Source organism: Teichococcus globiformis (assembly GCF_042646265.1).
Taxonomy (GTDB): domain Bacteria; phylum Pseudomonadota; class Alphaproteobacteria; order Acetobacterales; family Acetobacteraceae; genus Pseudoroseomonas; species Pseudoroseomonas globiformis.
This window is the reverse complement of the sequence record NZ_JBHRTN010000026.1, coordinates 162604-208252: the sequence shown is the minus strand read 5'-3', so window position 1 is coordinate 208252 and position 45649 is coordinate 162604. Positions and strand designations below refer to the sequence as shown.

General features: G+C 69.9%; 36 protein-coding genes (1 of these 36 cut by a window edge). 22 read left to right on the top strand and 14 right to left on the bottom strand.

Translation table 11 applies throughout. The annotated features are described in order from the left end of the window. From ACFOD4_RS20510 to ACFOD4_RS20490, 5 genes are all read left to right on the top strand, one after another. The coding region (locus ACFOD4_RS20510) for a hypothetical protein (RefSeq protein WP_379599488.1) at nucleotides 1-303 on the top strand (303 nt) is incomplete at its 5' end. Next, nucleotides 303-767, top strand: a complete 465-nt coding sequence (locus tag ACFOD4_RS20505) for a hypothetical protein (RefSeq protein ID WP_379599486.1) — start codon at nucleotides 303-305, stop codon at nucleotides 765-767. The genes ACFOD4_RS20510 and ACFOD4_RS20505, both read left to right, overlap by 1 nt. Before the next feature lie 2 nt (nucleotides 768-769). Further along, a complete protein-coding gene (locus tag ACFOD4_RS20500) occupies nucleotides 770-1426 on the top strand; it encodes a hypothetical protein (protein WP_379599485.1) in 657 nt (218 codons plus the stop codon). 4 nt (nucleotides 1427-1430) lie between these two features. Further along, on the top strand, nucleotides 1431-2216 hold the full coding sequence (locus tag ACFOD4_RS20495; RefSeq protein WP_379599484.1) for a hypothetical protein: 786 nt from the start codon (nucleotides 1431-1433) through the stop codon (nucleotides 2214-2216). Between the two features lie 22 nt (nucleotides 2217-2238). Next, complete coding sequence (locus ACFOD4_RS20490; RefSeq protein WP_379599483.1) at nucleotides 2239-5130, top strand: S8 family serine peptidase; 2892 nt, start codon at nucleotides 2239-2241, stop codon at nucleotides 5128-5130. A 1-nt stretch (nucleotide 5131) separates the two neighbouring features. Here the strand turns inward: ACFOD4_RS20490 and ACFOD4_RS20485 are convergent, their stop codons facing one another. Together ACFOD4_RS20485 and ACFOD4_RS20480 are read right to left on the bottom strand one after the other, a co-directional pair. Further along, on the bottom strand, nucleotides 5132-6004 hold the full coding sequence (locus ACFOD4_RS20485; protein WP_379599481.1) for an AfsR/SARP family transcriptional regulator: 873 nt from the start codon (nucleotides 6002-6004) through the stop codon (nucleotides 5132-5134). Nucleotides 6005-6362: 358 nt separating this feature from the next. Continuing rightward, entirely contained in the window at nucleotides 6363-6725 is a 363-nt protein-coding gene (locus ACFOD4_RS20480; RefSeq protein ID WP_379599480.1) for a DUF6481 family protein, read from the bottom strand. Between the two features lie 390 nt (nucleotides 6726-7115). On the opposite strand from ACFOD4_RS20480, the gene ACFOD4_RS20475 reads away from it, so the two are divergent. The 3 genes from ACFOD4_RS20475 to ACFOD4_RS20465 all read left to right on the top strand — a co-directional run bounded on the left by ACFOD4_RS20475 (nucleotide 7116) and on the right by ACFOD4_RS20465 (nucleotide 10968). Continuing rightward, nucleotides 7116-8342, top strand: coding sequence for an MFS transporter (locus tag ACFOD4_RS20475; protein ID WP_379599479.1), 1227 nt, complete (start codon nucleotides 7116-7118; stop codon nucleotides 8340-8342). Between the two features lie 23 nt (nucleotides 8343-8365). Then, nucleotides 8366-9385 carry an Ldh family oxidoreductase gene (locus tag ACFOD4_RS20470; RefSeq protein WP_379599478.1) on the top strand — a complete coding sequence of 340 codons (1020 nt, stop codon included), beginning with the start codon at nucleotides 8366-8368 and terminating at the stop codon, nucleotides 9383-9385. Between the two features lie 98 nt (nucleotides 9386-9483). Beyond that, complete coding sequence (locus ACFOD4_RS20465) at nucleotides 9484-10968, top strand: DUF2231 domain-containing protein (protein ID WP_379599477.1); 1485 nt, start codon at nucleotides 9484-9486, stop codon at nucleotides 10966-10968. Between the two features lie 38 nt (nucleotides 10969-11006). On the opposite strand, the gene ACFOD4_RS20460 is transcribed toward ACFOD4_RS20465, so the two are convergent. Further along, the gene (locus tag ACFOD4_RS20460; RefSeq protein ID WP_379599476.1) at nucleotides 11007-12029 is read right to left on the bottom strand and encodes an SDR family oxidoreductase; all 1023 of its coding nucleotides are present in this window, start codon (nucleotides 12027-12029) and stop codon (nucleotides 11007-11009) included. Between the two features lie 309 nt (nucleotides 12030-12338). Here ACFOD4_RS20460 and ACFOD4_RS20455 point away from each other — a divergent pair, with 309 nt between their 5' ends. The 4 genes from ACFOD4_RS20455 (at nucleotide 12339) to ACFOD4_RS20440 (ending at nucleotide 18760) form a co-directional block, all read left to right on the top strand. Continuing rightward, nucleotides 12339-13316, top strand: coding sequence for a Bug family tripartite tricarboxylate transporter substrate binding protein (locus tag ACFOD4_RS20455; protein WP_379599475.1), 978 nt, complete (start codon nucleotides 12339-12341; stop codon nucleotides 13314-13316). A 224-nt stretch (nucleotides 13317-13540) separates the two neighbouring features. Then, nucleotides 13541-15202 carry a thiamine pyrophosphate-binding protein gene (locus ACFOD4_RS20450; protein WP_379599473.1) on the top strand — a complete coding sequence of 554 codons (1662 nt, stop codon included), beginning with the start codon at nucleotides 13541-13543 and terminating at the stop codon, nucleotides 15200-15202. A 28-nt stretch (nucleotides 15203-15230) separates the two neighbouring features. Next, nucleotides 15231-16205: a Bug family tripartite tricarboxylate transporter substrate binding protein gene (locus ACFOD4_RS20445; protein WP_379599472.1), complete on the top strand. Its 975-nt coding sequence runs from the start codon at nucleotides 15231-15233 to the stop codon at nucleotides 16203-16205. A 308-nt stretch (nucleotides 16206-16513) separates the two neighbouring features. After that, the gene (locus ACFOD4_RS20440; RefSeq protein WP_379599471.1) at nucleotides 16514-18760 is read left to right on the top strand and encodes a TonB-dependent receptor; all 2247 of its coding nucleotides are present in this window, start codon (nucleotides 16514-16516) and stop codon (nucleotides 18758-18760) included. Between the two features lie 64 nt (nucleotides 18761-18824). On the opposite strand, the gene ACFOD4_RS20435 is transcribed toward ACFOD4_RS20440, so the two are convergent. From ACFOD4_RS20435 to ACFOD4_RS20420, 4 genes are all read right to left on the bottom strand, one after another. Next, nucleotides 18825-19787, bottom strand: coding sequence for an alpha/beta hydrolase (locus ACFOD4_RS20435; protein WP_379599470.1), 963 nt, complete (start codon nucleotides 19785-19787; stop codon nucleotides 18825-18827). A gap of 239 nt (nucleotides 19788-20026) precedes the next feature. Then, a complete protein-coding gene (locus tag ACFOD4_RS20430; RefSeq protein WP_379599468.1) occupies nucleotides 20027-20380 on the bottom strand; it encodes an RT0821/Lpp0805 family surface protein in 354 nt (117 codons plus the stop codon). Between the two features lie 186 nt (nucleotides 20381-20566). Next, nucleotides 20567-22375, bottom strand: a complete 1809-nt coding sequence (locus tag ACFOD4_RS20425) for an NAD(P)/FAD-dependent oxidoreductase (RefSeq protein ID WP_379599467.1) — start codon at nucleotides 22373-22375, stop codon at nucleotides 20567-20569. Next, complete coding sequence (locus tag ACFOD4_RS20420; protein WP_379599466.1) at nucleotides 22372-24678, bottom strand: penicillin acylase family protein; 2307 nt, start codon at nucleotides 24676-24678, stop codon at nucleotides 22372-22374. Before ACFOD4_RS20420 ends, ACFOD4_RS20425 begins: the two co-directional genes overlap by 4 nt. 84 nt (nucleotides 24679-24762) lie before the next feature. Here ACFOD4_RS20420 and ACFOD4_RS20415 point away from each other — a divergent pair, with 84 nt between their 5' ends. Then, nucleotides 24763-25479 carry a GntR family transcriptional regulator gene (locus ACFOD4_RS20415; protein ID WP_379599465.1) on the top strand — a complete coding sequence of 239 codons (717 nt, stop codon included), beginning with the start codon at nucleotides 24763-24765 and terminating at the stop codon, nucleotides 25477-25479. Between the two features lie 31 nt (nucleotides 25480-25510). Then, nucleotides 25511-26749 (top strand): aminotransferase class III-fold pyridoxal phosphate-dependent enzyme, encoded by a 1239-nt coding sequence (locus tag ACFOD4_RS20410; RefSeq protein ID WP_379599464.1) that lies wholly within the window; start codon nucleotides 25511-25513, stop codon nucleotides 26747-26749. A gap of 6 nt (nucleotides 26750-26755) precedes the next feature. On the opposite strand, the gene ACFOD4_RS20405 is transcribed toward ACFOD4_RS20410, so the two are convergent. After that, on the bottom strand, nucleotides 26756-28339 hold the full coding sequence (locus ACFOD4_RS20405) for an ABC transporter substrate-binding protein (RefSeq protein WP_379599463.1): 1584 nt from the start codon (nucleotides 28337-28339) through the stop codon (nucleotides 26756-26758). Between the two features lie 190 nt (nucleotides 28340-28529). On the opposite strand from ACFOD4_RS20405, the gene ACFOD4_RS20400 reads away from it, so the two are divergent. Together ACFOD4_RS20400 and ACFOD4_RS20395 are read left to right on the top strand one after the other, a co-directional pair. Next, entirely contained in the window at nucleotides 28530-29966 is a 1437-nt protein-coding gene (locus ACFOD4_RS20400; RefSeq protein ID WP_379599462.1) for an amidase, read from the top strand. 139 nt (nucleotides 29967-30105) lie between these two features. Next, on the top strand, nucleotides 30106-31728 hold the full coding sequence (locus ACFOD4_RS20395; RefSeq protein ID WP_379599461.1) for an ABC-F family ATP-binding cassette domain-containing protein: 1623 nt from the start codon (nucleotides 30106-30108) through the stop codon (nucleotides 31726-31728). Between the two features lie 25 nt (nucleotides 31729-31753). Here ACFOD4_RS20395 and ACFOD4_RS20390 read toward each other — a convergent pair whose 3' ends face one another. After that, nucleotides 31754-32731, bottom strand: coding sequence for a Bug family tripartite tricarboxylate transporter substrate binding protein (locus ACFOD4_RS20390; protein ID WP_379599459.1), 978 nt, complete (start codon nucleotides 32729-32731; stop codon nucleotides 31754-31756). A gap of 181 nt (nucleotides 32732-32912) precedes the next feature. On the opposite strand from ACFOD4_RS20390, the gene ACFOD4_RS20385 reads away from it, so the two are divergent. Next, nucleotides 32913-33980 carry a P1 family peptidase gene (locus ACFOD4_RS20385; protein WP_379599457.1) on the top strand — a complete coding sequence of 356 codons (1068 nt, stop codon included), beginning with the start codon at nucleotides 32913-32915 and terminating at the stop codon, nucleotides 33978-33980. Nucleotides 33981-33996: 16 nt separating this feature from the next. Here ACFOD4_RS20385 and ACFOD4_RS20380 read toward each other — a convergent pair whose 3' ends face one another. The 4 genes from ACFOD4_RS20380 to ACFOD4_RS20365 are packed head-to-tail and all read right to left on the bottom strand — an operon-like array spanning nucleotide 33997 to nucleotide 37390. Then, a complete protein-coding gene (locus ACFOD4_RS20380) occupies nucleotides 33997-35073 on the bottom strand; it encodes a spore photoproduct lyase family protein (RefSeq protein WP_379599456.1) in 1077 nt (358 codons plus the stop codon). A 10-nt stretch (nucleotides 35074-35083) separates the two neighbouring features. Next, nucleotides 35084-35590: a GAF domain-containing protein gene (locus tag ACFOD4_RS20375; RefSeq protein WP_379599455.1), complete on the bottom strand. Its 507-nt coding sequence runs from the start codon at nucleotides 35588-35590 to the stop codon at nucleotides 35084-35086. Continuing rightward, nucleotides 35583-36578, bottom strand: coding sequence for a Bug family tripartite tricarboxylate transporter substrate binding protein (locus tag ACFOD4_RS20370; RefSeq protein WP_379599454.1), 996 nt, complete (start codon nucleotides 36576-36578; stop codon nucleotides 35583-35585). Before ACFOD4_RS20370 ends, ACFOD4_RS20375 begins: the two co-directional genes overlap by 8 nt. Then, nucleotides 36575-37390: a FadR/GntR family transcriptional regulator gene (locus ACFOD4_RS20365; protein ID WP_379599453.1), complete on the bottom strand. Its 816-nt coding sequence runs from the start codon at nucleotides 37388-37390 to the stop codon at nucleotides 36575-36577. The genes ACFOD4_RS20370 and ACFOD4_RS20365 overlap by 4 nt, the downstream gene beginning before the upstream one ends. 147 nt (nucleotides 37391-37537) lie before the next feature. Here ACFOD4_RS20365 and ACFOD4_RS20360 point away from each other — a divergent pair, with 147 nt between their 5' ends. Further along, nucleotides 37538-39319, top strand: coding sequence for a gamma-glutamyltransferase family protein (locus ACFOD4_RS20360; RefSeq protein WP_379599452.1), 1782 nt, complete (start codon nucleotides 37538-37540; stop codon nucleotides 39317-39319). Between the two features lie 213 nt (nucleotides 39320-39532). Here the strand turns inward: ACFOD4_RS20360 and ACFOD4_RS20355 are convergent, their stop codons facing one another. After that, nucleotides 39533-40756, bottom strand: coding sequence for an MFS transporter (locus ACFOD4_RS20355; RefSeq protein ID WP_379599451.1), 1224 nt, complete (start codon nucleotides 40754-40756; stop codon nucleotides 39533-39535). A 156-nt stretch (nucleotides 40757-40912) separates the two neighbouring features. Here ACFOD4_RS20355 and ACFOD4_RS20350 point away from each other — a divergent pair, with 156 nt between their 5' ends. The 4 genes from ACFOD4_RS20350 to ACFOD4_RS20335 form a co-directional block, all read left to right on the top strand. Next, a complete protein-coding gene (locus ACFOD4_RS20350) occupies nucleotides 40913-41719 on the top strand; it encodes a helix-turn-helix domain-containing protein (protein ID WP_379599449.1) in 807 nt (268 codons plus the stop codon). A 283-nt stretch (nucleotides 41720-42002) separates the two neighbouring features. Continuing rightward, nucleotides 42003-42944: an ArsR/SmtB family transcription factor gene (locus ACFOD4_RS20345; RefSeq protein ID WP_379599448.1), complete on the top strand. Its 942-nt coding sequence runs from the start codon at nucleotides 42003-42005 to the stop codon at nucleotides 42942-42944. Nucleotides 42945-43053: 109 nt separating this feature from the next. Beyond that, nucleotides 43054-44973, top strand: a complete 1920-nt coding sequence (locus ACFOD4_RS20340; protein WP_379599446.1) for an ABC transporter substrate-binding protein — start codon at nucleotides 43054-43056, stop codon at nucleotides 44971-44973. Between the two features lie 57 nt (nucleotides 44974-45030). Beyond that, nucleotides 45031-45649, top strand: the 5' portion of a protein-coding gene (locus ACFOD4_RS20335; protein WP_379599444.1) for an ABC transporter permease. It continues 386 nt past the right edge of the window; 619 of the gene's 1005 nt are visible here — the first part of the coding sequence; its start codon is at nucleotides 45031-45033; its stop codon lies off the right edge, out of view.

Sequence of the window (45649 nt, the reverse complement as noted above, 5' to 3'; positions counted from 1 at the left end):
CCGGCCGCCGGCGTGGCGCCGACATCGGGGGCCGCCCGGCAGCTGCTTAACCTGCTGACAAACCCCAAGGTGATCGGCGCCTTGGCCGGTTTGGCCCAGGGCACGATCGGCGGATCGGCGGGCAGCGCGAGCGCGCCGGGCGGGCTGGCGCAGTTGCTCGGCAGCTTGGCGCGCCTCGCGGACCACGCAGCCGAGGAAGCACTGTCCGGCACCGAGAGCTGGCACGAGCCGCGGGACAGCCTGTCGCCCGACAGCCTCGACCTGCTGGCCGACCATCTTGCCCAGGCCGTGGAGCGCGCGTGATGTCCCTCCCGGAAGGCGCCAGCGGCCCGACCCTGCTGGACCTGATGGAGACCGAGGGCATGGAGCCGCGCACGCTGGCGATGCTGCGGCTGCTGCTCACCCAGCAGGCCGCCTCCACGGCCCCGGCTGCGCACCCGGAGGTCGAGGAGCTCCGCGCCAGGTTGGTGCGGCTGGAAGGCGCCAACACCGCGCTGCTGGCCTTCACGGAATGTCTGGCGGGCGCGCTCGGCGCCTGCCCGGCCTGCTGGGGCGCCGACCCCGGCTGCGCCTGTGGCGGCGCCGGCCATCCCGGCACCTTTCCGCCGGAGCGCGGCGCTTTCGAGGCCTTTGTTCTGCCGGTGATCCGGGCGCTCGGCCCTTCGCCGGTTGTTGTCCGGCACCGGCTGCGCGCCGCCGGCCCCGGGACCGGCCCCCAGGCCGGCCCGGGGTTCCGCCCCGTGACCTCATTCAACAGGGAGCCCTGACCATGACCTTTGACACCGAAGCCATCCGCCGCCTCGCCGAGGAATATGACGGGGACAATCTCGCCTGGCTAGGCGACAGCGGCGACGATGACGCCTGGGACGACGATGCGACGGAAGCGTCGCCGGTTCGGCGGTTCGGCCGTGCGGCGAATTTCCGCTCCTCGCCCAGCGTGGGCGCCGCAAGGGTCGGCGCCGCCGCACCCGCAGGCGGCGCCATGTCCGTGCGCTTCCCGCAGCCGGTCGCCAGCGCCCAGGCCATCGAGCGCCTGAAGCAGGATACGCAGAAGGCCATCGCCGATGTGCGCGCCGACGTGGCGCGGATGAAAGCGGACACAGACCGGAAGCTGAAGGAAGCCACCGACCGCATCGGTGCCATGCAGCAGGGCAGCATGATGATGACCCTGCTGCCGCTGCTGCAGCCGGCGCCGAAGATCACCAGCATCACCCTGCCTGGGGAGGGCGGTTCGGTGAAGCCCAACGTGGCCCTGACCCCGACCGCCGTGCAGTACGAGAGGCCCGACATGATGATGATGCTGCTGCCGATGATGCTGAGCGGCGGCATGGGCGGGGGCGCCGCCGCCGGCGGAACGCCGGGCGCGTCGGGGCAGAACGACATGATGCTGCTGGCGGTCGCCCTGATGGCCTCGCGGAGGAGCTGATGCCATGTCCATCGCCATGACCGCCCTGACCGGCATGCTGGCCGCGAACCGGCTGAGCGACGTGCCGGGCAGCGATGCCTTCCGCACCAACCTGGTGATCTCCGGCCTGTTCTGCGGCAATCCGGTGGCGCAGATGGCCTTCAACATCCGGGCGGCGGATGACATCGCGGAGATGCTGGCCGATCGGGAAAGGCTGCGCGGGCAGGTGGCCGCGCAGCGTCTGGTGGTGCTTTCCGCGCCGGCCGTCACGGGTACGGCCGAGATCGGCAAAGAGTTGAAGGCGGCGGCCGGCAGCTATTCCGGCACCGCCGCCCCCCGGCTGAAAGGCCGGCAATGGCTGCTGAACAGCACGCCGGTTTCCGGTGCGACCGGCGAGACTTACGTGGTCAGGCGCGGCGATGCCGGCCACACCCTGGCAGTGCAGGAGACCCTGCAGAGCGAGCTGGGGGAGGTGGCCATCACCAGCACGGGCATTGCCGTGCCGGGCCCGGTGGTGGCGGCCGCCGGCGCCGCCGCGCAGCCTGCGGACGCTCCTCCCGGCATCGCCGTCAAGGCCCAGGCGGGCGCCATGCTGGAAGCGCAGCCGGGAACCTTCACCGGCGAGCGCCAGGGCCGCAACCGTGCCTACCAATGGATGCGCGGCGATCAGCCGATCCCCGGCGAAACCAACAGAACCTACACCGTTGTGGCCGACGATGCCGGCAAGTCGCTGCGGGTCAAGGAAACGGCCGAGATCGGCGACCAGGGTGAGGAGAAGACCCTGGCCAGCAATCCGGTCAACATTCCCTGACGCCGCCGGACGGACCACCGCCATGGACCCCGCCCTGCAGGAAATGCTGGAAGGCCCCCCGGACGAGGTGCTCGAGGTGCTGATGCGCCTCGCGGACCCGGTCGGGGTGCCGCGCGAGGCCCGGGTGGTGGCCCGCTTCGGGGAGGTGGTCACGGCGCGCATCCCTCGCTCCGAGGTCGGACGGGTCTGGGCCGACCGGCGCGTGCTGTCGCTGAAGGCGCCACGCCTGCTCGACTATCCCGAGGATGCCGTCATCCCCGCGGCGCCAGCGGAGTCCGCAGCGCTTCCCGCCCGCGGATGGCGGGGGCCGGAGACCGGCGCGGGGATCGTGCTGGGCGTGCTGGATTGGGGCTTCGACCTCGCCGCGCCCGCCTTTCGCCGGCCGGATGGCGGCAGCCGCGTGCTGGCCCTGTGGGACCAGCGGGAAGGGCGGCATGTTCTGCCGGGCCGGCGCCCTTCCTATGGCTATGGCCGGATGATCGGCCGCGCCGAGATCGACGCGGCGCTGCGCCGCCCCGATCCCGAAGCCGCCCTGAGATACCGCGCCGCCGACGCCGATGCGGGCTCCGGCGCCCACGGCACGCATGTGGCGGATATTGCCGCCGGCACCCCCGGCCCTGGCCGGGAAGGCGGCATGGCGCCGGGCGCCGGGCTGGTCTTCGTCAACCTCGCCGCGGGGCAGCTCGGCGGCCTGGCCGGGCTGGGCGACAGCGTGCGCATCCTGGAAGGGCTGGATTTCGTGCGGCGCGTCGCCGGCCGGCGCCCCTTCGTGGTCAATCTCAGCCTCGGCCGCCATGCCGGCCCGCAGAACGGCACCACCCTGGTCGAGCGCGCCATCGACGCGCTGCTCGGCGCTGCGCCCGGGCGGGCGGTGGTGATGTCCACCGGCAATTATCACCTGGCGCGGGCCCATGCCGCTGGCGTGCTGCGGCCTGGCCGGCAGCAGGAGCTGGGTTGGCGCGTGGGCGCCGACGATCCCACCGGCAACGAGCTGGAGCTCTGGTATCCCGACCGGGACCGGCTGCATGTAACTCTGCTCGGCCCCCTCGGCACGCCGCGTGTCGAGGCGCCGCTCGGGCACAACCAGCCGATCACCGTTGCCGGGCAGGAGGTCGGGCGGCTCTACCACCGCGCCTTCGATCCCAATTCGGCGGACCACCATGTGGACATCTTTTTGCGCCCCGGCGCGCCCGCCGGCGACTGGACGCTGCTGCTGCGCGGCGAAGAGATTTCGGACGGGCGCTGGCACGCTTCCGCCGAGCGCGATGGCGGCTGCGCCGGATGCCAGTCGGTGCTGCTCGGGCCCCATCTGCAAACGCTGCACACGCTCGGTGCCATCTGCAACGGCATGTTGTCCATCGCCGTCGGTGCCGCGGCCGGCGCGCCGCCCCATCCGGCGATCGCCCCCTTTTCCAGCAGCGGCCCGACGCGGGACGGCCGTCTGAAGCCGGACCTAGTTGCGCCGGGCGTCGCGATCCTCGCCACCCGCTCCCGCTCCGCCGCGGCGCCGGAGGGCGGGCTGACCCGGAAAAGCGGCGCCTCCCAGGCCGCGCCCTACGTTGCCGGCACCATCGCCCTGGCCTTCGAGGCCGCGGGCCGGCCGCTCACCATCCATGAAACCCGTGCCGCCATCATCGGCACGGCGAGGCCGCTGCGTCTTCCCGCGCGGGAAGCGCTGCGCGCCGGCGCCGGGCTGGTGGAACCATGCAGCGCCATCCGCCGGGCCCGTGAGCTCGGTGTCACCCCCCAAACCCCCGCCGCGAAGGAGACAACGGCCATGTACACCCATTCCACAGCCTTCCGGGCGCGCCCGCCCGGCTGGGACGGCAGCGTGGGCCTGCAGGAGAACCCCGCCGTGGCGGCCGGCGCGGCGCGCCTCGCCGGGGTGCTGGGCGGCATCGGCGCCGGGATCGACGTGCTGGGCAAGGCGATCGATTTCGGCCGCGATCGCATCTTCACCGGCGCCTTCACCCTGAGCACCCAGGAAGCGCGGGTGGTGCCGCTGCCGCGCGGCCTCGGCCCCGAATTCACCACCACGCGGATCTTCCGCCTGCGCTGCGTGCAGCCGGTGATCAGCGACGACATCATGGCCTTCCAGGTTGCGATCACCGCCGACTGCTTCAACATCTACAACGTTTCGATCGTGCGGCACGAGGCCGGCTCGGCCTTTCTGATCAACTCCACCCTGAACATCCGGCTGCGGCCCGACGCGCAACAGGTGCGCGGCACCACGCGGGCCAACATCCCCTTCTGGATCGAGGGCCGCTGGGACCCGACCGGCCCTGCGGGCGACGAGGATTTCTCGGGCCGGCTGCTGGTGCAGGCGGATGGCTCGGCGGAGCTGACCATCAACGCGCCGGGCAACCGGGTGCGGGTGGAAGGCGTGTCGCGCTTCGGCCCGGGGCAGAGCTGCCCGGTTCCGGCCCAGGCGGATCCTGGCGCCCCCGGCACGGTGCCGATCGCGCCGCCGGACCAGGGGGGCGGTCGCGCATCGGGGGGCGCACGCGGCGGCGGGGCACGCCCGGCCCCCTATCCCGACAGCCGCCACCTGCTCCCCGCCGGGCCCGAGGTCACGCATGTCTTCTTTCTGACTTCGGGGCCGGAACTGACCACCAATGAACGCAACCGGCTGCAGACATGGCTCAACCGGCTGGGCTCGGCCGTGGTGGAGCAGATCCGCAACGGCGGCGTGCCGGTGTTCGTGACCGGCCATGCCAGCCGCGCCGGAAACGCGGTGCAGAACATGGAGTTGTCGACCCGGCGCGCGCGTGCCGCGGCCGAGGCCTTGCGCGGCCTGCTCGGCGCGGCCGCGAATATCCGCTTTCAGGGCATGGGCTCGGATGGCGCGGTGGGAACCCACCCGAACGACCAGGCCAACCGCCGCGCGACGATCCGCCTGCAGATCCCGCGCTAGACTACCGCAGCTGGCCGGCGAGCGCGTGCAGCTCTTCGGCCAGACGGTGCAGCCGCTCCGGCAGCGGCCGCGCGGTGGACGCCGCGCTTCTGGAGGCGGGTGCGAGGGCCGCGGGCCATTGCCGCGCGGCCAGGGCCAGGTCCCGCAGCGCGCGCGTTTCCGCCGCCGGACAAACCGAGAGTTCCGCCTGCAGAACCCGCTCCAGACGGTGAAACACGGCCAGCGCCGCAGCACTGTTGCCGGTCAACAGGTAGGCCCGCATCATCTCCTGCGACACGATCTCCAGCAGCGGGTCCGACAGCATCAGCACATGCCCCAGCCGGATCACCTCCGGCCCATCGCCGGCGTCCCGCGCCAGTTCCAGCCCCACCACCAGGGCATCGATGCGCTGCGCCGTGAAGAAGGCACGGCGGGACAGGCTCCACTCGTCGCTGTCCCCGGCCATGAAGTCGCCGGCATGCAGGCGCTCCACCTCCGCCACGGCGGCACGGCGCGCGGCTGGAGACGCCGAGCTGCGCAGGTGGAGAAGAGCGCTCTCGAAGGCATGCACATCGGCGCCATCGCGGGCGGCCTGGTTCACCAGCAGCCGTCCGCCGCATTCCTGCACCCAGTCGGCGGCGCCGGCATGGTGGAGCACGCGGCGCAGCCGCCACAATTCGGTCGCCAGGGCATGCCGGCTGTCGCAGGGCGCCGCCTCTGGCCACAGCGCTTCCGCCAGACTGTCCCGCGCCAAGCCCTGCGGCGGAGCCAGAACCAGCATGGCGAGCAGCCGCTGCGCGCGGCGGGTCGGAAAGGAAACGGCTGCGCCCGAGGCTGTTTCCAGGCGCACGCCACCGAACAGGGTGAGCCGCGCCGCGGTTGCGGAGGGGACCATGTCGAACGCTCTTGCTTCAATGAGCCCGAAGGAGGAACCGTGCTCCGCCCGGCACCTGGCACGGAAACGTTGCAGGAAGGCATCGGCCTGAAGGGATCTTCAGGGGCGAACAGCATTGCGCCGATTGTTTCTGTTCCGCAACACAATTGTCGGCCGGGGCCGCCCAGGTCGGACATTCCGCCTGTCAAAAGGTGCTATTCGCCGCCGGCACCGCCGGGGCGCGGAACCGCTTCCCGCCGGCCTTCCCGTTCCCACCATCCAGTCGGCCAGCACTGCGCGGCCGGACGGGCCAATTCGAGGCGCGGAAATCAGGCCCGGCGAAGCGGCGGGGATCCTCCCCCGCCGAACGGACGGAACGTCAGTTCCGCGCCTTCTTGGCGGCCTTGGCGGCCTGGTGGCTCGCCAGCACGGCAGCGAGGCCGGGCTTCTTGCGCAGATTGGCCTTCCGCTCGGCCTCGCGCGCCTCTTCCTCGGCACGGCGCCTCGCACGCTCTGCTTCCTGCTCGGCGCGCAAGCGGGCCGCCTCGGCTTCCTGCGCCTGGCGCCGGGCCTCCATCCGGGCCTCCCGGGCCTTGGCTATTTCCATCCGCTCCGCGCGGCGCGCGGCAACCTCCGGGTCATCGAGGCCCGGCCGGCTGCGGAAGGCTTCCAGCATCGCTCGCTTGGCCTTGGCAGCGTCCTCCAGACGCTCGGCGATGGTTCCTGATTTTGCTTTGGCCATGACGAATGCCGACTTCTACAAGGGGGTTTGGATCAAAACAGCCCGATCCACGCAGCCCTATAGGGCGGGCATGCCGCCGCGCCAACCGATCGCGGCCCTCTCATCGCGTATTTTACCGGCCCGCTGTGTTGATCCTCGCCATCGGGGCTCCCGCGGTCGGGGCAATCATGCTCCCGGCCAGCGCCTCCCGCACGGCGCCTTTTGACCGGGGGGGCAACCTCTCGCCCGTTTTCTCCACCCGTCCGCCGCTCCGCGCGGTGCCCGCCGCAACGCCTGCGAGGGAACCGGGGCGGCTTGTCGCGGCAGAGCCCGGCGCGCGATGATGCCCGCACCTCCCGCCGAACCGGCGGGAAGAACGATTCGAAGAACGATCCGGGAGTGATAACCAAGGTGCCAGATGCCGGTCCCATCCCCGCGGGCCCCGCGCCGCTGCGCGCCGTCTTCGCCGATCCCGATTTTCGCAGGCTCTGGGCCGTCGGCCTGGTGATCTTCGGCGTACGCTGGATCGAAACCATCGCCGTTGGCGTGTTCGTGTACCAGCAGCGCGGCTCGGCCTTGCTGGTGGCCACCATGATGCTGCTGCGCCTGCTGCCCATGGCGCTGCTCGGCGCGTTTCTCGGGGCGTGGGCGGAGCGGATCGAGCGGCGCACCGGTCTGCTGCTGGTGGTGGCCAGCTCCTTTGTCACTTCCCTTGCCCTGGGGCTACTGGCGCTGGGCGGCGCCCTGGAGATCTGGCACCTGGCCCTGGCCAGCGTCATCAACGGCATCGGCTGGGCAGCCGACAACCCGGTGCGGCGCATGATGCTCGGGCAGGTGGTGGGCGCCGGGCGCATGAGCACCGCCATGTCGGTCGATGTCGGCACCAACAATGCCAGCCGGATGCTCGGCCCGGTGCTGGGCGGGCTGATCCTGGCGGCGGCGGGGATCGAGGGCGTCTTCCTGCTGAGCGCGGTGCTCTACCTTGTGGCGATCTGGGCCACGCTCCGCCTGCGCTACCGCAACGATGCCCAGGCGCCAACGGGCGAAGGGGTGCTCGGCCGCGTGGGCGCCGGGATCGCGCTGGTCCTGGCCGACCGACGGCTGGCCGGCGTCATGATCATCACGGTGATCTACAACATCTTCGCCTGGCCGACGACGAGCATGGTGCCCGTGATCGGGCAGGACCGGTTGCTGCTGGGGCCGGAAGGCATCGGCGTGCTGGCCAGCATGGATGGCGTCGGCGCGCTGCTCGGCGCCTTGCTGATCGCCTGGTATGCGCGGCCCGAGCGGTACTGGCAGTTCTTTGTTGGCGGCGTGATCGCCTACTGCGTCATGACGGCGGTGTTCGCGATGGCGCCGCATGCCGTTCCGGCGGGCCTGGCGCTGATGCTGCTGGGGCTTGGCGGCTCGGGCTTCAGCATCATGCAGACGACGCTGGTGTTTCTCGCCACCCCGCCCGAGATGCGCAGCCGCGTGCTGGGCCTGCTTTCCGTCTGCATCGGCGTCGGCCCGATCGGCTTCCTGCATCTCGGCCTGCTGGCCGACGCGATCGGTGCCCACAACGCAGTGGCCATCTCGGCGCTGGAGGGCCTGCTGGCGCTCTGGTTCACGCGGCGCTGGTGGCGCGGCAGCTTGTGAAACATTCCTCGGGGAAGAAAACGATGACCAAGGGCGCGGATCACATCAGGCTCTCGCTGGAGCAGGTGCGTCACCTTGCCGAGCAGCCCCTGCTGCGCTGCGGCATCAGCCGCGACCATGCGGACGCCATGGCGGAGGTGGTCACCCTGGCAGAGGCGGACGAGGCCCGATCGCACGGCCTGTACCGCATCCTTGGCTGCGTCGCGGCAGTGCGGTCCGGCAAGGTCGATCCGGTGGCGGTGCCGGAGGTGACCTCCACGGCCGGGGCGGTGGTCAGGATCGACGCGAAGGGCGGCTTCGCGCTCCACCCCCTGCGGATCGGCCGTCCCCTGCTGGCCGAAAGGGCGCGGCAATTCGGCATTGCCGCGCTGGCGCTAAATCATTGCTACCACTTCTCGGCCCTGTGGGGGGATGTGGAGCCGGTGGCCGAAGACGGGCTGGTGGCGCTCGCCTGCACCATCGGCGCGCACAGCGTGGCGCTGGCCGGCGGCTCCGCCCCGGCCTTCGGCACGAACCCCCTGGCCTTCGCCTATCCCCGCGGCGAGGGCAGAAAGCCCTTTGTGTTCGACCTGTCCGCCAGCACGGTTGCCAAGGGCGAGATCGAGCTGCGCCGCAGAAGCGGAGCAAGTCTTCCGCCAGGCTGGGCGGTGGACGAGCACGGCGCCCCCACCACCAGTCCGGATGCGGCGCTGCGTGGGGCGATCCTGCCCTTCGGCGGGCACAAGGGTGCCGCACTCGGCCTGATGGTGGAACTGCTGGCAGGGCCCCTGCTCGGCGATCTGCGGAGTGCCGAGGCGCTGGCCGTCGATACCCGGGACGGCGGGCCGCTGCGCGGCGGCTACCTGATGCTGGCCATCGATCCGGCCCGCTTCGGCGGTGCCGGTCGCCTGAACGAGGCGGATGCCTGGCTCACCGCCTTGGCGGAACAGCATCGTCCGGCGCGCCTGCCTGGCACCCGCCGGCACGCGGCGCGGGCGCGTGCCCGGGAAGAAGGGGTGCTGGTGTCGCGCAGCCTGCACGAGCAGCTGATGGAGCTTTGCTGAGGCGGCTGGTGGGAGGGGTGCGCGAAGCCCCGGAAGCGTTCAGGCGTTGAGACAGGGTGTCGGCGGCGTAGCTCCGGCCTTACCCATGGGAATCACGCATGAAACGACCGACCTTCGCCAGGATCGCCAATCGGGGGCTCGGCCGCATCGAGCAGGCCACGTTGCTCGACAAGCCGGGTTATGCCGCGGAAACCGCCATGGCGCGGCCGGCCCAGATCGTCGGCTCTCCCGCCGAGAAGGCGGGCAACGCCCTCCACGGCACCTGGTATGGCCATCCCATCCACCCCATGCTGGTCACCTTGCCGATCGGGGCCTGGACCTTTGCCTTCGGGCTCGACCTGCTGTCGATGCTGGGCTTTCGCCGGAAGGGCGCGGAGCGCAGCGCGGAGCTTGCCATCAAGGCCGGGGCGGCGGGCGCCGTGGCGGCCGCGGCGGCGGGCCTGGCGGACTGGCAGCACACCAATGGCCGGGACCGCCGCATCGGCACCGTGCATGCGCTGGCCAATGGCACGGCCCTGGCGCTGCACCTCGCCTCCGTGTCGCTGCGCAACCGCGGCGACCTCGATCGCGGCCGGCTGGCCAGTGCCGCCGGATGGGCCTGCATGCTGGTGGGTGGGTATCTGGGCGGGCACATGGTGTATCGCCGCCGGATCGGCGTCGACCATGCCGACCGCAGCCCGGAGCCACGCGACTTCCAGCCCGTACTGCCGCTGGCTGAGCTGCAGGAAGGCCGGCCGCGGCGCGTGGACATTCGCGACGAGGACACACGGCAGGAGATCGGCGTGGTTCTGGTCCGGCAGGGAGCGCGGGTGCACGCCATGGGCGCGCGTTGCTCCCACATGGGCGGGCCACTGGACCAGGGCTGGATCCTGAACGGCGCGCTGGTGTGTCCTTGGCACGGCTCGCGCTACGATCTGGAAACCGGATGGCCCACCAGCGGCCCGTCCACCTGCCCGCAGCCGCGCTACGCGGTCCGGCTGCGGGATGGCATGGTTGAGATACGGCGGGAAGAGGAACCGGGCGACGAGGTCGTCACCGCTGCCAAGGCCGGCGGCAAGCCGGCCAGGGCACCCGCACCGCCGGCTTCGTCCGCCGGTGCCGGCCGCAAGGCCGACGAGGTCCTGTTCGAGCATCACCAGCTGATCCGCCGCCTGTTCCAGGCGATCAGGAACACGCCGCGTGACGACCCGCAGCGACGCGACCTGATGCGGACCCTCGCCTCCGAGCTGGAGATCCACGAATACGTGGAGGATCACGTCTTCTATCCCGCGGTCCATCCCGTCAGCGAGGATGTGCCCATCGCCCATTCCGAGCACCGCCAGCTCTCGGACCTGCTGGCCAAGACCCTGAAGCTGAACACGGCAACGCCGGAATTCGAGGAGCATCTGCGGGCGCTCCACGCCGCAATGGATCACCACGCAAGCTCGGAGGAGAATTCGATGTTCCTGGAAGCGCAACGCCTGGGGGATGCCAGGCTGCGCGAGATGGGCAGGACGCTGGAAGAATTGCTGGAGGAGCAGCGGACGTCACGCGCCCAACGCTTGTTCCGCGACCTGAAGATCAGGCTGCTCGAAGGATTGTAGCAGGCGCGGCAGGGGGGCACCGCCATCCCCCGCCGTTCTCAGGAGCGGCGGTGCGGCCCGGCCAGCAGCGCCAGCACTCCCAGCGCGGTGACCCCCGCCGCCAGTACCCCGATAAACGGCACCTTGTTCAGCGCCATCTGCGGGCTGAAGCTCAGGGCCTCGCTGTCGAAGGCACCGTGGGTGCCGGAAGCGCGGGTCGAGGGCTCGAAGAGGTTTTCGTCCCGCTGGGCCCGCACCTCTTCCTTGTGCGAGGCCTGAAGGGAAGGGCCGAACTTCCCGGCCGCCCAGTCCACCAGCCCCGGCGTCAGGGCATTGGCGATCGCGAAGGCCACTGTCTGACCGCCCACCTTGACCTCGCGCCGTCCGGTGGTGACGGCGAGGTGGATGGCGTCCGCCACGATCTCCGGCTGATACACCGGCGGCGGCGGGCGCGGCACGCCATCCGTCAGCTTGGACAGGGCGTGATTGAAAAAGGGAGTGTTGGTGGAAGGGGGGTGGACAATGCCGAGCTGCACCGCGCTGTTGTCATGGATCAGCTCGCCGCGCACAGCCTCGGTGAAGCCCGCCACGGCATACTTGGCGGCGCAATATGCCGATTGGAGGGGCACTGCCCGCATCGCCACGGCAGAGCCGATGTTGACGATGTTGCCCTTGTTGCGCGGCAGCATCCGCTTCAGAGCGACGCGCGTGCCATGCACCTGGCCGAGATAGGTCACGGCGGTGATGCGGGCATATTCCTCCTCGGTCAGGTCCATGAAGCTGGCATAGGCGCTGACGCCGGCACCATTCACCCAGGCCTGGATGGGGCCCAGCTTTTCCTCCAGCTCGGCGGCGGCCTGTTCCAGCGCGGCCGGGCTGGCCACGTCAGCCACCGCGTAGGCGCCTCCGGCGCCGGCTTCCCGCACTTCGGCCAGCGCCGCTTCCAGCCCCGCCTCCCCACGGGCGATCAGGCCGACATTCCAGCCCTGTCGGGCAAACAGAACGGCGGTGCAGCGGCCGATGCCGGAAGAGCCACCGGTGATGACGATAAGGGGACGGGACGAAGCGGATGGGCCGGACACGGGGCATTCTCCTCGGTCAGCAGGGACTGGCCCTCCAAACCCCCGTGCCGCGACAAGTTGCGCGGTGTGGCCGGCACGTCACCGTGCCCGGCGGCCTTCCCGGCATGCCGCCAGGCCCCCATCACCACCGTCCCGACGCCCCCGATGATCGGGGCGGACCGACTTCCACCGCCGGAGCCGGTTGCCGGGGCCGCGTTCAGGATGGCTCCGGCCGAACAGGCCATGGCTGTATGCGGCCCTTCATGGCAGCGTTGGCTTTGCGCCCCGGAGAAGGGCGCATCGACGCAGAGTTAGAGGGAGTTTACGTCCATGATCCCGTTATCGCGCCGCCGGATGCTGGCGGCCGGCACCTTGCTGCTGGCCGGCGGGTCCCACCTTGCCAGGGCGGAAACCTTTCCCAGCCGTGCCATCACCATCGTGATGGGATACCCGCCCGGCGGCGTCAGCGACACGGCGACCCGCCTGATCGCGCAGCGGCTGGAGCGGGAACTTGGCCAGCCCCTGGTGGTGGAGAACAAGGCCGGCGCCGCAACGGCACTGGCTTCCAACCATGTCGTCCAGTCCCGGGCGGATGGCTACACCCTGCTGATGGGCGCGACCACCCTTGCCATCAACCCGACCCTGCAACCCGATCTCGGACCGCGCGACCCGCAGAAGGAATTGGCACCCATCGGCATGGGGTATCAATCCGCCTTCGTGCTACACGTTCACCGGGACCTGCCGGTGCGCTCCGTGGCGGAGCTGATCGCCTATGCCAAGGCCCATCCCGGACGGCTGAACTTCGGCAGCTCGGGCACGGGAGCCGTCAATCACCTGGCGCTCGCCCGGTTCGGCCACGTCGCCGGCATTGGCTTGCAGCACGTGCCCTATCGCGGCGGGGCGCCGGCGCTGCTCGATCTGCAGGCCGGGCGCATCCAGGGCATGTTCTCGGCGGTGCTGGAAGCCCTGCCTCTGGTGCGCGAGGGCGCCAGCCGTGCGCTGGGCGTCACCTCCGCCGAGCGCGCCGCGCTGCTGCCGGAGGTGCCGACCATCGGCGAAACCCTGCCGGGCTTCGAGGCCGTGTACTGGCAGGCCCTGTTCGCGCCGGCCGGCACGCCGGAGCCGGTTCTGCGGCGCCTCGAGGCCGCGCTGCAGAAGGCCACGGACGATCCGGCGCTGCGTTCCCGGCTGGCGGAACAGGCGGTGTCGCTTCAATCCGGCGACGCGGCGTTTCTGCGCGGCTTTCTGGCACGGGAAACGGAAAGCTGGCGCGAGGTGATCCGCGGCGCAAACATCCGGGTCGAATAGGGACGGCCCGTTGCCTGGACCGAAAAGCCTCTGGTCAGGCGGCGGGTCCCGCACGCACACTGTTCCGAAGAAGATCGGGAGGGCGTCATGGCTGCGGCTCCGCAAGTTCCGCCGTGCTGGCCGGGGGGCACGGCCCCGATGCCTTGCTGCTGTCCCACCCCGCATCCGGCCACGTTGGCCGCGACCCTGATCGGCACCGGGCAACGGCAGGACAACCCCGCCTGATGCCGAACAGCTACACCGTCAGCGATCTTGTCGCCGAGTTCGTCAATGCCTGCGGCGTCGAAACGGCCTTCGGCATCGTCTCGGTGCACAACATCCCCATGCTGGACGCGATCGCGCGCCGCAACGCCGTCCGCTTCGTCACCACGCGCGGCGAGGCCGGGGCGGCGCACATGGCGGATGGCCATGCGCGCGCCTCGGGCGGGCTGGGCTGCGTGTTCACCAGCACCGGACCGGGTGCCGCCAACGCCGTGCCGGGGCTGGTGGAGGCACGCTTCGCCGGCACGCCGCTTCTCCACATCACCGGCCAGACTTCGACGCGCTTCGTGGATCGCGGCATGGGCACGGTGCATGACGTTCCGGACCAACTCGGCATGCTGCGCGCCGCCGGCAAGGCCGCCTTCCGCATCCGATCCGCCGGCGAAGCCCTGGGCGTGCTGACCCGCGCAGCCACCGAAGCGCTGACACCCCCCACCGGGCCGGTCAGCGTCGAGGTGCCGATCGACATCCAGCGCGCGACGCTGTCCCGTCCGGCGACGCTCGACGCATTCGTGTTGCCGCTCGCGCCGCTGCTCGAACCCCAGGAGGCGGCACTGAACCAGCTGGTCGAGCGCGTGCTGCAGGCCCGCCGGCCCATGCTGTGGCTCGGGCGCGGCGCGGCGCGGGCCGGCAAGGCGGCCAACGACCTGCTGGGCATGGGTTTCGGCATGGTGACAAGCTGGGCCGGTCGGGGCGTGGTGCCGGAAGACCACCCGATGAACCTTGGGGCGCTGAACGGCCAGGGGCTGGCGGGAGTCGAGTCCTTCTACGGCGATGTGGACCTGATGATCGTCGCCGGCTCCCGCCTGCGCGGGCATGAAACGGGCGATTTCTCCGTGCCGCTGCCGCGCAATCTGGTGCAGATCGACATTGACCCGCTGGCCGATGGCCGCACCTACCCCAACACCCTGTTCCTGCGTGGCGACGCGGCGCTGACGCTGGCGCGGATGGCGGCGCGGCTGCATGGCCGTTATGCGGCCGATCCCGCTTTCGGCGGGGCGTTTCGCGCCCTGAAGCAGCAGACGCGCGAGGCGTTCCGCGCATCCCTCGGCCCCTATGCCGGCTTCGCCGAGCAGTTGCGCGACGTCCTGCCGCGCGATGCGGTGTGGGCACGCGACATCACGATCAACAACAGCACCTGGGGCAACAAACTCTTCCCGCTCGACCGCACCACCGCCAACATCTACCCGGTCGGCGCCGGCATCGGGCAGGGCCTGTGCCTCGGAATCGGCGCAGCGCTGGCCGTCGACCGCGCCAAAACCGCGGTGATGACCGGCGATGGCGGCTTCTTCCTGAACATGAGCGAATTGTGGACGGCGGTGCAGGAACAGGCGGAGCTGGTGATCCTCGTGATGAACGATCGCGGCTACGGCGTCATCCGCCACATCCAGGATGCCGTGGCGGATGGCCGTCGGCGCTTCGACCGGCTGGCCGCGCCCGACCTCGCGGGCGTCGCGGCGCTGGCCGGCATTCCCTTCTGGCGGGTCAGCGAGGCCGGGGCGTTCAGGTGCGCCATGGCCGATGCACTGGCGGTGCGCGGCCCCGCGCTGGTCGAGGTGGACATGACGGCGATCGGCGACCATCCGCCCTATTTTCCTTACGGGCCCAAGGTCTCCGCGCCCTGACCGGGGCACAGCAGGAAGGAAGGCGAGGATGATCACGCGGCGAACGGCGATGCTGGCTTCGGGAGGCCTCATGGCTCCGGGGCTGCTGCGGGCGCAGCGGGCGGCTGGCTGGAAACCGGACCGCCCCCTGCGGCTGATCGTCACCTACCCGCCGGGAGGCGTGAACGACATTGTCGGGCGCATCGTCGCCGAGCCTTTCGGTGCCGCGCTGGGCCAGTCGCTTGTGGTGGAGAACCGCGCCGGTGCTGGCGGCAACATCGGCACCCTGGCCGCCGCCCAGGCCGATCCCGACGGCCACACCATTCTGTTCGGCACCACCGCCATGTTCGGCGTCAACCCCGTGCTGTACAGCAACTCCGGCGTGGATGCCGCACGGGACTTCGTCTGCCTCGGCAGCATCGGCGAGGTCGCCAACGTGGTGTCCGCCGTGCCCCGCCGCAGCCAGGCCCGCAATGTGGCCGAGCTCGCCGCCGAGGCGGAACGGCGCCCGCTCGTTTACGGCTCCGTCGGCAATGGCAGCTCGTCGCACCTGTCCGCCGTGGTGTTTCTGAAGATGCTGGGCATTCAGGCCACCCATGTGCCCTATCGCGGCTCCTCGCCCCTGGTGGCTGCCATGCTGGCAGGCGAAGTCGATTTCGGCTTCGACACCACCGCGACCTCCACCGCCCATGCGCGCGCCGGTGCGCTGCGGCCGCTGGGCGTCACCACCGCGCGGCGCGCCTCGGCGCTGCCGGATGTTCCGACGCTGCAGGAGGCCGGGCTTCCGGGCTATGAGCTGGGCATCTGGTTCGGCTTCTTCGTGCCGGCCCGCACGCCCGACGCCATTGTTGCCACTTTGCGGCAAGCGCTGATGCGAACCCGCACGGCGCAAACCACGGCGCGCCTCCAAGGAGCCTTTGTGGAGCCACTCGCCATTCCGGCGGAAACGCTGCCCGCCTGGATTGCCGCGGAAAGCAGCCGCTGGCAGCAGATCGCGCGGGATGCAGGCATCCGGGCGGATTAGGGGCGGAGCGCGCCTGGCGCCTGCTGCTGGCATTCGCCGTCGGAATGGTTGCGGCACGCCAGCCTGTCTCCCTTGACCGACCCGCTCCCGCCCGCGGGATCGCGCCGCCACAAGGGCCACGCGCAAGTGTCTGGATCTCCCGCGCGGCGGGAACATTCAACCGATTATCCGCGTGGGCGGGGAAGACCGTAAGCTGCTGATCCGACCGTGAAAGATGCGGTTCCGCGACCTTGCCTGTTGTTCATGATCGATGGTAATGCGAGGCATTCGCAATTCGTGATCGCTTGATCGTCAGTGAGGCTGCCTGAATGTCTCGAACCTTCTGCCAGACCGGCACATCGCCGGCCGTTTTTCCCGGCAGCTTCACCCCCGATCCAACCTTCTCCACGCGCCCATCCTGCGCCGCGCTGGCCCGGCACGCGGCCGGAGCCGTGATGGTGCTGGGCCTGTCCTTCACCGCGGCTGCCCACGCCCAGCCGGCAGCTGATCCCGGTGAAGCACAACCGGGGACCCTGACCTTGCCGAGGGTGGATGTCAGCGCCTCACCGACGCCGGCCGGCCTTCCACCGGCCTATGCGGGCGGGCAGGTGGCGCGGGGCGGATCGCTGGGCCTGCTGGGCGCGCGGGATGTGATGGACTCGCCCTTCAGCACCACCGGCTACACCTCAGAGCTGATCGAGGATCAGCAGGGTCGCACCGCCGCCGACACGCTGATTAACGACTCCTCCGTCCGCCTCACCACCGGCAGCAACGGCTTCGACGACACCTTCTCGATCCGCGGCTACCCTGTCCGTTCCGAGGATGTCGGCCTGAACGGGCTGTACGGGCTGATCTCCTCCAACCGGGCCCAGGCGCAGTATATCGAGCGGATCGACCTGCTCCGCGGGCCTGGTGCCTTCATCAACGGCATCGCACCCAGCGGAAGCATCGGCGGCGCCATCAACATCGTCACCAAGCGCGCCGGCGAGCAGCCCCTGACGCGCCTGACGCCCATGTTCATGAGCGACGGCAATTTCGGCATCCACGCCGACCTGGCCCGGCGCTACGGCGTCAACAACGAGTGGGGCGTCCGCTTCAACGGCTTGTACCGCGACGGAGAGGCCTCGATCGAGAATGGCAACCTGCGCAGCGGCCTCGCCGCGCTTGGGCTGGATTATCGCGGCGACCGGCTGCGCTGGTCCGTCGACGCCATCTACCAGCGCGACGACACCAAGAATTTCCGCCCCCAGCTTACTCTCAATGCTGCCATCCCCTACATCCCGTCGCCGCCCGGTTCGCGCGGCAACTGGTATCCCGGCACCCAGCTTCGCCAACAGGACAGCACCCTCGCCACCCGCGTGGAGTACGACGTGGCGGAGTGGGTGACGGCCTATGCCGCGCTCGGCTACCGCGATGGCTGGAACGAGCAGACCTTTCCGGATTCCCGCCCGGGTGGCGCCGACCAGTTCGGCAACTTCCCGCTCACCAACGCCTATTACGATTCCTACAGCGAAACCCTGAGCGGCACAGTCGGCGCCAATCTGCGGTTCAACACGTTGGGTATCGGCCACACCCTGAACATCGGCTATTCCGGCCTGCAGCAGGAGGCGGGCAACGCTTATGTTGCTTCCTCCACCTCCATCCGCTCCAACATCTACAATCCATCGCCGCTGCCGGCCGTCACCGCGCCGCGCAATGATCCACGCCGCGCGTCGCTTACGGAGTTTTCCAGCTTCGCAGTGGCCGACACATTGTCCTTCCTCAATGACCGGCTGCTGTTTACCGGCGGCGTGCGGTTCCAGAACGTATCCGTCAACGGCTACAACACGGCGACCGGTGCGCGTTCCAGCCGCTACGATGCCGATGCCACCACACCGCTCTTCGGACTGGTGGTGAAACCCTGGCAGAACGTCTCCCTGTACGCCAACTATGCTCAGGGGCTGACACGCGGGCAGATCGTGGGCGCTGGGTACCGGAACTTTGGCGATGTTCTCGCCCCCTATAAGTCGGAACAGTACGAGGCCGGCGTGCGGGTGGATTGGGGCCGCGTCACCACCGCCGCCTCGGTGTTCGAGATCACCCGGCCGAGCGCCATCCGCACCGCCGACGACGACCTGGCCTATGACGGCGAGCAGCGGAACCGCGGCCTTGAGCTTTCCGCCTTTGGCGAGCCGCTGCCCGGCCTGCGCGCGCTGGTGAGCGCCACCTTCCTGAAGCCCGAGCTGACCAGCCCCGCCAACCCCGCCGAGCGCGGCAAGGATGCCGCCGGCGTGCCGGACCGGACCTTTTCCGGCGCGCTGGACTGGGATGTGCCGGGCATGCCCGGCCTCGCCCTGAATGGCCGCCTGATCTACACCTCGGGCGCCTACCTGAACAACGCCAACACGGTGAGCTTCGATGGCTGGACTCGGGTAGATTTCGGCGCCCGCTACAGAACGGAGATCGCCAACAAGCCGGTCACGCTGCGCGCCAGCCTGGAGAACGCCTTCGGCGAGGATTACTGGCTGACCACCGGCAACTTCGTCACCGTGGGCTCGCCGCGCACGGTTCTGGTGTCCGCCTCCTTCGACTTCTGACGGCCTGCCGCGTCCGCGGAGCGGGGTGCCTGGCGGCCGACGCCCCGCGCATCGTCCCGGCGGCTCAGGCCGCCAGGATGAACCGGACGCCGCGCTGCACCGCCACGGGAAAGGCGGACATGTGCCCCTCTCCCGGGAGACTGTCGAACCGGAGCTCCAGCCCGGAAAGAGGGCGCAGCCGGTCGGCGAGCGCCCGTGCCTGCTCCACCATCCGCATCATCTGCATGCGCGGCTGCCAGGCCGGGTCGTGCCACGGCGCCAGACTCTGCTCATACTCGCCCACCGTGATCAGCAGGCGGCGTGGCGCGGGGCGGTCGGCTCGCGCGATGAAGCGCTCTGCCGAGGCCAGCACGGCATTGTCTTCCCACCAGATGGCAGGGCTGCCCGCAACATAGTCACGAAAGGCGGCCCCGCGCGTGAACAGGGCGTGCAGCGCGCACAATCCGCCAAAGGAATGCCCCAGCAGAGCGTGGCGCTCCGGGTCGATCGGCGCCGAGCGCGCGGCCAGCGGCTTCACCTCCGTTTCGATGAAGTCGAGCAGTTCATCCGCGCCGCCTGTTCTCGCGGCCGGCCGGCCATCCTCCGCCGGAATGTCGCGGCCGGGGGGCGGCGTCAGGTCGAAGGACCGTCGCACAAGGTCATACGGCCCTTCCGTGGCGTAGCCGATCCCCGCCACCACCGCTGCCGACCGCACTCCCGCTTCCCGCGGGATAAAGGCGAGAAGCCGAACAACGTCCACCACCATGCCCATCACGGCGTTGGCGTCGAGCACGGTGATCATGGGCCATCCACCCGGCGGCGGCTCCCCGGCAGGGATGTGCAGAAACACCCGGAAGCGCTGCCTGCCACGCGCGACAAGATCGTGCTGGGTTGTGCCAGGCACCTGCAGCGGGGCAGGCTCGGCCGATCGCGCCAGGGCGGGGAAAGCAGAGAGCCCCGCCAGCAGCGGAGCGAGGTGGCGGCGGCGCAGGAGCGTTGCGGAAGAGCTTTCCGCCAGCGGCAAGGTCAGGAAAGGTCGGATTGGCATGAATCGATCCGTTGTTGCGAGCCTTTCGCAATAGCAGCTTTTGCGGCGGCCGTCTGTTCGCCGCGGCAGCTCGCCCGTGCCACGCCCCCTCCGGCGAACTGCTGACGGGGGATACGTGATCTTGTGTCGGCCTCTGCCGCGACCCCCGATGGACACCGCAGGACGTCAGCCCGGGATCGCGGCGATCCTGGCTGCTGCACAGACCGGTTCTGCACGGATCCCCTGCGCCGAGGCCTCGCTCACTCCGCGATCTTCCATTGCCCGTTGGCGATGCGGCAGAGGCGTAGCTCATAGTGGTGCAGGTCGGCGGCAGCCGTCACCTCGAAGCGCATGCGACGGCAGGGCATGTTGCGCCACACCGATGCGTCCAGCAGGGTGATGGCGCCGTTCCGCCCGGTTTCGGCGTTGCTCCAGCGGGCGGATTGGCCCAGCGCCGGGGGCTCCTGCGCCAGCAGGCTGTTGGCTGCCTCGCCGACCGCCCGCAAATCGCCGGGAGAAAGCCGGACCGTGGCCGGTCCCGCCGCGCGCCACTGCGCAGGCAGCGAGGGCAATGTCAGCCCGGCCGCCAAAAGAATGGACAAGGGGTGGAACATGCCGTGATCTCCCAGGGCTGTTCATCGGTGCTGGCCGGCGGGCACCAGAGACACCCGCCTGTGGCCAGACCCTATCAGGTCCACAGCCCGCGTCCGCAAGAATGGTACGATACCGCAAGAAAATCTCGAAGCTATTGGCGGGCACTGCTCGGCAGTCCGGCCCGGGCAGACTCCGCCCGCGGGCGCTCAGGCGACCGGGGCGAACACCTTCGGATCATGCACCGGCGTCGGCAGGCCCTCCATGCGAGCCTTGATCTGCAAGGCCAGGTAGCGGGAATAGAAGCGCGCCTGCTGCAGGTTGCCGCCCTGCAGCCAAAGTGCCTCCTGCCGCGTCGGCTTCCACATGTTGCGCAGCTCCCCGGCCCAGGGTCCCGGGTCGCGACGCGTGTTGGAGCCCAGGCCCCAGACCGGTCCCACCTTCTGCGCCACGGCGGGCGAGACCAGCTGCGCGATCCAGCTTTCCATCGGCTCATAGCCCGTGGCGTAGACGATCAGATCGGCCGGCAGCGCGCTGCCATCGTCGAGCTCGACGCCATCCGTCAGAATACGCCGCACCGCGACGCCGCTGCGCAGTCCGATCGCGCCGCTGGCCACAAGATCGGACGCGCCGACATCAATGTAGTAGCCCGAGCCGCGCCGCAGATACTTCAATGAAAGGCCGGTCTCATCCTCGCCAAAATCCAGCATGAAGCCGGCTTTCTCCAGCCGCGCGTAGAACCCGGCATCCTCGGCGCGGATGCGGTCATAGACCGGCTTGTGCAGCGCCGGCAGGGTGGCGTAGGGGCGGGACGCCGCGATGAAGTCGGCCTGCTCGGTGGTGATGCCGGCACGCTGGGCCGCTTCGGAATAGAGCTTGCCGGGAAAGTTGCGGATCTGGCTGTCGGAACGCACCACCAGGGTGGAGGAACGCTGCAGCATCGTCACCCGGGCGCCGCATTCCCAAAGCTCGGCGCAGATGTCATGCGCCGAGTTGTTGGAGCCGATCACCACGCAATCCTTGCCGGCAAACGCTTTCCCGCTTCGATAGGCGCTGGAATGGCATTGCGTGCCGCCGAAATCCTCGGCACCGGGGTAGCCAGGGATGCTCGGCGCACCCGACATGCCGGTCGCGATCACCAGATGCTTCGGCCGCAGCGTGACCGGCGACCCGTTCCGCTCCAACGCCACGCGCCACTCTCCGGCACCCGCATCGTACTCCGCCGCCTGCGCGGTGGTGGAGTTCCAGATGTCCAGCTCCATCACCTTGGCATAGGCCTCGATCCAGTCGCCCATCTTGTCCTTGGGCGTGAACATCGGCCAGTGCGCGGGAAAGGGGATGTAGGGCAGGTGCGTGGCATGCACCGGGTCGTGCAGGCAGAGGCTGCGGTAGCGCATCCGCCACGCGTCGCCTGGGCGTGGATTGCGGTCGATCACCAGCGCAGGCACGCCCAGGCGCTTCAGCCGCGCGGCCAGCGTCATGCCGCCCTGGCCACCCCCGATGATCAGGCAATAGGGCTGCTCGGTGGTGCCAAGCGTCGCCTCGCGCGCCTGCTCCTCTTCCAGCCAGGAAGCGCGGCCGCGAACGGCGCCATGCTCCACGCCGGCCTCGCGCGTGTCGCCTTCCCGTTCCTCGTGCCCCTTGAGGTCGAGCATGGCGGTGAACAGCGTCCAGCCCTTGCCGTCTCGCAGCCGAAGGTGGCCTCGATGGGTGGCAAGCTGCGTTTCGAAGCGGAACCAGGCTTCGACCGCCGAGCCCTCGGCCCGCGCCGAGCCGGGTTCCAGCCGGAAGCCCGCCGGCACCGCCGCCTGCAACCCGTCCGCGAGCAGTGCCGCGATGGCATCGTGCCCTTCCGCCGTGACGATGGACCAGGTGAAGGACAGCAGGTCTCGCCAGAAGCATTGCGGGCCGAACAGCGCGGTGGCCCGCGCGATGTCGCCCTCCTGCAGCGCGGATTCCAGCGCGGCAAGCCATTCGGCGGCGCGTGCCTCGGCGGTGTGGTCGATCGCGTCGGTCATGCCGGGCTCAGCTTCTGCCGGGTGGTGGCATGGGCCTCGATCCCGTCCCAATCATAGCGCATCGGCACCATCTCGCAGGCACTCCAGGCACGGTTCTGGTTGTTGTAATGTGGGCTGCCGGGATGGCCCGAGGCACCGTGGAACACCGCCCAGCGGCTCTGCTCCCAGTTGCCTACGTCGAAGGCGTAGCGCGCCAGGGGGCCATAGGCTGCCGCCGATCCTCCGGCGCCGAGCAGCCCATTGGCCAGCACGGTGTCGCCATCGCCACCCACCGGCAATGCTGGGGGGTCGAGCACCGCCGCTGCCTCGGGGAACAGCGCGGAAAGCGGATGCGCGAAGCGCGGCCGGTGCGCTTCGCCCCAAGGTGTATCCAGCGCCTCCGCCGCCGCGGCGCGCAGCGCGGCACCCAGCGCCTGGTTCCAGCTCCAGCCGCCGAGCAGAGTCGTGTCATCCGCCCGCAGCAGTGTCGGCAGCGTCCACCAGAGCTGGTTCTGCGGCGCGACGCCGGGCGCTGGCGACAGCCATTCATGCCCGGACAGCGCCGCCAGCCCGCTGCGTTCCGCCAGAATGCCGGTCAGCGCGCGGCGCAGCGCGACATAGGCGGTGGGCGCGGCGCTTTCCGCCACCATGTGCCCGTCCCAGTCCAGCAGCCTTTGCCTCAGCGCCGCCTCCGCGGCACCGGCCGGTTCCGGCAGGGCCGCCAGCCGCTCCCGCACCAGCAGCGCGATGGGGGAGAAGGTGTCGCCATGTAGAGCCGCCGCCGCTTCCGGCGCATGCGGCGCGGCCTGCAGCAGCTCCGTAATGCGACGGGCGCGGTGCGGCGGATGACAATCGGTGCAGAGGTAATCACCTGCGCCATCCTTGACCACCCGGTTGTTGGCGGTGACGATCATGCCGCCCGGCGGGTCTATGACACGGGGCATCGCTTCATGCGCGATCCAGCCTTGCCATTCATGCGCTCCCGTCCAGCCGGGCACGGGCATCCAGCCATTCTCCCGCGGGCGGCGCGGCATCCTTGCCCTCACCAGGTGGCCGATGCGCCCTTTCGTGTCGGCAGCGACAAGGTTGTGGTCGATCACGCCCCAGCCCTGTGTCGCCTCGAACAGCGCCTCGACACCATCGGCGCGCAGCATGCGGGGAAGGCAGTCAAAGGAATGGTCGGTCTCGGCGAACTGCACCGAGCGCAGGGCGAGGGCGGTGCCGCGCGCGGGATCGCCGGCGATCACCGGCCCATGCACCGTTTCCACGATCTCGACCTCGCGCGGCGTGGCGCCGCGCACCAGCACACTTTCGGTTCGGCGTTGCACGGGCACCCAGCCCCCGGCCGTCAGCGTATTGTCACCCGCAGCGTCGAAGCGCTCCAGGAACAGGTCGTGGATGTCCATGAAGGCGTGGGTGACGCAATAGGCGACGCGGCCATTCTGCGCGAAATGCGGAAAGCCCGGCACACCCGGCACCGTCAGGCCAATCACGTCGAACGCATCGCAGGCCAGGTGGTGCTGGGCATACATGTTGGGGATCTCGAACACGCGGTGCGGGTCGCCTGCCAGCACCGGCCGGCCCGTCGTGCTGCGGCCCGGCGCCACGGCCCAGTTGTTGCTGCCGCCCCCCGTGGCATCAGCACCTGACGCCTCCACCAGCGCCGCAATCGCCGGTGCCAGCGCGCGCAGATCCGCGGCCCAGCGCTCCGCGTCGACTCCGGGCGGGATGCAGAGCAGGTCGCGACCGCCATCATCGTATCGCAGCTTGGCGGCCTGTTCGGCGCCGACCACCGGCAAGGCGGCAGCGCGCCACAGCTTGAACCACACCGAGCCCATCAGCAGCCCCAGCCGCCGCATCACCGCGATGGGGTGCCAAGCTTCCCAGGGCTCCGGCTCGGCCTCCAGCAGGCGGTACTCCACCGGCAAGGGGGGGCCGGAGGCGAGCCAGGCATTCACCCCGGCCACATAGGCGGCAAGCATGGCCTTCGCCTCGGCCGAGGCGGCCTCGTGGTCACGTCGGCTGGCGGCCTCGACGCCGAGCCGACGGGCCAGGGCGTCGCTCTCCGCGGCGGCGGGTCCGAGCCATTCCGCGGCGCGGCCCAGGGCCCGCCGGCGGTTCAGCTCCATCTGGAACAGGCGGTCCTGCGCGTGCACCACCCCCAGCGCGAAAAAGGCATCCGCCTCGCTTCCGGCGCGGATATGGGGGATGCCCCAGTCGTCGCGCAGCACGGTGGCTGCCGCACTGAGGCCGGGCAGGCGGAGCTCGCCTTTGAGGTCTGGCAGGGATGCGCTGAACGCCGGGGCATCGGGCGAAACGGGCATGGAGGCTCCAGTGGCAAGCGGCCGTCGGATGATATATCAAATATCCAACTTGGCCAGCCATTGTGGCCTTTGGGAGCCTGAGCCTTGCGTGACACCCTCCAGATGCCTGCCACCCGCCAGCTGACACCGGTCGGCCGCGACAACCTGGCCGGGCGGGTTTATGCCGAGCTGCGCACGGCGCTGCTGGAAGGCCGCATGGCGCCGGGCGAGAGGCTGAAGATCCGCGACCTCGCGGCCGCCATGGGCGTTTCTGAAACCCCTGTGCGGGAAGCCGTGATGCAGCTGGTGCGCGAGCGTGGCCTGCGCATGGAAGCCGGCAAGGCCATCACGGTGGCCGGGCTGACACTCGACCAGTACCTGGAGCTGCGCACCATCCGGCTGGAACTGGAAGGGTTGGCGGCCGAGGCGGCGGCGCTGCGCATCCGCCCCGCCGCAATCGGCGAGCTGGCCCGCGCGCATGACCGGCTGGTCGCCGCCGAGCGCATCGGCGACGCCGTTGCCGCCAACCGAGCCAACTGGGCCTTCCACCACGGCATCCACCTGGCCGCCGGCATGCCTGAGCTGCTGGCCATCATCGAGGGTATCTGGCTGCGCAATGGCCCGGTGCTGGCACATCTCTACCCGCATGCGGCACCTACCTATCCGGGCCGGCACCGTCACCTCGACGTGCTGGACGGGCTGCGGGAACGCGACCCCGTCGCCACCCGCGCCGCACTGGCTGCCGACATGACCGAGGGCGGTGCAGGGCTGGTGCGCCACCTGCACGCGCTGGAAGCAAGCCCGCCCCGCCCCGCCCGCTGAGCAGCGGGCCGCCGCAACAGGAGAATGCCGGATGACCCTTGCCAGCCTGTCCAACCGCGGCACCGACAGCGCCCTGCGCGAAAGGGCGCGGCAGGTGATCCCGGGCGGCCTTTGGGGCCACCTCAACGCGGCGCGCCTGCCGCAGGGCTACCCGCAATTCTTTGCCCGCGGCGAAGGCTGCCGCCTGTGGGATGTCGACGGGCGGGAATTCGTCGACTTCATGTGTTCCTGGGGACCGATCGTGCTCGGCCACCGGCACCCGGTGGTGGAGGAAGCGGCGGCGCGGCAGGCGGCGCTGGGCGACTGCCTGAACGGCCCCGGCCCGGTGCTGGTGGAACTGGCCGAGCTGCTGGTGCAGATGATCCCGCACGCCGCCTGGTGCCAGCTGGCGAAGAACGGCACCGACGCAACAACAGGCTGCGTCACCATCGCGCGTGCCGGCACCGGACGGCGCAAGGTTCTGGTGGCGCGCGGCGCCTATCACGGCGCGGTGCCCTGGTGCTCGCCCTCGGTGGCTGGCGTCACGGCGGAGGACCGGGCACATCTCATCCCCTACGGGTTCAATGATCCGGCCAGTCTCGACACCGCGCTGCACCAGGCCGGCGACGACCTGGCCGCGGTCATCGTCAGCGCCTTCCGGCACGATTACGGCACCACGCTGGAGATGCCCGACCCAGCCTTTGCCCAGGCGCTGCGCGATGCCTGCGACGCAACCGGCGCGGCGCTGATCCTGGACGATGTGCGCGCCGGGTTCCGGCTCGATCTCGGCGGATCCTGGGAACCGCTGGGCGTCCGGCCGGACCTCGCCGCCTACAGCAAGGCCATCGGCAATGGCCACGCACTCGCCGCCATCACCGGCGTGGAGCGGTTCCGCCATCCGGCCACGCAGGTTTTCTCCACCGGTTCCTTCTGGTGCACGGCGGTGCCGATGGCCGCCGCGCTGGCAACGCTGCGGGAGCTGCGCCGCATCGACGGGCCGGCGAAGATGAAGGCCATGGGCGAAAGGCTGCGTGCAGGATTCGACCGGCTCGCAGCGCGGCAAGGGCTGGCCATTCTCCAGAGCGGACCGCCCGCCATGCCGCTGCTGCAATTCGCGGGCGACGCCGAAGCCCGGCTGGGCGAGGCGTTCTGCGCCGAGGCGCTCCGCCACGGCGCATACTTCCACCCGCGCCACAACATGTTCCTGTGCTGCGCGCATGAGGCTGCGGACATCGACGCGGCGCTGGCGGCGGCGGAGGCAGGCTTCGCCGCCGTGGCGAAGATGGCCTGAGGCGGCCTAGACGGAAACTTCCCAGAAGATCGGAAAGCTGGACCGGATCAGCCCCTTCATCCGGTCGCGGTATCCGGCGGGGCGTGAGAACTGGCCCCACATCAGGCTCGGCACCAGCTCGTAGGCGATGCGCTGGATGTCGTCCGCGACGCGCCGGCGCTCCTCCGGCGTGCCGGTCGCGGCGAATTGCTGCAGCAGGGGCGGGATGCGGTTGTCGCAGCTCCAACCGGGATAGTCGGCGCAGGTGCTGGCAATGTAGAAGTGGTTCAGCGGCGACACCATGTCGACGCCGTTGGAATACACCGGAAACAGGCTCCAGCCTTCCTTGTTGCCGCGCCGGGCCAGCACCGTGCCCCAGTCCATGACCTGCTCGTCGACGTTGAAGCCCGCTTCCTTCATGCTTTGTGCCAGAACATTGGCCGCGGTCTGCGAGATCGAGCCGGACACTTCCAGGAACACGATCGGCTCGCCCTTATAGGCGGTGCGCTTCAGCATCTCCCGCGCGGCGGCAACATCGTATCGCGCCGGCTCGCTGCCCGCCCGGCTTTCCAGCGGCGCGTCACACATCCAGAAGGACGGGCAATCCGCTCGTGCAAAGCGGGCGGGGATGCCGATCGCCTGCAGGATCGCCGCCTGATCGACAAGATGCCACATCACCTGCCGGATGGCGGGGTCGGCAAAGGGTCCGCTCGCGTGGTTCAGCCGGAAATTGCCCTGGAACATGTGGATGCCGGTCAGCCCCATCAGCTCGACGCCGCGCGCCTTCTCCAGCGAGGCCAGGTGATCGAAGCCGAGATATTGCACGTAATCGACTTCGCCCGCCGTCAGCGCGTTGGCCGAGGTGGCGTCGTCGCTGATGACCCGCAGCACGGCACGGTCGATCTTCACGCGCTTGCCGCCGGCGAGGAAGTCCGGCGCCTCGTCGCGCGGCACATAGTCCGGATTGCGGTCCAGCGTCATGCTGGCCCCGGCACGCCACAGATCAGGCCGGAACTTGAACGGTCCAGAGCCGATGATCTCGGTGATGCGCGCGCTGCCGGCAGCCTCCACGATGCGCGCGGGCATCATGAAAGGCACCGGCGCATTGGGCTTGCCCAGCACGTCGAGCAGCAGCGGAAAGGGCTGCTTCAGGGTCAGCGTGAAGCCGGTCGGATCGCCGGCCTCCAGCGACGCCAGCGAAGCCTGCAGCATCCGCCCCAGCGGGTCCCGGGGCATCCAGCGCCGGAGCGAGGCAACGCAATCTGCCGCCGTGACCGGCGCACCGTCATGAAAGCGCAGGCCGTCCCGCAAGGTAAAGCGCCATTGCAGCCCATCGGCCGAAACGGAATGCTCACGCACCATCTGCGGCCGGATGGCGCCATTCTCGGCCATGGCGAACAGCGTGTCCCAGACGAAGTACCCGAAGGTGCGGGTGATGGCCGCCGTGGTCGCGTGCGGGTCGAGGATGACCACCTCGGATTCGAGGACGAGGTTCAGCGTGCCCGCAGCCTGTGCGGCGCGGGGCAGCAGGGGAAGGCCAGCCGCGGCAAAGCCGGCAGCGGCGGCGCCGGCGCGAAGAACGGCACGCCGCCCGGATGGGTGCGTCAGCATGGAGATCTCCTTCGGGCAAGGGGCGGCCTGGCCGGGGCGCGGCCACCGCGGGGTGCGGTCGGAATGGTCCTGGAGGCGAAGAACATCGAGCGGCTCCCTGGACACCGAGAGGTTTGATATATCAAATATCGTTACCCCGCGCTCGGCAAGGGGGATCAACAGGGCAGCACCGGCCCGGGAGACACGCCGCATGACGCAGCCCGACCTGCTTTTCCTGGCCGCCCGGGACGCGGCGGAGCTTATCCGCCGCAAGGCGCTGTCGCCGGTCGAGTATGTGGCGGCCGTGCTGGCGGCGGCCGAGGCCGCGCAGCCGCGCCTCAATGCCTTTGTCACCCTGATGCCGGACGAGGCCCGGCAGGCCGCCCTGGCGGCGGAGGCCGCGGTGGTGCGGGGGGAGCCGCTTGGTCCGCTGCATGGCATCCCCGTCAGCATCAAGGATCAGCTGGACGTAGAGGGCTTCCCCACCACACAAGGATCGGCGATCTTCGCGGATCACACGGCGAACCGGGATGACACGCTGGTCACCCGGCTGCGCGAGGCCGGCGCCATCATCTTCGGCAAGACACGGCTGCCGGAATTTGGCCACAAGGCACTGACCGACGGCCCTTCCTTTGGCGCCACGCCCAACCCATGGGATGCGTCCCGCACAACCGGAGGGTCGAGCGGCGGCGCGGCTTCGGCCGTGGCATCTGGCCTCGGGCCCATCGCGCTTGGCACCGATGGGGCGGGCTCCATCCGCATTCCCGCCGCCTGCTGCGGCGTGGTCGGCTTCAAGCCCACGCTGGGGCTGGTGCCGTGGGACAACGCGGCCGATGCCTTTGGCAACTACACCTATGCCGGGCCCATGGCGCGGAGTGTCGGGGACGCGGCGGCGATGCTGGACGTCATGGCCGGGCCGAGCCCGCAGGACCCCTGGAGCCTGGGCGCCGCCGCCCGGCCGCCTTCCGCCGCTCTGGCGCGGGGCGAACTGTCAGGGTTGCGGGTCGGCTTCATCGCCCGCGCCGGCAATCCGCGGGTCGAGCGCGCGATGGAGGCGAATGCGCGCGCCTCGGCCGCCGCGCTGGCCGCGCGCGGCGCGTCCGTGGAGGAAGCGCCGGCGATCGACTGGGGCGAGTTCCCCGGCCGCATCGTCTACCAAGCCAATTATGCCGTCGCCATGGCCCGGCACCTGCCGCAGTGGCGCGGCGCCATGGATCCGTCGCTGCTTGCCTTCATGGAGCGTGGCGCCGGGTTCAGCCTGACGCAGTTCCGCGAGGCGCAATTCGCGCGCACCGCGCTGTTTCGCGCCGTGCAGGGCCTGATGGAGCGGTTCGATGTGCTGCTGTCGCCCAGCCTGACGCGCACAGCCCTTCCGGTGGATTTTGACGCGGCCCATGACGAGGTCGAGGTGGAGGGCGAGAAGAGCGGCATCACCCGCCAGGGCTGGAGCGCCTATGTCTACCCCTTCAACCTCACGGGCCATCCGGCGCTGACGGTGCCCTCGGGCTTCGCCGGCGACGGGCTGCCGACCGGAGTGCAGATCATCGGGCCATGGGGCGCCGACCGGGACGTGCTGCGGATCGGCGCCCTGCTGGAAGAAGACCGGCCCTGGGGCGCGCACCGTCCCCCCGCTGCCCAGTGCACCTGACGCTCCGGCCCGCCCTTGGCCGGAGGGGGCGGAACCGCTCAGCCGGAATGCCGTTCCCGTGCTTTGCCGCGGCGGTTGACGTGGGGTGCCTGGATGTGGTCTCGGACCGCTCCGCTCCCCATCCAGCCCAAGAGTTCCCATGATCCGCCTCGACTCCATCGGCAAGCAGAATGGCCACCAGCTTCTGTTCATCGAGGCTTCGGCCGCATTGCAGCGCGGCGAAAAGGCGGGGCTGGTCGGCCCGAACGGCGCGGGCAAGAGCACCCTGTTCCGCATGATCACCGGCCGGGAACAGCCCGATGAAGGACAGGTGCTGGTGGATCGCGGCGTCACCATCGGCTTCTTCAACCAGGATGTCGGAGAAATGTCCGGCCGCACCGCCGTGGCGGAGGTGATGGACGGCGCCGGCGACGTCAGCGTGGTGGCGGCGGAGCTGGCGGCGCTGGAAGCCGCCATGGCCGATCCGGCGCAGGCCGACGACCTTGACGGCATTATCGAGCGCTTCGGCGAGGTTCAGGGCCGCTTCGAGGATCTCGGCGGCTACGCGCTGGAGGGCCGCGCGCAGGAGGTGCTGGCGGGGCTTGGCTTCAGCCAGGAGATGATGGGCGGCGATGTCGGCCGGCTGTCGGGCGGCTGGAAGATGCGCGTGGCGCTGGCCCGGATCCTGCTGATGCGCCCCGATGTCATGCTGCTGGACGAGCCGAGCAACCACCTGGACCTGGAAAGCCTGATCTGGCTGGAGGGTTTCCTGAAGGGGTATGACGGCGCACTGCTGATGACCTCGCACGACCGCGCCTTCATGAACCGCATCATCAACAAGGTGGTGGAGATCGATGGCGGGTCGCTGAACTCCTATTCCGGCGACTACGAGTTCTATGAGGCGCAGCGCGCCATGAACGAGCGGCAGCAGCAGGCGCAGTTCGAGCGGCAGCAGGCGATGCTGGCCAAGGAGATCAAGTTCATCGAGCGTTTCAAGGCCCGCGCCTCGCACGCCGCGCAGGTGCAGAGCCGGGTCAAGAAGCTGGACAAGATCGAGCGGGTCGAGCCGCCCAAGCGCCGCCAGACCGTGATGTTCGAGTTCGGCCAGGCGCCGCGCTCGGGCGATGACGTCGCCAACCTGAAAGGCGTGCACAAGCGCTATGGCAGCAAGGTGATCTATGAGGGGCTCGATTTCCTTTTGCGCCGCCGCGAGCGCTGCTGCGTGCTGGGCACCAACGGCGCCGGTAAATCCACCCTGCTGAAGCTGGTCACGGGAACGACGGAGCCGGACCAGGGCTCGGTGTCGCTCGGCGGCAGCGTGAAGATGGGCTACTTCGCCCAGCACGCCATGGAACTGCTGGATGGCGATCGCACCGTGTTCCAGTCGCTGGAGGACGCCTTTCCGCTGGCATCGCAGGGCTCGTTGCGGTCGCTCGCGGGTTGCTTCGGCTTTTCCGGCGACGAGGTGGAGAAGAAGTGCCGCGTCCTGTCGGGCGGCGAGAAGGCGCGGCTGGTGATGGCGCAGATGCTCTACGACCCGCCGAACTTCCTGGTGCTGGACGAACCCACCAACCACCTGGACATGGCAACAAAGGAAATGCTGATCGCGGCGCTGGCGCAGTACGAGGGCACCATGCTCTTCGTGTCGCACGACCGGCACTTCCTGGCCGCCTTGTCCAACCGCGTGCTGGAACTGACGCCGGACGGCATCCACCGCTATGATGGCGGCTACACCGAGTATGTGGCACGCACCGGCCAGGAGGCGCCGGGGCTGCGCGGCTGAGCCGCGCGGCACCGGACCCCTGGGCTCACTGCAGCCGGATGTTGCGGGCGCGGATCACTTCCCGCCATTTCGCGTTCTCGGCGGCGTTGTAGCCGCTCCATTCCTCGGGGCGCATGGTTTCCGGCACGGTGGCCAGGGCGCCCAGGCGCTCGCGCGTGTCGGAAGCCGTGGCGGCGGCCACAAACAACTCGTTCAGGCGGCGCACCACCGGCTCCGGTGTGCCGGCCGGCACCAGCACGGCAATATGCTCGGCCACCACGACATCGAAGCCCTGCTCGCGGAAGGTCGGGATGCCCGGTGCGACGGGGGAGCGATCGGCGCTGCTGATGGCCAGGGCGCGGAGTTCGCCGGACTGGATCAGCGGCAGCACCCCCGAAGCCGCCTGGATGATCATCTGCACCTCGTTGGCCAGGGTTCCCTGCACGGCGGGCGCGCCGGCACGGTAGCCCACATCCGTCATGGTGATGCCGGCGGCGCTGAGAAACAGTTCGGTCGCCAGGTGGGTGGAGGAACCGGTGCCGGAGTTGGCATAAACCATGCGGTTGTCCGGCTGCCGCGCTGCGGCGACCCATTCGGCGAGGCTGCGATGTGGCGAGTTCTTCGGCACGCACAGGATCATCGGCTGGGAAGCGATCAGCCCGACGCCGGTGAAGGCGCGCTCGCTGTCATAGGGCAGGGGCAGCAGGTGCGGCGCCATGGCGTAGGTGGATACCGTGCCGACGAGCACGGTGTAGCCGTCGGGCCGCGCCCGCGCCACGGAGGAGAAGCCGATGGTGCCATTGGCGCCGGCGCGGTTGTCCACCACGAAGCCGCGCCCCGTGTCGCGGCTCAGGCGATCGGCGAGGATGCGGGCCACCGCGTCGGTGGAGCCGCCGGCGGCCCAGGGCACGACCAGGGTGACGTTGCTGGCGGGAAAGGCCGCAGACGAGCCCTGGGCCCGCAGCGCCAGAGGTGCGGACAACAGGCCGAGCGCGGCGGTGCCGAGAACGCGGCGGTGGATCATGGTTCGTTTTCTCCCATCGGCCCCGGACCCCGGCGGCACGACGGGGCAACACCTAAGGTCTGGCCAAGGCGGGCGACAAGCCGTTTTTTGCGGAGCGGCAACGATGCGTGGCTGCCGGAATGCGGGGTGGCCAGCGGCGCCGCGTTCTGGAACAACGCTGCGGTCAGAGCAGGTGAAGCGCTTGTCCCCCACCACCCCGCCCCCGCATCCCCCCGAAGGCCTTCCGCGCGCCCGGTCCCTTGGCCTTGGCTGGGGCGTGCTGCCGCCGGGGCGCGACAACGCCATCACCGATGTGCCGGGGGTGCGCGTCGGGCACCGCACGCTGTGGCGGGGCGAGGCGGTGCGCACCGGCGTCACCGCCATCCTGCCGCATGGCGAGGGAATGTTTCACCGGAAGGTCGCCGCCGCCACCCAGGTGCTCAACGGCTTCGGCAAGAGCGTCGGGCTGATGCAGGTGGAGGAGCTGGGGCAGCTGGAAACTCCCTTGCTGCTGACCAACACCTTCGGTGTCGCCGCTTGCACCGAGGCGCTCATTCGCCACGCCATCCGCGAGGAGCCGCGCATCGGCCGCGAACTGTCCACCGCCAACCCCGTGGTGCTGGAATGCAATGACGGCTACCTGAACGACATCCAGGCCATGGCGGTGACTCCGGACGACGCCGCCGCCGCCCTGGCCTGCGCCACGGAGAACGGCATGGCCTCGGGCGCGGTGGGCGCTGGCACCGGCATGAGCTGCTTCGGCCTGAAGGGCGGCATCGGCACCGCGTCCCGGCGGCTTGCCATCGGCGACATGGCCTTCTGCCTGGGTGCGCTGGTGCTGGCGAATTTCGGCACGCCGGGCGACCTGCGCCTGCCGGACGGGCGCCGGGTGGAGGTGCCCAATGCCGTGGCGGCGGAGCGGGGATCGGTGATCGTGGTGCTGGCCACCGACGTTCCGCTGGAGCACCGGCAGCTGCGCCGTGTCGCGGCGCGGGCCGGCACCGGCATCGCGTGGACCGGCTCCTTCTGGGGGCATGGCAGCGGCGATATCGGCGTGGCCTTTTCCACCGCCGAACACCTGCCGCACGAACCCGCCGCCCCCCTCCTGCCGCGGCATGTGCTGGCGGAAGGCCTCATGGACCTGCTGTTCCGCGCCACGGCCGAGGCCACGGCGGAAGCGGTGATGGACGCCATGCTTGCCGCGGACAGCACCACTGGCTTTCGCGGCCATCGCCGCCTGAGCCTGCGGGAGGTTCTGGCCCGCGGCTGAAACCAGCGGCGCCGCGTCAGAAGGCGTAGCGCACCCGGCAATAGGGCATGCGGTCGGCCAGCAGGTCCTGGAACCGCCGCAGCCAGCGCCCTTTCCAGCCGGTGCGGTAGCGCAGGTTCACGCCGCCGCTCTCCGACCGCTTTTCCTCCTGGATGTCCGGGCGCCACAGCAGTTCCTCCGCCTTCGGATGCCAGGCGAGGTTCACCTCGTGCAAGGCGCTGTTGTGGGTGAGCATGATGATCTCGGCGGCGAGCTGGTCCTTCACGGCGGCGGGCAGCACATCGTCGAGCTCGGCGAACAGCGCGCCCCATTCCGCTTCCCACCCTTCCCGCAGCACCACCGGCGAGAAGTTCAGGTGCACCTCGTAGCCCGCCCGGTGCAGCTCTGGGATGGCGGCGATCCGTTCGGCCACCGGGGATGTGCGGACATCCAGCAGCCGGGCCAGCCCGGCCGGCATCAGGGAGATGCGGATGCGCGTCCGGCCCCGGGGCTCGTAGCCCAGAAGGTCCGGGTTCACCCACTTGGTCGCGAAGCTGCCCTTGGCGTTGGGCAGGGTGCGGAACAGGGCGACCAGGTCGCGCACATTGTCGGAGATGGCGGCGTCCACCGAGAGGTCGCCATTCTCGCCCAGGTCATAGACCCAGTCCTCGGGGTCCACCTGGTTGGGCGTCGCCTTGATGCCCTGGCGCTCCGCATGCCGCGCGGTTGCCGCTAGGAGGGCCTCGATGTTGACGAAGACGCTGACCGGGTTCGCGTGCCCCTTGCGCCGGGCCACGTAACAATAGGCGCAGGCCATGGCACAGCCATTGGAGGAGGAAGGAGCGATAAAATCCGCGCTGCGCCCGTTGGGGCGGAACGCCAGTCCCTTCTTCACGCCCAGCACCAGCGCCTGCTTCTTGGCGGACAGGTAGTCGCCCGGGTCGGCGTCGCGGAGCTCGGGGATGCGCCAGTGGGAGGCCACGGGGATGCGCTCCGCACCGGGAAAGCGGGCGAGGATGTCCCGGCCGCGGGCGTATTCCTCCACGGCCGGTTCCAGGTAGATGCGCGTGATGTCGAGCGGCAGGGTGGCCATCGGTAGCGCATGTGGGGACATCGCCCCTGCTTCACAGGGGTGGGCGGGGTGTCTCCTGACCGTCAACCCAGTCCGGCATCGCCAGCAGCGCCAGCAGACGCGCCGTCGCCAAATGCGCGGGATCGAGCTCCGGTGCCGGCCAGAGCAGGTTGAGCGTGCCGAGGCAGGCGCCGCCGCTCAGGATCGGCAGGTTGACGACGCTGCGCAGCCCGAGGCCCAGGATCACCGCATGATCGGCGAAATGCGCGCGGATGGCGGCCTCGCCCTCACCCTCGAACCGGCGGCCTTCCAACAGCACCTGGCGGCCCCATTCGCTGTCGCGCTTGGGCTTGCGCCCGCCCACCGGATAGTCGGCGGGGTGGGAGCTGAAGATGCGCTGCACCGTCATGGCCTGCCGGTTGAACACCATGGCGGTGCAGAGCAAGGGCCCCGTCAGCGCCTGCGCCAAGCGGTCGGCGGCACGGATGCGCGGCAGCGGCGCATTTTCGCGGGCCGCTGCCTCGAAGGCGTCGGTCAGTTCGGGCATCATGTCAGGCATCGGTACGGTCGATGCCGAGGTCGCGGATGACCTTGTGCCATTTCGCGGTGTCGAGCCGCAGCCGCTCCGCAAAGGCCGCCGGGGTCTCGTTCACCACCTCGACGCCGATGGAGGCCATCTTCCCCTTCACGTCGGGCAGCATCAGCGCCTTGTTCATCTCGGCGTTGAGCCGGTCGGTCAGCGCGGCGGGCATGCCTTTCGGGCCCAGCGCGCCGTACCACACCGCCATCTCGTAGCCGGGCAGGGTTTCGCCCACCGTCGGCACCTCGGGCAGCAAGGCGGAACGCTTCTCCTCCGTCACCGCCAGCAGCTTCAGACGACCATTGCGCACATGCTCCAGCGTCTGGGTTCCCGCAGAGAAGAAGAGCTGACACTGGCCGGCAACCGTGTCCATCGTCGCCGGAGCACCGCCGCGGTAAGGCACGTGCACCATGTCGAGCCCCGCCATCTGTGCGAACATCGCCGCCGAGAGATGGTTGGTGGAGCCCGACCCGGCCGAAGCATAGGCCAGCTTGCCCGGGTTCGCCTTGGCGTAGGCGATGAATTCCGGGACGGTGTTCGCCGGCACCGAGGGATGCACCACCATGGTGTTCAGGACATAGGCGAGCAGTGCGACGGGGGTGAAATCCTCGGCGCCGTTGAAGGGCATGTTGTTGAACAGCGCATCGTTCATCGCATGCGTGCTCATGGAGCCGACCAGCAGCGTCTGCCCGTCCGGCGCCGAGCGCGCCACATGGGCCGAGCCGATGTTGCCCGACGCGCCGGAACGGTTTTCCACCACAAAGGGCTGACCGAAAGCCAGGCGCAGCGGCTCCGCCAGCACGCGCGCCAGGATGTCGGTGGAACCGCCTGGGGCCCAGGGCACGATCACGTTGACGGGCCGGCTGGGATAGCTCCCCTGTGCCCGGGCCGCGCGGGTCAGGGCGAGAATGGCCGGCGCGGCCATGAGGGACAGGGCGGCGCGGCGCGACGGGTGGAATCGGGTCATGATGCTGTGGTCCTGCGAGGCGGGGCCGGCCCGGAGGCCGTGTCCCCCGGAACGGCGCCCGTCGGTGATGCGCCCGTGTCGGCGTTCCGGTCCGCAGGTTGGCTCCGCGGTTCCGGGGTGTCGTCCCATCCGGCGCCCTCGCTCTGGATGGCAAGGGAGACCGAGCGGAGATGAACCCGCATGGCGCGCTGCGCGGCCGTGGCGTCGCGCGCGGCGATGGCGGCGGCAACAGCCTGGTGCTGCAGTGCCGAGGCCTGGCGCAGCGGCGCCGTGGTGATGGCATGGCGCAGCCTGCCCCAGTCGGTGAGCGACCGGCCGGCCTCGACCTCCTCGAAGGCGGCAAGCAACAGCGGGTTGTGACAGGCACGCGCGATGCCGCGGTGAAAGGCGCCGTCCCAGGCACCCCAGCTGCGCGGGTCCCGCGTTTCGGCGCCGCGGCGGGCCGCGCGGGCGATGGCGTCCATGTCGGCAGCCGTGCCCTTGATGGCGGCCAGCGCGGCCAGCGCCGGCTCCAGGGTGAGGCGCGCCTCCATCACTGCGAGCGGGTGGCTGCCGCGGGGATTGACGGTGCGGGCGCGGAGTTCCGGCCGGGCGGAATGGGCGGCGGGCCTGGGACCAATGAAGGTGCCCTGGCCGACGCCTCGCCAGAGGCGGCCGCGCAGTTCCATTTCGCCCAGTGCCTCGCGCAGGGCGCGGCGACTGACGCCAAGGAGTGCGGTCAACTGGCGTTCGGGCAGCAGCCGGTCGCCGGGTAGCAGCCCAGCCTGTTGCAGGTGGGCTTCGAGCCGGTCGGCCGCGAGACGGGCGGACATGGGACCTTTGCTAGATGAGGCCGGCACTCGACGCAAGGCATTAGCGCTTTTCTGCCCGCACCGGGAAGCCTAGAAGCGGAGCATTGCGCCGTTTGGCGCATTGCAAACGGAACCAATGTAGATTGGTTCCAGAAGAAGGAACCTCGCATGTTCACCACACGCCCCGAGATCCGCGGCACCTTCGGCGCGGTGGCCACCACGCACTGGCTGGCCAGTGCGGTGGGCATGTCGGTGCTGGAGCGCGGCGGCAACGCCTTCGACGCTGCTGCCGCCGCCGGCTTCGTGCTGCAGATCGTGGAGCCGCACCTGAACGGCCCGGGCGGCGAGGTGCCCATCATCCTGAAGCGCCACGACGCGGCGGAACCCGAGGTGATTTGCGGGCAGGGCCCGTTTCCCCTGGCGGCCACGGCGGCGCGCTTCGCGGCGCTCGGCCTGCGGCAGGTGCCGGGCACGGGGCTGCTGCCCTCGGTTGTGCCGGGTGCCTTCGATGCCTGGATGCTGTTGCTGCGCGACCACGGCAGCTGGAGCCCCCGCGCCGTGCTGGAAGCGGCGATCGGCTATGCCGAGGACGGATTCCCGGTGCTGCCGCGCGTTGCGGCCTCCATCCTGCCGGCGCGCGAGTTCTTTCCGGCGGAGTGGCCCTCCTCGGCGGAGGTGTGGATGCCGGGCGGCGAGGTACCGCGTCCGCGCGCCCGGTTCCGCACCCCTGGCATCGCCACGACCTATCGCCGCATCCTGGCCGAGGCGGAAAGCGCCGGCGCCGACCGCGAGCGGCAGATCGAGGCGGCGCGCGATGCCTTCTACCGCGGCTTCGTGGCCGAGGCAGTGGACCGCTTCTACAGCACGGCCGAGCTGATGGATTCCAGCGGCCGACGTCATGGCGGGCTGCTGCGGGCCGATGATTTCGCGCGCTACCGGGCGCGGGCGGAGCGCACCGTGTCGCGCGACTACGCGGGCGTCACGGTGCACAAGACCGGCCCCTGGGGCCAGGGCCCGGCGCTGCTGCAAACCCTGGGGCTGCTGGAGGGCTTCGACATCGCCGGCATGGACCCGGCAGGGGAGCGCTTCGTGCACACGGTGGTGGAATGCATGAAGCTTTCCTACGCCGACCGCGAGGTGTTCTACGGCGATCCGGACGCCTCGGACATTCCCCTCGAAACGCTGCTGTCTCGCGACTATGCCAGCCGCCGCCGCGCGCTGGTGGGAGAGGGCGCCGCGCTCGACCTGACGCCCGGCGACCTGCCCGGCGCCGCCGATGCCATGCGGCGTGTCCTGGCCATGGCGGGCGCCGAGACGCCGGTGGGCCTCGGCGCCGGCGAGCCCACCTTCGCGCCGCTGCCGGTGGAATGGGGGGACACGGTGCATCTCGACGTGGTGGACCGCTGGGGCAACATGATCTCCGCAACACCCTCGGGCGGATGGCTGCAATCCTCGCCCGCCGTGCCGGGCCTCGGCTTCGCCATCTCCACACGCGGCCAGATGGGATGGCTGGATGCCGGCCTGCCCAGCGACCTGCGTCCGGGCACGCGGCCCCGCACCACCCTGACCCCGACCCTGGTGACGCGCGACGGCGAGGGCTACCTGGCCATGGGCACTCCCGGCGGCGACCAGCAGGACCAGTGGACGCTTGCGGTGCTGCTGCGGCGCCTGCACCACGGGCTGGATCTGCAGGCGGCCATCGATCTGCCGCTGTTCACCAGCAAGCACTTCCCGCAATCCTTCTATCCCCGCAGCTTCGAGCCCGGGCGACTGCTGGTGGAGGATCGCTTCGGCGCCGAGGCCATTGCCGCGCTGGAGCGGCGCGGCCACCGGGTGACGGTGGAGGCGCCCTGGTCGCTCGGAAGGGTTTGCGCCGTGGGGCGGGAGGACGGCTTCCTGATCGCCGCTGCGACGCCCCGCCTGATGCAGGCCTACGCCATCGGCCGCTGAACCGGCGCCGCGCCCGCCCCCCGGCTGCGGCAGCCTTGCGGCAAGGCCGGTTGGGGTGGGCTTCGTGATCCCGGCGTGGTGCCGGAGATGCGGCGGATGGATGCGGCGGCGGCCGCGCCTCGTGCCGTCCTGTTGCGGCTGCTGCCTCTTCCGAACTCGGGGCGCTTGCTCGGCCGCAGGGCGCTGGCCTGCCGTGCCGCTCAGACCCCGGCGTCAGGCCGCGCCGCCGGCCCGGCGCGGAGCGCCCGAAACGGTCAGGGCCGCAACGGCCGCGATCAGGGGAATAAAGGACATCCAGAGCACGGTGTCCCAGCCATAGGCCGTCAGCAGCCCGCCCGACAGGAACGAGCCCAGGGCCATGGTGCCGAACACCGCGAAGTCGTTGAAGGATTGCACCCGCGCACGTTCTTCCGGCCGATGGCATTCCAGCACCATGGCCGAGGCGCCAACAAAGCCAAAATTCCAGCCCAGGCCCAGCAGGATCAGCGTGACCCAGAAATGCGCGACCGCCACCCCTGTCAGCCCGATGGCGGCGGAAGCGGCGGTGAGGGCGAGGCCGGCCATCACCACCCGCGGCGCGCCGAAGCGGGTGATCAGGCGGCCGGTGAAGAAGCTGGGGCCGTACATGGCGATCACATGCCATTGCAGGCCGAGATTGGCCGCTTCCTGCGAAAGGCCGCACATGCGCATGGCCAGCGGCGCCGCTGTCATCAGGAAGTTCATCAGCAGATAGGAGACGACGCCGCAAACCACGGCGGTGATGAAGCGCGGTTGACGGGCAATCACGCCAAGCGGGCGGCCGCGCCCGGTCTCCGCCCGCGGCGGTACGGGCAGGCGGACGCCGAGCAGGATCACGGCGGAGATGGCGGCCACCGCGGCCTGTGCCACGAAGGTGGCGGCGAAAACATGCGGCAGCCACATGTCCATGGTGAAGGTGACGAGCTGCGGCCCGATTACGCCAGCGAATACGCCGCCGGCCATCACGGCCGATAGTGCCCTCGGGCGGCGCTCGGGCGGCGCGCAATCGGCGGCGGCGAAGCGGAATGACAGCACGACGGCCGCATAGGCCCCGCCGAAAAAGGTCGCCGCGCAGAAGAGCCAGAAGGAGCCGAGCACCACTGCCAGCGCCGCCAGCAGGCCGGCGAGCATCCCGCACCCCGTGCCGGCCAGGAAGGCGGCGCGGCGGCCATGACGCTGCGCGATGGCCCCGGCGGGCAGGGTGCAGGCCGCCATTCCCACCACGAAGATGGAGATGGGCAGGGTCGCCAGCGATCGGTCGGGGGCCAGCGTGTTGCCGATAATGGCGCCGGTCGCATAGACAATGGTCGCGTTGGCGCCGGCGAAGGCCTGGGCTACCGCCAGCCGCAACACATTACCCTTTTCGTGCCGGTAGGGATCGGCCGGCTCTGCCCGGTCTGCGGTGGTGGCGTGTGGCATGACGTTCCTCAGGCGGTGGGCGGAGCAGGCCCTCGCGGGTTGCGCGGCGACAGGTCCGCCTCCAGGCCTGAACGCAACGGTATCGCATCGTGCCGTGGCTTACTTTCGATGGGATGCCAAATCGTGTAGAACAACGGACAAACAGGGGGCACGACCATGATCTGGCAGGCCATCGCGGCGCCGGCCGATGCAGCACCCCCTGCGCCGGTGACGATCCGGGCCCAGTCGATCCCGCCGCGCCACTTCTTTCCCGACCACACGCATCGCTGGCACCAGGTGGTTTATGCGGTGTCGGGCGCGCTGACGGTGGTGGTGGAAGGCCGCTCCTTCGTGATCTCGCCCGAGCAGGCGGTGTGGCTGCCATCCGGTCTGCTGCACCGGGTTGGCTCGCTTCTGGGCGCGGAATTCCGCAGCCTCTGGATTGCCCGGGCGGCAGAGGCGGGGCTTCCGGACAGCCCCACCGTGTTCAGCGTGCCGCCCCTGCTGCAGGCGCTGATCGTGGAGGCGGCGGAGCTGGAAGGACAGAAGGACCGGGATGGCTATACGGGTCGCGTTCAGGCCTTGATCCTGGACCAGCTCCGCCGCGCGAGGCCGCTGCCCGGCGCGCTGCCCTGGGCACGCCATGCGCCCCTCGCCGCGCTCTGCGAGGCGCTTTACGCCGATCCCGCCGACCCACGCGGACCGGAGGAATGGGGCCGCGCCTTCGGCATGTCGGGGCGCACCCTGTCCCGCCGCTTCGAGGCGGAGCTGGGCATGAGCCTGCGCTCGTGGCGGCGGCGCCTGCGACTGTTCAAGGCGGTTGAACTGCTGGGCGGCGGGCTGGACGTGACGCGTACGGCGATGCAGCTCGGCTATGCTTCCAGCTCCGCCTTTATCTACGCGTTTCGCAGTGCCATGGGGTGCAGCCCGCGGAGCTTCCAGCGTGCCAGCGGCGCCCACCGGGGCGTGCCGGCGGATCGCTGACAGGGGAAGCGCCGCAGGTGCATGTGCCAGGCCGGAAGTCTGGCTCCAGGCCGGCAATCCATCGGCCACGCCGCACCAGAGGGGCTCTTTCCCATACCGCGAAAGGCGGAGCCGGCGGGACCTCGCCATGCCTCATGGCCTTGCCGGAACCTCTGCGGCAGGAGCCGCCGGTCCCATGCAGGCGGCTGCCGCATGGTGCCGATCAGGATCGCCTGCATCCGCCGCTTTCATTCGTATCCGAAAATCCGATATCGTGGAGCTTTACAGTTCGCGGATAATGACGATGAGCGATGCGCGCAGTCGGGCCTTTCTGACGGTGATCCCCGAGGTGCATGCCGACCTGGTGCGCGGCCTGGCCTCCGCCGTGCGCATCGGCATTCTCGGCCTGCTGCGCCAGCACGGACCGCTGAACGTCAACCAAATCGGCGCACGGCTCAACCTGCCGCAATCGACCGTGGCGGCGAACGTGCTGGTGCTGGAGGAATGCGCGCTGATCGAGACCGAGGTGATCAAGGCCCGCAAAGGCCAGCAGAAGGTCTGCCATGTTCGCTTCGACGACATCGTCATCCGCCTAGACGGCCCTTCGCTGACGCAGCGCAGCGACCTGGTGGAGGTGTCGATGCCGCTCGGTCTCTACACCTCGTGCAATGTATCGGCGCCGTGCGGCCTGTGCTCCCGGCGCGGCGTGATCGGCATGCTGGACGTGCCGGACTTCTTTCTCGATCCCGCGCGCGTTGAGGCGGCGCTGATCTGGTTCTCGCGCGGCTTCGTGGAGTACAAGTTTCCCAACAACGCCAAGCTGGTCGGCGCCTCGGTGGAGGGGCTGGAGTTCAGCATGGAACTGTCTTCCGAGGTCCCGGGCACGAGCCTGGACTGGCCCTCGGACATCAGCCTCTGGGTGAACGGCGTGAAGCTCGGGACCTGGACCTCGCCTTCCGATTATGGAGACAGGAGGGGGACACTGACGCCGCGCTGGTGGAAGCTCGAGGGCTCGCAGTACGGGCGCCTGACCACGTGGCGCGTCACGCCGCGCGGAACCTTCTTCGACGGTGTCAGGCTGTCGGACGTGACGCTGGACGATCTCGCGCTGCCCGAGCACCATTCGATCCGCCTGCGCATCGGCATCGAGGAGGGGGCGGCGCATCCCGGCGGGGTCAACATCTTCGGCGGCGGCTTCGGCAACCATGACCAGGACATTGTGATGCGTCTGAGGCTGAGCCAATAATCCGGTAAAACGGGTTCATACCCATTTACAGATTGACCCTCTCGCGAAACCTCCTTTAGCCTCCCTGGCAACAACAAGCCGGCGCAGCCGGTACGGGGAGGAATGCTTCATGCCGCTTCGCCGCAGAACCCTGCTGGCCGCGCCCATGGCGCTCGCCGCCGCGCCGGCCTACAGCCAGAACACGGGAAGCCAGACGCCATCCGGGGCGGCGCCACCGGGGGCGCCGCCGCGCCGGGAAACCCTGATCCTGGAGAACCCCGAGGGCGTCATCCGCAACGCCGGGTGGTTCAACATCTGGGCCATCAACGCCGGCAGCCAGTATAACGGGCTGCAACAGGTGGCGATGGACACGCTGTGGTACATCGACCCGGAAAGCGGCCTGGATGGCGCCTTCGACAACTCGCTGGCCGCCGAGCCGCCCATCTACAATGCCGACTTCACCGAGATGACGGCGAAGCTGCGCCGCGGCATCCACTGGAGCGACGGCGTCGAGTTCACCTCGGCCGATGTGGTGCACACGGTGGAAACGCAGATCCGCAATCCGGGGATGCGTTGGAGTGCGCAGCTGATCCTGAATGTGGAGCAGGTCACGGCACCAGATCCACAGACCGTGGTGTTCCGGCTGAAGCGGCCCAATGCGCGGTTCCACGCGAACTTCATGGTGCGGTTCAACGCCATCTGGATCATGCCGAAGCATGTTTTCGAGAAGGTGGCCGACCCTGTCCGCTTCGACTTCAACCCGCCCGTCTCGCTCGGCGCCTACACGCTGCACAGCTACGATCCGGAAGGCCGGCGCTTCACCTGGCAGCGGCGCGAGGATTGGCAGCGAACCACCCTCGGGCGGTTCGGGCAGCCTGGTCCGCGCTACCTGTCCTATGTGGATGGCGGACCGCCGGACAAGCGCGTGATCGCGCAGCTCAACCACGAGCTGGACGTGGTGCACGACGTTTCACCGGAGGGCATGTTCACCCTGGCGCGGCAATCGGAGCAGATCCAGGGCTGGTTTCCGCGCTTCCCCTACGCGCACCCCGACCCGACCTTGCCATCGCTGATCTTCAACACGCAGAACCCGATGTTCACCGATCGCCGCGTACGCTGGGCGCTGGCGCTTCTCATCGACATCCGCGCCGTCTCGATGGCGAGCTACCGCGGCGCGGCAACCATTTCCGCCATTGCCCTTCCGCCCACCGGCACGCATCCGCGCGACTACCACGCGCCATTGCAGGACTGGCTCGCGACGTTCGAGCTGGATACGGGCAAGCAGAAGATCCGCCCCTACGACCCCGGTGTGGGCGTGGCCATCGCCAACATGCTGCGTCCATCAACCCCCAACGTGCCGACCGAGCCGGCGGAGATCACCCGCTCGCTCGGACATGGCTGGTGGAAGCCCAATCCACAGGCGGCGACGGAGCTGCTGGAGGCGGCAGGATTCCGCAAGCGCGGCAACAACTGGCTGATGCCGGATGGGCGACCCTTCAGCATCAAGGTGGTGGTGGAAGGCGAGACGCGCCCCGTCATGACCCGCGCCGGCACCATGATCGCGCAGAACTGGCGTCAGTTTGGCATCGACAGCCGCATCGATGTCGCGCAAGGCACCACCATGGCGGACCGGCGCAATGCCGGCGACTTCGAAACGCTGATCGCCTGGAGCGTCGAGACCTATGGCGGGCATCCGGACCTCGCCTACTTCCTCGACAGCTGGCATTCGCAGTACGTGGCGCCGCCGGGCCGGGCGCAGCCCTGGCGCAACTGGCAACGCTGGTCGAGCCCGGAGATGGACGCCATCATCGAGCGGATGCGCCGCACCCCGTTCGACGATCCGTCCGTCGTGGAGATCGGGCGCGACTACGCCAGGCTGATGGTGCACGAGATGCCCATCATTCCGCTCATGGCCTACAACGTCTTCACCTCGATGGACACCACCTACTGGACGGGATACCCGAATTCGGAGGCGCCCTTCGCCAATCCCGTGCCGAACTGGGGCAATTCCCGCTACATGCTGCCGCGGCTGAAACCGCGTGGCGCCTGACAAGCGGCGGAGCCGGCCTTTGCCGCCGGCCCCTCACCCCTGGCCGGGAAGGCACGCATGCAGGGCTATCTGATCCATCTGTGCCAGCGGCTGGCGCAGTTCGCGCTGGTTGCCTTTATCGGCATCAACGTGACCTACGCGATCACCCATGCCACGCCCATCGATCCGGTGGAGCAGACCATCACAGCGGCCACGGCCTTCGGCACCACCAGCCCGGAGACCATCGAGATGATGCGGCGCTCGCTGCAGGATCTGTACGGCACTGGCGGCGATCCGCTGGAACAATGGCTGGCCTTCTGGCGGCGCATCCTCGTGGGCGATTTCGGGCCCTCGCTATCGGCCTTTCCGACACCGGTATCCACCCTGATCGGCCGCGCGCTGCCCTGGACGCTGGGGCTGATGGCCGTGTCCACCCTGCTGGCCTGGGGCCTCGGCAACCTGCTGGGAGGCTTGGCCGGCTACTACCGCGACAGCCGCCTGCTGAAGGTGGCCGGCATCGCCGCCATGGCCGTGCACCCCGTGCCCTACTACATCGTTGCATTTGTGCTGCTGATCCTGTTCGGCTTCGTCTGGCCGGTCCTGCCGATCACCGGTGCGTATGCGCAGGGTCTGCAGCCCGGCTTCAACCTGGATTTCATCGGCAGCGTGCTGCGCCACTCCCTTCTGCCGGGGCTTT

What these genes read in the sequence shown, in the direction of transcription:
- ACFOD4_RS20505 (WP_379599486.1), top strand. Translation starts at nt 303, where the DNA reads ATGTCCCTCCCGGAAGGCGCCAGCGGCCCGACCCTGCTGGACCTGATG.
- ACFOD4_RS20500 (WP_379599485.1), top strand. Translation starts at nt 770, where the DNA reads ATGACCTTTGACACCGAAGCCATCCGCCGCCTCGCCGAGGAATATGAC.
- ACFOD4_RS20495 (WP_379599484.1), top strand. Translation starts at nt 1,431, where the DNA reads ATGTCCATCGCCATGACCGCCCTGACCGGCATGCTGGCCGCGAACCGG.
- ACFOD4_RS20490 (WP_379599483.1), top strand. Translation starts at nt 2,239, where the DNA reads ATGGACCCCGCCCTGCAGGAAATGCTGGAAGGCCCCCCGGACGAGGTG.
- ACFOD4_RS20485 (WP_379599481.1), bottom strand. Translation starts at nt 6,004, where the DNA reads ATGGTCCCCTCCGCAACCGCGGCGCGGCTCACCCTGTTCGGTGGCGTG.
- ACFOD4_RS20480 (WP_379599480.1), bottom strand. Translation starts at nt 6,725, where the DNA reads ATGGCCAAAGCAAAATCAGGAACCATCGCCGAGCGTCTGGAGGACGCT.
- ACFOD4_RS20470 (WP_379599478.1), top strand. Translation starts at nt 8,366, where the DNA reads ATGACCAAGGGCGCGGATCACATCAGGCTCTCGCTGGAGCAGGTGCGT.
- ACFOD4_RS20465 (WP_379599477.1), top strand. Translation starts at nt 9,484, where the DNA reads ATGAAACGACCGACCTTCGCCAGGATCGCCAATCGGGGGCTCGGCCGC.
- ACFOD4_RS20455 (WP_379599475.1), top strand. Translation starts at nt 12,339, where the DNA reads ATGATCCCGTTATCGCGCCGCCGGATGCTGGCGGCCGGCACCTTGCTG.
- ACFOD4_RS20450 (WP_379599473.1), top strand. Translation starts at nt 13,541, where the DNA reads ATGCCGAACAGCTACACCGTCAGCGATCTTGTCGCCGAGTTCGTCAAT.
- ACFOD4_RS20445 (WP_379599472.1), top strand. Translation starts at nt 15,231, where the DNA reads ATGATCACGCGGCGAACGGCGATGCTGGCTTCGGGAGGCCTCATGGCT.
- ACFOD4_RS20440 (WP_379599471.1), top strand. Translation starts at nt 16,514, where the DNA reads ATGTCTCGAACCTTCTGCCAGACCGGCACATCGCCGGCCGTTTTTCCC.
- ACFOD4_RS20435 (WP_379599470.1), bottom strand. Translation starts at nt 19,787, where the DNA reads ATGCCAATCCGACCTTTCCTGACCTTGCCGCTGGCGGAAAGCTCTTCC.
- ACFOD4_RS20430 (WP_379599468.1), bottom strand. Translation starts at nt 20,380, where the DNA reads ATGTTCCACCCCTTGTCCATTCTTTTGGCGGCCGGGCTGACATTGCCC.
- ACFOD4_RS20425 (WP_379599467.1), bottom strand. Translation starts at nt 22,375, where the DNA reads ATGACCGACGCGATCGACCACACCGCCGAGGCACGCGCCGCCGAATGG.
- ACFOD4_RS20420 (WP_379599466.1), bottom strand. Translation starts at nt 24,678, where the DNA reads ATGCCCGTTTCGCCCGATGCCCCGGCGTTCAGCGCATCCCTGCCAGAC.
- ACFOD4_RS20410 (WP_379599464.1), top strand. Translation starts at nt 25,511, where the DNA reads ATGACCCTTGCCAGCCTGTCCAACCGCGGCACCGACAGCGCCCTGCGC.
- ACFOD4_RS20405 (WP_379599463.1), bottom strand. Translation starts at nt 28,339, where the DNA reads ATGCTGACGCACCCATCCGGGCGGCGTGCCGTTCTTCGCGCCGGCGCC.
- ACFOD4_RS20400 (WP_379599462.1), top strand. Translation starts at nt 28,530, where the DNA reads ATGACGCAGCCCGACCTGCTTTTCCTGGCCGCCCGGGACGCGGCGGAG.
- ACFOD4_RS20395 (WP_379599461.1), top strand. Translation starts at nt 30,106, where the DNA reads ATGATCCGCCTCGACTCCATCGGCAAGCAGAATGGCCACCAGCTTCTG.
- ACFOD4_RS20390 (WP_379599459.1), bottom strand. Translation starts at nt 32,731, where the DNA reads ATGATCCACCGCCGCGTTCTCGGCACCGCCGCGCTCGGCCTGTTGTCC.
- ACFOD4_RS20380 (WP_379599456.1), bottom strand. Translation starts at nt 35,073, where the DNA reads ATGTCCCCACATGCGCTACCGATGGCCACCCTGCCGCTCGACATCACG.
- ACFOD4_RS20375 (WP_379599455.1), bottom strand. Translation starts at nt 35,590, where the DNA reads ATGCCTGACATGATGCCCGAACTGACCGACGCCTTCGAGGCAGCGGCC.
- ACFOD4_RS20370 (WP_379599454.1), bottom strand. Translation starts at nt 36,578, where the DNA reads ATGACCCGATTCCACCCGTCGCGCCGCGCCGCCCTGTCCCTCATGGCC.
- ACFOD4_RS20365 (WP_379599453.1), bottom strand. Translation starts at nt 37,390, where the DNA reads ATGTCCGCCCGTCTCGCGGCCGACCGGCTCGAAGCCCACCTGCAACAG.
- ACFOD4_RS20360 (WP_379599452.1), top strand. Translation starts at nt 37,538, where the DNA reads ATGTTCACCACACGCCCCGAGATCCGCGGCACCTTCGGCGCGGTGGCC.
- ACFOD4_RS20355 (WP_379599451.1), bottom strand. Translation starts at nt 40,756, where the DNA reads ATGCCACACGCCACCACCGCAGACCGGGCAGAGCCGGCCGATCCCTAC.
- ACFOD4_RS20350 (WP_379599449.1), top strand. Translation starts at nt 40,913, where the DNA reads ATGATCTGGCAGGCCATCGCGGCGCCGGCCGATGCAGCACCCCCTGCG.
- ACFOD4_RS20345 (WP_379599448.1), top strand. Translation starts at nt 42,003, where the DNA reads ATGAGCGATGCGCGCAGTCGGGCCTTTCTGACGGTGATCCCCGAGGTG.
- ACFOD4_RS20340 (WP_379599446.1), top strand. Translation starts at nt 43,054, where the DNA reads ATGCCGCTTCGCCGCAGAACCCTGCTGGCCGCGCCCATGGCGCTCGCC.